Source organism: Kitasatospora purpeofusca (genome assembly GCF_042691725.1).
Lineage (GTDB): Bacteria > Actinomycetota > Actinomycetes > Streptomycetales > Streptomycetaceae > Kitasatospora > Kitasatospora purpeofusca_B.
On sequence record NZ_CP170483.1, the window covers coordinates 1,876,541 to 1,934,211 of the forward strand.

The window sequence follows — 57,671 nt, forward strand, 5'->3', positions numbered from 1 at the left end:
CGGTCGGGCCGCGGTGACCGGCCACTCCCTGGGTGGCGGCGCCGCCCTGCAAGCGGCCCGCCAGGACGCCCGGTTCGCCGCCGTCATCGACCTGGACGGCTACCCTCGCGACCCGGACCGGGCCCCCTTCCACCAACCGGTGCTCGCGCTCACCCAGGCCATCGGGCCCGGCACCGACGAGCGCTACCTCCCCCGCCTGACCGAGGTCCTCAAGCTCAGCACCGCGACGAGCTACCGGCTCACCATCCCGGGCGCCGCACACCTCACCTTCATGGACGGACCCCTGTACCTGCCACCCGTGCCCTCGCTGGTCGGCTCCCTGGGCCGCACCAGGAGTCCGCGCGTCGTCGCCGCGACCACGCTCGCCTTCCTGGACGCCACCCTGCGGCAGAAGCCCGGTGACCTGGCCAGCGCGCTGTCGGCCCACGGCGACCTCAGCGTCCACCGCCCGGGCGACGGCCGCTGAGACGGAGCGTTCCGACCCGAGGTTGCGCCCGTCGTGGGCGGACGGGTGGGTCGGAGCAGGAAGTCGACGGCGTCGACTTCCTGCTCGCGGAAGATCGGGCCCTGGGAGAAGTGCTCCTCGGTGCCGTCGTGGATCAACGACAGGATCAGCTCCTTCAAGTACTGCCGGCCCCGACCGGGGAACCGGTCGGGGCCGGCAGCATTGAGTTCGCGTCTGCCATTTGGCTTTCGCCCTGCGCTTCGCCTGCGGGAATCGAATCACTTCCGACCGGATCCCACTACCGCTCGCACCACCTCAAGGGCCTGCGAAGGAGGACGACCGGGACGGTTCCGAGAGGTGTCGGAACCGTCCCGGAATTCGGGTTTGCTGCCCGGATGTCCGAAGTCAGCAGAGGTGCCAGGGGCCCCAGCCGTCACTCATGGTGCGGCACCAGAATTGGTAGTCGCCGCTCCACGCGCCGACGCTGGACGGATTGGGCCAGGCCACTCCGTACTTCAGGTCGAGCCCGCTGCCGCCCAGGCTCTCCCAAGGGGCCCAGGATCCCCCGGCCGTGGTCTGCGCCGAGGTCCAGACGGCGTGGTCGGTGCCCAGTCCGGTGACCTCCTTGCGGCCGTCCGCCCACGTCACGATCGTGGTCTGACTCCCGCACAGGAGCACGCGGGAGGGAGCCCCGTAGGAAAACGTCGCGGTGCAGCCGCTGACGTTGTCGTAGTAGCCCGGGGCGGCCCCCACCTCGATGTCCACATAGTGGGTGGCCGTGGCGTGCGCGGGCGCGGCAAGGCCGAACATCCCGCCGATGACAGCAAAGAGGAGCGCGATCAGACGTACCTTCGTCTTCAAGGTCCCACCTTGTCCCATTCACCCCGGGGAATCTCCTCCGGGAATTCCGGAGTATGTCAGAGGTTCTTCACCTTCCCGTACCCCCAGGGAGGTATTTTGGCGGGCTTCCCTTTGGCGAGTTTTGAACACCCCTTGAACCTCGGAATTGCCCCGAAATGCAGGTATATCGCCCCGATGTCCCTGGCGTACCGACGCGATATCTGTCAGTGAGGCGCGCCAGTTGTCATCGGTGTCGCGTCCTGCTTCCCGTCGCCCGCCCAGGCCGCCGACCCGGGCGCGGCACCACCAACCCCTTCCCCGGCCACCGACCCCTTCCCCGGCCCCTGGAGTGATCCGGCCGGGATGGGGCGCGGCAGACCGCGATGCAGACCCTTGCCAAAGTTCACGGCGCCCAGAACGTCCGACTGGACTTCTGGTTCGAGGAATGGCCCGACTCGCCGGCCGTGTGGGCCGCCGGGGCCGGAGGCTGAGGCCGAGGTACGCCTGGAGGTCTGCGTGGGTGGTGCGCCGATGGGGGTTCAGCGGCAGTTTCCGGTGGGTGGGTCGCAGAGTCCGACGTCCTCGACGCCCGGGAGGCCTGCGATCTTCTGCCGGAGGTCGGCGAGGGTGGTGGCGGGTGTGCGGGGGTCGAAGACGACGATGAGGCGCGCTCCGGGCGTTCCGCCGTTCCGGCTCAGGGAGATGTCTGTGACGCTGTCGCCGAGTGCGGGGCTGTCGGCCGCTCCCCGGAGGACCGTCGACAGGGAGTAGGTGGCGCTCAGGAGCGGGCTGTCCTCCCGGACGGTGGCGACGTATGCGTCCGGGTCCTGGAAGTGCGGGGAGATCCAGGTCTGGCCGATCGCCCAGCCGGCCAGGCCGAGGGTCACCACCGACACCGTGCCGCCTGCCAGGACGGCCAGACGGTGCGAGCCGGGGCGTGCCCGGCTTCCCGCCGCGAGGAGGATCACGCCTGCCGGGGCCAGCACGAACAGCCCGGAGAGGAAACCCAGGACCGAGAAGGCGAGCAGCACCCACCCGGCGACCAGGCAGTACACCCGAAAGTCGGCAGCCTTGCGCGCGAGTAGTGGTGCGGCCGCGACCAGGGCTCCGACGACGAGCCCACCGTCGATCACCGACCCGCCGACGGCGGCTACCCAGAACACCGCCGGCGCAGCGCAGAGCACTGCCAGCACCGCCAGGACCCGTGCGCTGCGCGGCACCGAATCCCGCACCCGTGAATCCTCCATCGCCCGTCCCCAGTATTGAACGCGTTCAAATACTTTGGATCGTCACAGTACCAAGCCGGCGCCGGGGTTGTCGCCTGCCCGCTCGGCGGAGTCCTGCTCTTGCCACCGGCCGTCGCCGCGCGGCCGCCAGGCCCGAGGCCTGCCTCTGCCGGACCCACCGGCCCCGGGGCGGCTGCCGTTTGCCCGGCGCTCAGGCTGCAGGGCCGTCCCCGGCGTCCGGGGCGGACGGGACGGCCGGCGGAGCGGGCGGAGAGAGCGGTGGCCATCGGCCGGCAGCAGGTAGCCCTCGGCGTTGGCCTTGATGCCGGTCCGCTCCTCCTGGGTCGGCTCGCGGCGGATCCGGGCCGGGACGCCGACGACCTGCAAACCGGACGGCACCCGCATGCCCCGCGAGACGACGGCGCCGGCCGCGACCGGTGAACAGACCGGTCGGCACGGAAGGAGATGTGGGGCTGGTTCGCGCCACGACCCCGGAAGGAGGACTGGCGGGTGATGCGGATCCAGGCTCGCGAAACCGATTCCCGGGGCGGACCCGGAAACCGGCCATTCAGCGACGAGGGCCCTGACCGGCGCGGCGGTCAGGGCCCTCGGGTGGCGGTGCTTCAGATGATGCCGAACTCGCCGTCCTGGACGGCGGTGGAGAAGGAGCGCCAGGGGTCAGGACGTCGCGGCGAGGAACCCCAGGGCCGTCGCGATGTTCTGCGACATGTCGGTCACGCTGTCCAGCACCAGGCGGTCGTCGGCCCACGGAGCGAACTCCTGCTGCTGCCGCTCCACCGCCTCCCAGGTCGGCTCGTGGAAGCCGTCGATGCCGCGTGAGCGGCCCTCCAGTCGGCGGCGGTGCAGCGCCGGATCCGAGCACACCACCTCGACGAAGACCAGCGGGACGCCGTGGCGAGACGCCAGCGAACGCCACTGCGCCCGCGCTTCCTCCACCGCGTTGACCGCATCGACGATCGCCGTCTGCCCCAGGGCCAGCACACCGCCGGCCACAGCCTCGGCCACACCGTATGCGGCAAGGCCGGTCGGCTGTGAACGAGCCACCCCGGCCCGCCACATCGCGGCCTCGATCGGATCCACCGACACAACCGGAGCGGCCAACTTCCGCCCCAGCTCCCCGGCGACCGAACTCTTCCCTGCGCCGGGCAACCCGGCCATCGCGATCAGCACCGGCCCAGCCTCGCACGCCTGGCCGGCCACGTCGTCCTTCACATGGTTTGACGACTGCCCGCATCAGACGGTGATGAGGGCGGGGCCGTTGGGGTCCTTCGAGTCACGGACAGGGACGGTGGTGGAGGGGGAGGTCGCGACTTCAACACACTGGCCGCCATTGTTGCTGTAGGAGCTCTTGCGCCGGTGCACGGGGGTGGAGGCGTTGGGCTTCAGAAGCCGTTGTCGTACCGAACTTGAGTGGGTCTCCTGTAGAGGGCTTCGGCCGTTGCCGACATAATCGACCGATGAGTTCCATCGAACGCCCTTTGCCGCCCCTGAACGCCGACGAGCGCACCACGCTCGAAAGCTGGCTTGACTTTCACCGCGCCACCCTCGCCATGAAGTGCGAGGGCCTGGACGATGGGCAGGCCGCCGTCGCGTCCGTGCAACCGTCCGGCTTCACATTGACCGGCCTCGTCCAGCACATGGCGGAGGTGGAGCGCAACTGGTTCCGTCGAGTGTTCGCCGGAGAACAGGCCCCGCCCATCTACGACCCGCAGGCCGACCCGTCTGCCCCCGACGGCGGATTCGAACTGGCCGAGGGCGCCACACTGCACGACGCTCTGGCCACCTGGCACGCGGAGATCGCCCGCGGCCGCGAGCTCTGCGGCGACCGCGCTCTGACCGACACCGGCCGCTTCATGGAGCAGGACGTCAGCCTCCGCTGGATCTACGTCCACATGATCGAGGAGTACGCCCGCCACAACGGCCACGCCGACCTGCTCCGGGAGCGCATCGACGGCACCACTGGTGTATGACACCGGATCAGTTAGGCTCCGGCCTATCGTGAGGTGACGCGCCGCCGGGTTCCGGGCCGGGCGGCGCGTCGCGTCGGAGTGCTCGGTGGCTGGACGTGTGCGCGTGCGCGAGATCGATGACGATGAGGGACAGCGGCTGCTGCGGATCATCCGCAGGGGCACCGGGTCGGTGGTGACCTGGCGGCGGGCCCAGATGGCGCTGCTGTCGGCCCAGGGCATGCCCGTGGCGAAGATCGCCGAGGTGACCTTCACCAGCGCGGACCGGGTCCGGGACGTGATCCACGACTTCAACGTCGACGGCTTCGAGGCGCTCTACCCGAGGTACAAGGGTGGTCGGCCGAGGACCTTCACCCTTCCCGAGCGCCGCGAGATCAAGAAGATCGCCAAGTCCAAGCCGGCCGACTTCCTGGTCGCCGAGGGGGTGGTCGACGACATCGGCCACGAGGGCCTTCGGGTCCTGCTCCGCGAGGAGGGAAGCCAGTGATGCCCTGTCAGGAGATCACTGCCGTACTCGGATTGGAGCCGGTTCCGGCTAATGTGGAAGGAGTTCGATCGAAGACGAAGCGGCTGGCCGACCGGGGCCGGGCCGACGAGCCCACCCCGGGACGGCTCACGCTCGCCGCCGGGCCGGCCGGCGGCTCATGAGCATCGTCATCGACCACGGCACCATCTGTTCATGCACGGCGGGGCAGCGAATCGTCTCGTCTCGTCCTCGCGGGATCGCCAACGAAAGAGCAACCGATGCAACCGATTGTCCTATTCGACCTGGACGGCCTTCTGATCGACTCCGAGCCGATCTGGGACGCGGCAAAGCGTGAAGTGTTCGGTCCGCTTGGCCTGCACCTCACAACGGAGATGCAGGCGGCGACGCGCGGGCTGCGGCAAAGGGACATGGTGGCCTACTGGTTCGATCGGGCCACCATTCAAGCCGACCCCGACGACGTCGAGCAGCAGATCGTGGCCGCCGTGTGCCGTAGGTTGGCGGGAGTGGCGCTGAAACCCGGCGCCGAGCACGCCGTCGCGGCGTGCGCGCGTGCATCGAGGGCGATGGCCGTCGTGTCGTCTTCGCCGGAGTCGGTGATTCGGCATGCGCTCGCGAGCACCGGCCTTGACCGATCCTTCGATGCCGTGTTCTCGGCCGAAGACGACGAACACGGCAAGCCCCACCCGGGCGCCTATCTCCGCGCGGCCGCCGCCCTCGGCGCGTCACCCGACGAGTGCGTTGTGATCGAGGACTCGCTCAACGGCGTCCTCGCCGGCGTGTCGGCCCAGATGACGGTCGTCGCCGTTCCCGAGGCCGCTGATCGCTGCGATCCTCGCTTTGCGATTGCCACTCTGGTACTGGAGTCCCTCAAGGATCTCGATACCTCTGTATTCGCCGCGTATGTGTCCGGGGGGAGCCCGGACGCCACGTGGGCATCGCGTGCTGTGGATCCTCAACCGCTTCGCGAACCAGATCGTGCTGTATGACGCCCTCGATCGTGGGTCCGGGCCTTCACGGGTGAAGGCCCGGACCCACCCCGGGACGGTTCACGCTCGCCGCCGGGCCGGCCGGCGGCTCATGAGCATCGCCGCGGTGCCCATCAGGGCCAGCAGCGGCCCCAGGCAGTCGACACGATGTGCCGCTTGCGCCCCGGCACCTTCTTGGCCCCGTCGTAGCCGCGGGTGGCCGCCGCCCGCAGTGACTACGCGTCAATCACCGCCGCGGTCGGCTCCGGATCGCGGCCGGCCTCCTCACAAAAACGGTAGCGCGGCACCCCAAGCAGTGGGCCCCCGACCGGGATTCCGGTCGGGGGCCCAACACGAGCTTGCGTCAGACCGAGCCGAACTCGCCCGCCTGGACACCGGCAACGAACGCGTGCCAGGCGGAGGCAGGGAAGACGAGAGCCGGACCCTCGGGGTCCGTCGAGTCACGGACAGGGACGGCGCTCTGGAAGCCCGCGGAGCCCTCCACGCACTCACCGCCCTGACCATCGTGGTTGCTCTTGCGCCACCGGGCGGTGGCGAGTGCCACCTCGACGCAGGTTCCGCCGTTGTTGCTGTAGCTGGACTTCACCCAGCGGGTGTCGCCGAGGTCGGTGGTTGCCATTCGAGACCTTCCCGAGTCGGGGCGGATCTGTATGGCATTCACGGTAGGCGTGTCGACTGTCTGGGTGAATCCAAGAACCGGCCGTTCAGCGACGAGGGCCCTGACCGGCGCGGCGGTCAGGGCCCTCGGGTGGCGGTGCTTCAGATGGTGCCGAACTCGCCCGACTGGACGCCGGCGACGAACGCCCGCCAGGCGGAGGCGGGGAACACGAGGGCCGGGCCCTCAGGGTCCTTCGAGTCACGAACGGGGACAAGGCCGGGGAAATCGGGCGCGATCTCGACACAGTTTCCACCGTTACCACTGTGTCGCGACTTCACCCATCGGGCGTCGGCTAGGTTGATGGGCGTCATTCAAGGTCCTTCCGAACAGCGCGAATCATGGTGAGCGAGGCCGCCGTGGACAGCGACTCCACCTGAAGCTGATCGTAGTCCTCTTCCCAGCCCGCGATAGTGGGGCGCCCGCGCTCCAGGTATCCCCGCAACTGGGACTCTGCGTACCCAACAACTGATCGATCAGGCAGCGTGAGAAGGACCAGAGGCAACACGAACGGTCGCTGCTCAGCCAGCTCGAACGGAGCTACCTGGATGGTGATGTTCGGGTGCGCGGCCAACGACTCCAAGTGGTCCAACTGGTTGAGCATCACCGCGCGACCTCCGATAGGACGCAGCAAGCAACTCTGATCCAAGACTGCGTGGATTGTCGGCGGGGCCTTTTGGTCAAGGAGTCGTTGCCGCTGCATCAGGAAGGCCACACGTTCGTCTGCCTGTTCCTGCGTGAGACTCCCCCGTCGAATGTTCGCGGTCTCAAGGGCTGTCGCGTACGCCTCGGTTTGAAAGAGCCCCGGGATGACGCCCAACTCGAACGTCCGGAGTCGCCGGCACCTGGCCTCCGCGTCCGCAAACTCGGCGAAGCCTTCCAGCAGACTGGCCCTCGCGTATCGCCGCCACAACTCCAGGAAGGTGCCGCCGGTCTGGAACACCTCATCTGCCTTAATCGCGAAGTTAGAGGTTACCGGCTTCTTCGCTCGTTCGATGTAAGAGATCATGGCATCCGAGTAGCCCATGCGTCGCCCCAGCTCAGCCTGCGACCACCGCATAGCGCGTCTTGACCTGCGGAGTTCTTGGCCGAAGCGGACGAGTGGAGACACCGACGCGTCATGATCCTGAGTTTCCACGAGTGTTGACACCTCTAACCGGGGTGAACAGTCAAGGGTTAGGCCCTGGCCATCGTAGAGCCCAACGGGCCACCATGGCTACACCCCGTGAGAGATCCGGGACCCTGCGCAACCAATGGAGCCCCCATGCCCATCCACACCCCCGTCGTCGGCGAGGTCGTGCTCGACCTCGCGCACCGGGACTTCGACGGAAACCCCGTCGAAGGCGTCTACATGGACACCCTCACCGGCCTCTCCTACCTCCGCCACGAGCGCGGCGGCTGCGAGTGGACCACCAAGCCCGAGCACATCCAGGCCCTCACCACGCCCCGCTTCATCACCGTCCAGCACCCCAGCCGGCCCCGCACCGCCGACGTGGCGTGAACCGCCCCCTCAAGCTGGTCGCCACCGCCCTCGGCGTCCCCGCCCTCAGCACCCTCGCCGCCGCACTCGTCTGCTGGCCGATCCACGACGGGCCCCTCGGACCGCAACTCCTCATCTTCGGGCTGATCCTCGCGGCCGGCATCTCCGCAGGCCTCCCCGCCTGCTTCACCTGGATCTCCTCGGAAAAGAACTAGGAGCCCCCATGCTTCACCACCTCCCCACCACCCTCACCAACCCGCCCCGCCGCCGACTCGGCCACCAGGCCCTCATCCTCAACCGCGACGACGCCGTCCTCCTCGTCGGCACCGCCTACCGATCCGGCCTCATGCTCCCCGGCGGCAGCGCCGAAGCCAACGAACTCCCCCACCTCGCCGCCCGCCGCCACACCGAAACCGACACCGGCCTCGTCCTCCCCCTGCGACACATCCTCGCCACCGACTACATCGACGCCAAGCACCTCCCCGAAGGCGTCAACTTCGTCTACTGGGGCGGCCGCCTCACCCCCGCCCAAGAAAGCATCGTCGCCCGCCACCGCCCGCCCCACACCATCACCGCCGTCCACTGGCTCCACGCCACCCAACTCCCCGACGCCATGCCCCCCGAACAGCACCACCGCATCACCCACGCCCTCGAAGCCCTCACCCGCGGCGCCCACCTCCCCCTCCTCCTCCGCGGCACCCCCGCCGAATAGCCGCAAAGGTGCCGAGCGTCACACTGCGCGACGCGGGCCGCCCGGCGGCCCGCGTCCGCCCTGGCGTTGCAGGGCAAGGACGCTTCCGGCACGGGCCGAGGTCCCGTCCGTTTCGGGACCTCCGCCCTGTCTTCCCCTGACCTTCGCCCCCGCAGGTTCGCCCCTCGACCCGGGCAACTGTGGACGGTCGCCCGGTGGACACCGGGCAAACGGCCCGCCCCACGGCGGACCGCCAACGACCGTCTACGCGGCGCACGGGTGCGACAGCACGCGGTGCGCTCCGGAGGACCCGAACAAATGTCCCGCACCATCGACAACGCCCCGTATACCGCCTTCCACCGCAGGCTCGCCCTCGCCTGCTCCGGTGGACCGCTGCTCGACGGGTACATCCTGAGCATCGTGGGCGTCGCCCTCATCGGCATGCGCCCCGAGCTGGGGCTTTCCACCGCCGACGTCAGCCTGATCGGCGCAGCCGCGCTGGTCGGCATGTTCGTCGGCGGCGCGCTCTTCGGCGTGCTGACCGACAAGATCGGGCGGGAGGTGATGTACACCGCCGACCTGCTCGTGATGATCGTCTGCTCGGTGCTGTCCTTCTGGGTCGACGCGGTCTGGGCGATCACCCTGTTGCGTTTCGTCCTCGGTATGGCGGTGGCCGCCGACTACCCCATCGCGACGTCTCTGCTCGCCGAGTGGCTGCCCGCCAAGGACCGCGGGCGGCTGCTCGGTCAGCAGATCGTCGCCTGGTACGCCGGCGCCGTGCTCGCCTACGTCACCGGTTACCTCTTCCTGACGTTCGGCGGCCCGGGCAGCTGGCGCTGGATGCTGGCCAGCTCCACCGTGCTGTGCGTGGTGTTCCTGGTGATCCGCCGCGGCTCGCCCGAGTCGCCGCGCTGGCTGGCCGCCAACGGCCGGGTCGGCGAGGCCGTCCGGCTGGTCGAGCGCCATCTCGGGGTCAAGGTCGACGGCCGCGAGCTGATGCCCGAGCGCACCGCGCCCGGCGCCCCGACCGGCCTGCGGCTGCTGATGACCCCGCCCTACCGGCGGCGGACGCTCTTCTGCGGGCTGTTCTTCCTCTGCCAGGTCGGCCCGCTGTTCGCGATGCTCACCTTCGGGCCGCAGCTCCTGGAGGCCTTCGGCATGCCGGGCGGCACCGTGCTCGAAACCCTCGGCACCGGCCTGATCAGCCTGGTCTTCCTGCTCGGCTGCTACCCCGCGCTGCGCCTGATCGACACCTGGGGCCGCCGGCCGGTGATCATCCGCTCCTTCGCGCTGATGATCGTCCCGCTCGCCGTCCTGGGCCTGTGGCCGGACGCCCCGGCCGCCGTCGTGGTGGTCGCGCTCTGCGCGTACGCCTTCCTGTGCGGCGGGCCGAACGTGCTCGACTGGACCTACCCCAATGAGCTGTTCCCCACCGAGGTCCGGGCCACCGCCGTGGGCGTGGCCACCTCGGTCAGCCGGATCGGCGCCGCCGTCGGCACCTACCTGCTGCCGCTCTCGCTGACCGGCATCGGCACCGGCCCGACCATGCTGATCGCCGCCGGCGTCACCGCGTGCGGCCTGCTGGTCTCGGTGCTCTGGGCCGAGGAGACCCGCGGCACCGCGCTCGGTGCGGCGGCCCCGGCCGCTCCCGGCGCGGCGGCCCGTCCGGCCCGCGCGGCCCGGCCCGCTCCGCAGCCGGTGCGCTGACGCACAGTCATGTCACACGGGGCCGCGTCCGATCGGACGCGGCCCCAGCGGTGTCCGGGAACTGCGGTGCCGCAACTCGCGACGGCGCCGGGCCTACTGACCGACGCGCCCGTCGACGCACTCGCGCAGCAGGTCCGCGTGGCCGCAGTGGCGGGCGTACTCGTCGATGATGTGCACCATCATCTCGCGGACGGCGAGCTTCTCCCGGCCCAGGCGGGCGCCGAGGTCGCCGCAGTGCGGGGCGAGGGTGGCGTCCAGGGCGGCCTGCTCGCGCTCCAGGTCGGCGAACGCGGCGTCCACCACGGCCTGGTCGGCGACGGCTCCCTCGAAGTCGGCGTCGCGCGCGCCGTACAGCTTGGGCAGCGGCTCGCCGTCGGTGATCCAGTTGTGCCAGTCGCGCTCGACCCTGGCGAGGTGGCGGACCAGGCCGAGCAGCGACATCGTCGACGGTGGCACCGAACGGCGGGCCAGCTGCTCGGCGTCCAGGCCCTGGCACTTGAGGAGCAGGGTGAGGCGGTAGTTCTTGATGTAGTCCAGCAGTACGGCCAGTTCGCCGTCCGGGGCGGGCCCTTCGAGGGTGCGCGGGTCGTCGTCCGGGTCCATCCACATGTCGGGGTAGACGGTCGCCTGGGTCCATCGCGCGGGTTGGTCGCTCATATGGGACATGGTCGTCCGCGGCGGACCGGGCCGCCACCGGGTTTTCCCGAGGGGCTCAGAAGGGGGCGGTGTCCTCGAAGGACCAGACGAGCACCTCCTGCGGCCCCTGCCGTGCGACGGCCCCCGCGCAGCGGTACACCGAGCGGGCCGCCGGGTTGTCCACGTCCGCGAGCACCCACATGCCGTAGCAGCCGAGGTCGCGCGCGAGGTCCGCGAGCGCCGTGGTCAGCGCCGGGCCGATGCCGCGCCCGCTGAACCGCGCGTCCACGCCCAGCTCGTGGATCAGCATCCTGGTGCCCCGGTCCGGGTGGGTGGTCTCCACCCCGGTGACCATCGCGGCCGGCGCGTCGTCGACGTAGGCGACGAGGAGGTGGTGGCGGTCGTCCGCGAGGAAGCGGGCGGTGGCCTCGGGGAGCGGCGGCGAGTCGAAGAGGTGCCCGGCGGCCTGGACGTCCTCGGCGCGGGTGACGCGGCGGATCTCCATGAGGAAATGCTGACAGAATCCCGGTGCGGGATACAGCATTCCTTCATATCGGCTGGTCAGGCCGCGGCGAAATCCGGTACCGCCGCTGCTCGACGGCCGAGGTCCGGGTGCTACTCCCCCGGCACGCCGGGCAGGCCGGGGGTGAAGCCGTCGAGGGCGTGGCGGCAGGGGCAGGTGCGGGTGGCGGGCAGTGCCTCCAGCGCCTTGAACAGCACGGTGCGCAGCCGGTCGACGTTGCGGCCGAACACCTCCAGGACCTCGGCGTGGGTGACGCCCGCACCGCTCTCCACGCCCGCGTCCAGGTCGGTGACCAGGTTCAACGAGGTGTAGCAGAGTCCTAGTTCACGGGCCAGCACGGCCTCCGGGTGGCCCGTCATGCCGACCGTCGACCAGCCGTTCGCCGAGAACCAGCGCGACTCGGCGCGGGTGGAGAAGCGCGGGCCCTCGATCACCACCAGGGTGCCGCCGTCCACCGGCTCCCAGGCGGCGCCGCGGGCCGCGTCCAGCACCGCGGCACGCCCCGCCGGGCAGTACGGGTCCGCCATCGGCGCGTGCACCACGCCCGGCACCGAGCCGTCCGGCAGCGGCGCGCCGTCGTAGAAGGTCTGCGCCCGGGCGGCGGTGCGGTCCACGAACTGGTCCGGCACGAGCAGCGTCCCCGGCCCGTACTCCGGCCGCAGCCCACCCACCGCGCACGGCCCGAGCACCTGCCGCACCCCGAGCGCGTGCAGCGCCCAGAGGTTCGCCCGGTAGTTGATCCGGTGCGGCGGGATCCCGTGCCCGCGCCCGTGCCGGGGCAGGAACGCCACCCGCCGCCCGCCCACCTCGCCGACGAACACCGAGTCGCTGGGCGGCCCGTACGGCGTCCCGACCGCCACCTCGGCCACGTCGTCCAGCAGCGCGTACAGCCCGGACCCGCCGATCACCCCGAGCTCCGCCCGTTCGCCCGCCATGCCGCCCGCCTCTCGCCGAAGGAAACCTGGTGGGATCCAGCCTACGAGGACCGTCCTCACGTACCGTCAGCGTCGACCGGAGACGAGAGGGAGGCGCGGGGATGCCGGAGAGCGTGGGGCCGCTGGTGCGGGTGTGCGAGGGGCCGGGCGGGCTGACGGTGTGGGGGGTGGCCGAGCCGGAGCGGTGGGCGGTGGACGTCAACGTGATGGTGGAGGCGGGCGAGGACGTCGGGGCGGTGGACCTGGGGCTGCTCGGGGAGGTGCTGGCGGATTCGGAGCGGCTGGTGGCGCGGGCGCGGCGGTTCGCCTGCGCCGCGCTGGGCGTGACGGAGGAACAGGCGGCCCTGGACGCACCGGAGGTGAACGTCTACCCCGACGGGTGGCTGCTGCGGTTCGCCGTGGGGGACCTGCCGCTCTGCGAGCCGTACGGGGTCGGGGTGGTGTTCGAGGGGCTGCGGCCGGTGCGGCTGGAGGACCTGAGCGGGGCGGAGGAGATCGAGGACTGAGCTCCCGGCCCGACAGTGCGTCCGGACGGCATACCCGAATGATCCACCGTCAATCCCCCGCGCCCGTTTTGCGATGAACAATACGTATTCGAACCAGCGTGGCGATCAAGCCAGTGCGTACACATTCGGACAATCGAAAACGGGGGTCGGAATTTCGTCCGTACACAACTAGGCTCCTCGCGGTGCCGCGACAACTGTCCCGGTACAAAGGGGCCCTGACGGGCCCGGGGGAAAACGTGAGGGGTTATGACCTACACGACAAATCGGACAGGATCGCCGCAGGGGCGGCGGATCCGCAAGAAGCTCTCGGCTCTGATCGCACTCACCCTTGCCGCCACCGTGGCCGGCACGACCGTCGCCCACGCGCTGCCGTCCGAGGCCGGGCCCGCGCCGCTGCCCGCGGACGTCCGCGGCAAGGTCGTCGAGGCCTGGGAGCTGGGCGGCGTCTCGACCAAGGACGCCGCCGCGAAGGCGCTGGTCGGCTCCGACGCCGACCTCACCAAGTTCCTCGGTGAGACCCTCGCCCGGGCCAACGCCGTGGACGAGCGCTTCGCCATCCTGAAGATGCTCAGCGACGTCGGCGTCGGGGTCCGCGAAGCCGCCAACAAGGCGCTGAGCGGCACCGACGCCGACGTCCACACGTTCCTGACGTCGGGCTGGCAGAACCCGATGAACGACGACCGCCGCGCGGCCGTCTTCTACGTGCTGGACAACAGCGAGGCGGGTGTCCGGGCGGCCGCCAACAAGGCGCTGAACGCCGGCACCCAGAAGGCGCTGGAAGACTTCCTGAGCACGGGCCAGGCCAAGGCGCAGGAGGAGGACGACCGGTTCGCCATCTTCGCCGCGCTCGGTGAGAACCCCGGGCCCGAGTACACCAAGCAGGCCAACCGGGCACTCGCCGGGACGGCCCAGGACATCCGCGCGTTCCTGGAGAACGGCCAGTACCTGGCCCGGACCCGGGACCAGGAGACGCTCTCGATCACCCAGCTCGCCCAGGCGGCCAAGGAGGCCGGCCAGCGCGCGAAGACCGCGACCGAGAACGCCAAGCAGGCCGGCGCCCGCGCCGAGGACGCCGCGGGCAAGGCCAAGGAGGCCGCGCAGCGAGCCGCCGCCGAGGCCGCCGCCGCCAAGGACGACGTCACCAAGGCGGGCGAGGCGGCCAACAAGGCCGCACAGGCCGCCGAGGGCGCGGCCGCGGCCGCCGAGACGGCGGTCTCCGCCTCGAACGCCGCCGTCGCCGCCGCGCGCACGGCCGCCTCGGCCGCGCAGTCGGCCGCCTCGGCCGCGGCCGCGGCCGAGCAGGCCGCCTCCAAGGCGTACCGGGCCGCCGCCTCGGCCGCGGGCAACCGGAACGAGGCCGCCTCCGCCCGCGACGCCGCCCGGGGTGCCCGGGACGCCGCCAAGGGCGCCCGGGACGCCGCCTCGGCCGCCGCCTCGGCGGCCACCGCGAGCGCCGAGGCCGGGCGCTCCGGCGCCGCCGCCGCCCGTGCCGCGAACAACGCCGCCGCCGCCGCCGAGGCCAGTGCCCAGGCCGGCAACTCGGCCGGCGCCGCCACCGCCCAGGCGGCCCGGGCCCGCGAGGCGGCCGCCAAGGCGCGCTCCGCGGCGAACCTGGCCACCGCGTCCGCCGGCCGGGCCGAGAGCCTCGCCAACTCGGCCGCCGCGCACGCGGCCGAGGCGAACCGGAAGGCCAACAGCGCCGCCGACCACGCCGACAAGGCGGCCACCGCCGCCGAGCAGGCCGCCGACGCGGCCGGCCAGGCGCAGGACTGGGCCAACACGGCGACCGCCCACGCGAACTCCGCGATCGAGGCCGCGACCGCCGCGAACGACGCCGTCACGCAGGCCCAGAGCATCGAGAAGCTGGCCCGTGAGGCCGAGGCCGCCGGCCTGGAGGCCGACAAGCAGGAGGGTCTCAAGGAGGCCACCGCCCTCGTCAAGGCGGAGGCCGCCGACCAGGCCAAGCTGACCAGCGACCAGACCTCGGCCGCCGCGCTCGACGCGGCCACCAAGGACCTGGTGCAGAAGGCCTCCGCCACCGGCACCGACACGAAGACGGCGGCGGGCTTCGGCCGCCAGGCCGCCGTCAACCTGCTGGGCGCCGCCGGCTACTGGACCCGCGACGCCGCCCGGGCGGCGCTCGCCGACAACGACGACGGCGTGGTCGCCTGGGCCAAGAAGGAGTACCAGGACAGCCTGCGGCTGGACGACCGCGACAAGGTCGCCTACATGTCCACCATCGGCACCTCCACGCTCGCGACGGCCGCCCAGCGGACGCTGGAGAGCGCGGACCCGACCGCCGTCCCGAAGTTCCTCTCCGGCGGCGCGGTTGACGCCCAGGCCGACGACCTCCGGTTCAGCATCTTCACCATGCTCACCGACGCCGGGATCGCGGTCCGGCGGGACGCCAACGCCGCACTGAGCAACGGCAGCCCCAAGGCGATGTCCGACTTCGTCCACACCGGCTACCAGCGCGCCGTGGCCGAGGACGACCGGGTGGCGATCTTCACCCTGCTGAGCGAAGGCGGTCCCAACGTCAAGGCGGCGGCCGAGATCGCGCTCGCCGGGCCGGCCTGGATGCAGCACGACTTCGTGACCACCGTCCAGCACAAGGCCGCCGTACTCGACTCGGACACCGACACCCACGTGTCCTCGATCCTCGCGCTGATCGCCAACGCGGCGAAGGACGCGGTCACCGCCACCGAGAACGCCCAGCTGGCGTACCAGGTCGCGGCCAACGCCCGCAGCGCCGCCGAGGAGGCCAACGACTGGGCGGCCAAGGCCCAGACGTCGGCCCAGCAGGCCAAGGGCTACGCGGACGACGCGAAGGCCAAGGCCGCTGCGGCGGACGCCTCGGCGAACGCCGCGGCCGCCTCGTCCCAGCAGGCCAAGTCCGCCGCCGCGACCGCGCAGAAGGCCAACCGCGCGGCCAACTACTCGCTGAACCAGGCGGTCGCCTCCGCCGACAAGGCCACCGCCTCGGCGGCCAGCGCGCGCACCTCGGCCGCCAGCGCGGCGGCCTCGGCGACGGCTGCCGGCAAGAGCGCCTCCGAGGCCTCCGCGGCCGCCCGGGAGGCGCGCACCATCGCGGCGGACAAGCGGGCCCAGGAGCAGGCGGCGGCCGCCGCCGCGGCGGCTCAGGCGGCGCGCGCCGCCGAGGCCGCGAACGTCAACCCGTCCAACAACCCGGCCAACGACAAGGTCAACGAAACGGCGTCCGCCACCCCGCCCGCGGGCTCCGGCGGAAGCGGTGGGACCGGTGGGACCGGTGGAACGGGCGGCGACGGCAAGGACGGCGCCCGCAACTTCGCCACGGAGATGGGGCACTACAGCACCGTCTGGGCGATGGCCGCGGCCGCTTCGCTCGTCATTCCGCCGCCCCTCGGCGAGATCGGGTTCACCGTCTTCGGGGCCTTCTCCCTCGGCGCCGGTCTGCTCAGCGCCGGCGGCTTCCTGTACTCCGACGGTTGGAACAGCAAGGAGTTCCTCAACGCGGCGACCGGCGTCCTCGTCGGCACGATCGGAGGCCCCTTCGGCAAGGTGTTCAACAGGGTCACCGCGCCGATCGTGAGGACCAGCATCAAGGGCGCCAGGTCGCTCGGCAACAAGATCATCGAGGGTGGAGCCAACGCGGCCTCCAGCTTCATCGGCATGTTCACCTGGTGATCTCCTGAACCGTCCGGCGGTCTAGGCTGCCGAAGTGCGGTGAGTCAATCCGAACGGGACCGTGGGGCCGCGTCCGACGCGGCCCCACGGTCGACAAGGGGTGGACATGTACGAACTCGGCCTCAGCACGACCTCCTGGTGGCTGATCGCGGCTCTGGCCACGGCCGTCAATCTCGCGCTGCTGGTGCCTCCGATGCCGACGCGCGAGACCCGGATCCGCATGTCGTTCATGCCGGCGGTCTTCGCGACGTTCGCCTACGTCGCCTCGGTCGCCAAGCCCGACTACCCGGACCAGCTGATCCTCTCGATGTACTCGATCGCCTGCCTGTCCCTTCCCCTGAGCCTGGTCGGGTTCCGCAGGAAGATGGCACGGATGATCCGGGAGACGCCCGAGGACGGCAGCCTGCAGCCACAGCACTACGGCCTCGCCCAGGAAGCCATGATCCGTTTCAGCCTCGCGGCGGTCGCGATGGGCGGCCTCGTTCACCTGTTCAAGCCGTAACCGCCCGGCAAGGGGCCGTTCGGAATATCGCCCCATTCGCACAGTTCGCACACATACTCATGGGTCGACGATTCCCCTCCTGCTCCGCTGAACGATCTTCCAAAACATCATCCGTTCGTGATAGCAATGCTTCCGGTAACGGCCGCCGAGCCATTCCCGCAGACGCCGTGAACCACCGAATCCGAAACTCTCCAGGGGGGATTCCCATGCGCTCCATTTCCAAGCTGCTGGTCGCCGGCGCGGTCGCCGGCTCCGTCGTGCTCACCGGTGTCGCGGTCGCCAACGCGGCGACCGGTGTGCCGGCCGGCTCCACGGTCGCCACCGCCGACGACACCCCGCCGCCGGCCGTCGAGGACTTCGCCTACCCGGACTCCGACAAGATCTTCGCGGAACGCGGCTTCAGGCTCATCTCCGGGGACGGCCACATCGTCCTCGTCGACTGCCCCACCCCCGGCAGCGCGGAGAAGGTGCTGATGCTCGACACCCGCGGCCTCGGCAAGGTCTGCTTCCGGATCACCGGGAACACCGCCTCCCTCAAGATGGAGGTGCCGTCCGTCTACGGCATCACGACCCCCGACTACGCGGTGACGGCCCGCATGGTCACCGGCACCGGCGACCAGGCCGAGGAGAAGACCTACACGCTGCTGAGGAACCAGTCGAACAGCGTCGGCGAGGCCAAGGACGTGCCGCAGCGCCGCCCGTTCTCGCTGCTGGACCTCACCGCCGTCAAGTGACGCCCCCGGACCCCGCCGCCCGAGCGCGGCGGGGTCCGCGCTGTCCTGGCCCGACATCACTCCGGCCCTGCCCTGACACCGGGAGACCCCTCGTGCTTCGCACCCGTTCACGCGCCGCGTGGATGACCGGCCTGCTCGCCTCGGCCGCCGTCGTCGGCGGCATGCTCACCGGCGCAACGGCCAACGCCGTGGTCGGCGACACCGTGCCCACCGACTTCCACACGTACACCACCAAGCTCGACATCGGCAACGGCCAGCGCAGCTGCACCGGTTCGCTCGTCGACCCGTACTGGGTGCTGACGGCGAGCAGCTGTTTCGCCGACAACCCGGCCCAGCCGCTGGCGCTCGCCGCCGGTGCGCCCAAGCTGAGGACCGTCGCCACCGTCGGCCGCACCGACCTGACGGCCACCGGCACCGGCCACGTCACCGAGGTCACCGAACTGGTCCCCCGGGCCGACCGCGACCTGGTGCTGGCCCGCCTCGCCGCGCCCGCCCAGGGCATCCCCACCGTCCCGCTCGGCGCGGCGCCGGTCGCCGGGGAGACCCTGACCGTCAACGGCTACGGCCGCACCAAGGCCGAGTGGTCGCCGCTCGCCCTGCACAACGGCCAGTTCACCGTGCAGTCCTCGACCGCCACCACCCTCGCCGTCACCGGGAGGACCGCGGGCCGCGACAGCATCTGCAAGGGTGACGCCGGCGGCCCGGCGGTGCGGATGGTCAACGGCCGGGCGGAGCTCGTCGCCGTCAACAGCACCTCCTGGCAGGGCGGCTGCTTCGGCACCGCCGAGACCCGGACCGGCGCGGTGGAGACCCGGGTCGACGACCTCGCCGGCTGGCTGCTGGACACCCGGCTGCACACCGCCTCGCTGGTCAACACCCTGAGCGGCCTGTGCGCGTACGTGCCGTGGTCCACCCCCGAGTGGGGCGCGCCGGTGATCCAGATCGGCTGCGACAAGCAGTACGTCGACCAGGTCTGGGACTTCCGGAAGACCCCGGCCGGCACCTACCAGATCCGCAACACCTACTCCGGCAAGTGCCTGCTGGCCCCGCACCAGACCCCGGACAACGGCGGCCCGATCGTGCAGGCCGACTGCGACCCGCAGTACCCGGACCAGCTCTGGAAGCTGGAGAAGGTCGACGGCGGCTACCAGATCCGCAACACCTTCTCCGACCGGTGCGCGATCGCCTGGTCGGGCGACAGTGCGCCCGGGTCGAAGCTGACCCAGTACGACTGCATCCCGCAGTTCGCGGACCAGGTCTGGTCGATCTGACGGACGGACCGGTCGGCGACGCCGACAGCGAGTGACAGCGAAGGGTGTGTGGCCGCCGCGGCGGGCGCGCACCCTTCCGTCGTCGTACGGGAGGGCCCGGCGGGCGGTCAGCCGAGGCCGTCCCAGTCCTGGAGGGCCGCCAGGGCGGCGGTGCGGCCGGCGGGGCCGGCCGGGGTGAGCAGGTAGTCGGCGACCGGGGTGAGCAGCAGGGTGGTGCGGTCCGGGGCCGTCAGGAGGCGGGCCTCGTCCCAGTCGTGGCGGATGACGGTGCGGCGCAGCAGGGTGCCCCGGCGGGTGGTCAGCCGGGGGGTGGCGGCGGCGTCGGTGCGGCGGCGGTGTTCGGCGGCGAGTTCGGGGGTGAGGGCGGCGCGGACGGCGGCGAGGGTGCCGAGCGGGAGGCGGGCGGCGGCGAGGTCGAGGAGGGCGGCGGCCTCCGGGGCGAGCCGGTAGGCGGCCAGGACGGCGGCGGTCTCGGCGGGTTCGAAGGGCTGGTGGCTGAGACAGCACAGGTCGAGGAGGGTGAGCGGGTCGGGCTCCGCCCCGGCGGGCGCGCGCAGGTGGGCCTCGGCCAGGGCGATGAGGCACTCGACGTGGTCGTCCGCGACGAGGTACGGGCGCACCGGCACGGCGGCGTGGTCGCCGGGCAGGGCCGCCGTGGTGAGGTGGACGCGGTACCAGGGGTCGAGCAGCGGGTCCTCGGCGGGCCAGCGGACGGTGACCTCGGTGTGGTGCGGGCGGTCGCCGAGCAGGGTGACGTCGACGGTCTCCACCGGGTGGTCGGTGACCAGGCGGACGACGGCCTGCCAGAGCGCGGCCTCGCCGGGGGCGACCAGGTCCAGGGCGGCCTGGGGCCGGAGCAGGCCGGCCGGGTAGTAGCCGGCCAGCGGGACGCCGTGGATCGCGCGCGCGCCGGTGGAGCGGGCGAGCTCGTGGGCGAGGCGGGCGTAGTGGTCGGCGCGGGTGCGGGCGCGGCGCAGCTCCTCGCGGGCGGGCTCGCCCATCCGGACGTCGTCGCGGGCCAGGGCGGAGAGCACCAGGTGCGGCAGGTGACGGCTGCCGCGGGCGCGGTGGAGCAGTTCGGCCGGCCCGTCGACCGGGTCGACGTCGAGCAGGTTGTACAGCAAAGCGGTGTTCACGGACGTCCGCCTCCGAAGGTATCGTCATGGCGCCCGACGCCGCCGACGGCCGAGGGCGGGGGCAATCACGGCCGGTTACCGGGGGTACCCGGCCGCGGGAGGTGAAGGAGGGGCGGACCGGACCGTCTCCGGCGGGCCCCGGCACGGCGATTCTGGCCGGTCGGGTTCAACGCGCGGTCACCACAGGCTCAACGGAGCCTCGACACCGCGCGTGACCTTGTGGTTCAACATCACAGAGAAGCTGACATGTGCACGGGCGGGGCGGGCACTGTCCTTGGGGCAGCAGGGGGCAGGATGGGCGATCTCCGTTTTTCCGTACTGGGTCTGATGCGGGCTCACCGCGGCGCGACGGCGCTCAAGGTGGGCAGCCCGCAGCAGCAGGCGATGCTGGCCGTGCTGCTCCTGCGGCCCGGCCATGCGGCGAGTGCCACCGATCTGATCGCGGCACTGTGGGGCGAGGAGCCGCCGGGCGCGGCGATGACCACCGTGCGGACGTACGCGTGGCGGTGGCGCAAGGTGCTGGACGCGGTGGAGCCGGCCGATCCCCAGGGGTCCGGGCTGTCCGGGGGGTCCGGGGAGCGGGCCGCGGGCAGCGTACTGGTCTCGATGGGCGACGGCTACCGGCTCGTGCTGCCCAAGCTGGCGGTGGACGCCGCGCAGGCGGAGGCGCTGGCCGCCGAGGCGGAGCGGACCGCCCGCGGCGAGCCGCTGCGCGCCCGCGACCTGCTCAACCAGGCGCTGGAGCTGTGGCAGGGCGAGCCGCTGGCCGGGATCCCCGGGCCGTTCGCGGAGCGGCACCGGCAGCGGCTGGAGGAGTTGCGGCTGACCCTGCTGGAGGAGCGGATCGGCCTGGACCTGGCGCTGGGCCGCCACTCGCGGTGCATCCCGGAGCTGACCGCGCTCACCACCGAGCACCCGCTGCACGAGCGGGCGTACGGGCTGCTGATGCGCGCGCTGTACCAGGCCGGGCGGCAGGCGGACGCGCTGGCGGTGTTCCGGGGCGTGCGGCAGCTGTTCCTCGCGGAGCTGGGGGTGGGGCCGGGGGCGGAGCTGGAGCAGCTGCACCGGCGGATCCTGGAGGGGGACCCGGCGCTGGCCGCGCCGAAGCCGGGTGGCGGCACGGCGGCGACGGCCCCGGCGGTGACGGCCCCGGCCGCCGGGAGCACGGCCGGTGACCGGGCGCAGGCGGCGGACGGCGAGGGCGGTGCGGCGGACCGGGGCGGCGGCGACCCGGCCCAGGCGCCCGGCCGGGCCGCCCGGCCGTCGGGCGCGCCGCCGCGGCCGGCCCAGCTGCCGCCGGACGCCGCCGACTTCACCGGGCGGACGGCGCCGGTGCGGGTGCTGTGCGAGGCGCTGGCCGCTCCCCCGGAGGCCAGCGCGGGCGGGGCTGCGGAGCATCCGCAGGCGCTGGTGGTGGCGACCGTGGTCGGGATGGGCGGGGTCGGCAAGACGGCGCTGGCACTGCACGTGGCGCACCGCGTCCGGGAGGCCTACCCGGACGGCCAGCTGTATGTGGACCTGCGCGGCTCGGACCCGGTGCCGGCCGATCCGGAGGCGGTGCTGAGCGGCTTCCTGGTGGCGCTCGGGGTCGCGGCGGACGCGGTGCCGGACGGGCTGGACGCGCGCTCGGCGCTGTTCCGCTCGGTGGTGGACGGCCGGCGCCTGCTGCTGGTGCTCGACAACGCCAAGGACGCGGCGCAGATCCGGCCGCTGCTGCCGGGCGCGGTCGGCTGCGCGGTGCTCACCACCGGCCGGACCAGGCCGGCCGGGCTGCCGGCGAACGTGCAGGTCGACCTGGACGTGTTCCAGCCGGAGGAGGCGCTGGACCTGCTCGGCCGCACGATCGGCGCGCAGCGGCTGGCCGCCGAGCCGGACGCCGCCCGGGAGCTGGTGGTGGCCTGCGGGCACCTGCCGCTGGCGGTGCGGATCGTGGCCGCCCGGCTGGCCGCCCGGCCGGGCTGGACGGTGGAGACGCTCAGCCGCCGGCTTCAGGTGGAGCGGCGGCGGATCGACGAGCTGCGGATCGGCGACCTCGCGGTGGCGGCGGCCTTCGAACTGAGCTACCGCCAGTTGACGCAAGGCCAGGCCCGGGCGTTCCGGCTGGTGGCCTCGGTGGACGGGCCGGACATCGGACTGCCGGCGGCGGCGGCGCTGCTGGACCTCGACGCGTACGACGCGGAGGACCTGCTGGAGGCGCTGGTGGACGTGGCGATGGTGGAGTCGCCCTTCCCCGGCCGCTACCGGTACCACGACCTGCTGCGGGCGTTCGCCCGTCGACGACCGGCCGAGGGGGCCGGTCCGGCCGAGGGATCCGGTCCGGCCGGGACGGCGCACGGCGGGACGGCGGACGGCGGGGAGGCGGTGGCGGCCCGGGACCGGCTGCTGGACCACCTGCTGGCCACCGCCTGCACCGCCTTCCAGCACGCCGTGCCGGGCGACCCGGCGGCGGGCGCGCTCGGCCCGGCGCACTCCCCCGGCGTGCCGCTGCCCGGCCGGGACGCCGCCCGCGAGTGGGCGGCCGTCGAAGGGGCGGGCGCGGTGGCGCTGGCGGCGCAGGTGGCCGCCGACCCCGCCACCGGGCGGGGGGCGTCGCTGCGGGCGGCGATCGACCTGCTGATCGCGCTCACCCCGTTCGTGCTCACCCCGCCGAGCCGTCAGCTCGCGGCGACGGCCGACGCGCTGGCCGGCGCGGCCGCCCGGGACGGGGACCTCCGGGCGGAGGGGCGGGCGCACTTCCTGCGCGGCAACGTCGCCCTGGCCGCGACCCGGCTGGACGCGGCGGAGGAGGCGTCCCGGCGGGCGGTGGAGGCGGCGCGCGCGGCCGGGGACTCGGTGGTCCTGCGGCAGGCGCTCAACGACCTCGGGCTGATCTGCCAGTTCCTGAGCCGCTACGACGAGGCGGTGGACCACTACGACGAGGCGCTGCTGCTGGCCAACCGGCTGGGACACCGCTCCGGCGCGCTGGTGACGACGGTGAACGCGGCGCTGGCGCGGGTGCGCAGCGGCCGGGCGGACGAGGCGGTGACGATCTGCCACGAGGTGCTGGCCGAGCTGCGGACCCGGCAGGACGACCCGGGCCGGGCGTACACGCTGTACGTGCTGGGGTCGGCGCTGCACGCGCTGGGCCGGCACGAGGAGGCGGTGACCTGGTTCGGCGAGTGCCTGGCGGTGTCGGTGGCGGCCGGTCTGCGGGACCGGGCCGCGCACGCCCGCTACCGGCTGGCGGACAGTCTGCGCGAGCTGGGCCGGGCCGACGAGGCGCTGGACCACGCGGAGCAGGCGCTGGCGCTCTGCGTGGAGCTGGGGGCGGAGCGGGACCAGGCGCAGGCGCTGGTGGTGCTGGGCTGCGCGCTGGCGGACCTCGGGCGCGGGCCCGAGGCGGGGGCGCGGCTGCGGGAGGCGCACGCGATCTTCGGGCGGCTGGGGCTTCCGGAGGCCGCCGAGGTGGCGGGGCTGCTCGCGGAGCCGGCGTTCGCGCTGGTGGATCCGTGAGCGGGGGTGGTCCGGGCGCGGGCAGAAACGGTTCTGCGCGCGGTCATCGGGGCGGCCGGGGCTCAGGAGCCGGTGCTGTTCCAGTCCGAGTGGCCGCCGCCGTCGGTCGGGGTGGGGGTCGGGGTCGGCGTGGCGGTGGGGGCAGTGGTGCCGGTGCCCGTGCCGGTCGCGCCGTCCGCCATCGCGGTGCCGGTCGCGCCGAGGGCGAGCAGGGCGCCGAGGCCGAGGCCCGCGACGGCCAGGCTGATCCGGGCGGTACCGATCGTCGAACGCTTCGCCATGACTGCTCCTCGGGTGGTCTTCCCTGCCGGGAAGGGGCTCCGCCGGGCTCTCCCCGGCTGACGTGATCAGCATGGCAAGGGGCGTTCAACGGCCGATCGACGCACGAGCAGCGTGCGTCGATCGGCCGCGTTGATCGGGGTGTCGATCGGGGTGTCGATCGCCGTCGGCCCAGGTCAGACGGCCTCCCGGATCTCCAGGGTGCAGCACTTCACGCTGCCGCCGCCCTTGAGCAGCTCGGAGAGGTCCATCCCGATCGGCCGGTAGCCGTGCGCACGCAGCCTGGCCGCGACCCCGGTGGCGGGCTCCGGGATCACCACGTTCAGGCCGTCACCGGCCACGTTGAGCCCGAACGCCTCGGCGTCCTCCTCCCCCACCAGCACCGCGTCCGGGAAGAGCCGGCGCAGCACCGCCCGGCTGCCGGCCGAGAACGCGCCCGGGTAGTACATGATCTGCTCGCCGTCGAGCACGCTCAGCGCGGTGTCCAGGTGGTAGAAGCGCGGGTCGACGAGGTCCAGCCCGATCACCGGGCGGCCGAGGAACTCCTGGGCCTCGGCGTGCCCGGCGGAGACGCTGCGAAAGCCCCGGCCGGCCAGCAGGTAGCGGTCGGTCAGCAGCAGGTCGCCCTCGCCCTCGTTGACGTGCACCGGGTCGAGCGTGGTGAAGCCCCGGGCCCGGAACCACTCCAGGTACGCCGGTCCCTCGGCGGCCCGCTCGGCGTTGCGGAACCGGGCGCCGAGCACCCGGCCGTCGACGACGGTGGCGCCGTTCGCCGCGTACACCATGTCGGGCAGGCCGGGCAGCGGGTCGATGAGGTCGACGCGGTGGCCGAGCTCGACGTACAGCTCGTACAGGCGCTCCCACTGGGCGACCGCGAGGGCGGTGTCGACGGGCTTGGCCGGGTCCATCCACGGGTTGATGGCGTAGCTGACCTCGAAGTGGGTCGGACGGCACATCAGGTAGTGGCGGGGGCGGGCGGTGCGGGTCATGGCGGGACTCCGGAAGGGGTGAGGGTGGGCGGAGCGGCGGGGTTCAGGAGGCGGCGGGGTTCAGGAGGCGGCGGGGCGCTCGGGGAAGTCGCGCATGGCGCGCAGCGGGCTGGTCAGCAGCACGGCGCCCGCGGAGAGCAGCACGCACGCCATGATCCAGATGGTGGTCCGGGCGCCGAGCACCTCGCCCAGCCAGCCGCCGAGCAGGGCCCCGACCGGGATGGCGCTGAAGTTGACGGTGGAGGCGCTGGCCCGGATCCGGCCGATCATCGCGGGCGGGCAGTAGGCCTGGTAGAAGCTGCCGGCGATGACGTTCCCGGCGATCACCCCGCAGACCGCGACCGACCAGGCGACCGCGCTCACCGCGAGCGGCAGCCGCGCGCCGGCCATCGGCAGCAGCAGGATGAACGGGGCGGCGACCAGCTCGCAGAGCAGCAGCCCGCGGGCGGTGCCGAACCGGCGGGCGATCCGCCCGGCGAGGGCCGCCCCCGCCAGGCCGCCGACCGAGACCACCGCGAACACGGCGCCGACGCCGCCGGGCGACACCCCGACGCTGCGGACCAGGAAGACCGTCTGCACGGCCTGGATGCCGTTGAGGCCGAGGTTGCCGACCGCCGCGAAGGAGGCGAGGGTGCGCAGGTAGGGGTCGTGGACCAGGAAGCGCACGCCCTCGCCGATCTCGCGGCGGATGCCGCGCCGCTCGGACTTCGCCGGCGGGGTCTCCTCCGCCCGGATGGTGCCCAGGCAGAACGCCGACACCAGGTAGGTGACCGCGTCGGCGAGCAGTCCGCTGGCCGCGCCGAACACCTGGGAGAGCAGGCCCGCCAGCCCCGGCCCGGCGATCTCCGCCGCCGAGTCCCCGGAGCGCAGCTTGACGTTGGCCTCCAGCAGGTCCGGCTTGGCGACCAGGGACGGCAGCACCGCGCTGTACGCGGTGGAGAAGAACACCTTCACCGCACCGGCCAGCAGCGCCACCAGGATCAGCTGGGCCATCGTCAGGGCGTCGAACCAGCCCGCCACCGGCACGCTGCCGAACAGCAGGAGCAGCAGCAGGTCGCAGACCAGCATCACCTTCAGCCGGGGCCAGCGGTCCACCCAGGCGCCGGCCAGCAGGCCGAGGAACAGCCAGGGCACCCAGGCGGAGGCGGTGAGCACACCGACCATGAACGGCGAGGCGTCCAGGGTGACCACCGCCACCAGGGCGAGGGCGACGTTGCCGACGGCGGTGCCCAGGCCGCTGGTCGTCTCACCGATCCAGAGCTTGCGGAAGTTCCCCTGGGCCCACAGGCCCCAGCGGCTGCGGGGCGGCCGGTCGGACACCGCGGACGGCTCGACCGGGGCGGCGCTCGTGGTACTCGTGGTCATGGCGGGTCAGTCTCCAAGCGTGTCGGCCAGCACGGCGGCGATCCGTGCGAGGGGCGCGGGCTGGGTCAGGGCGCCGTGCGCGCAGTCGATCCGGTGGGCGGTGACGGGACCGCCGAGGTACGGGGCCCAGGCCGCCTCGTACGGCCAGTCGGCGGGCTTGTCGGCGGTGGCGCCGACGAAGACGGCGCCGCCCCGGTAGTGGCCCGGCACGTGTTCGGCCATCAGCTTGCGGTGCAGGTCGAAGACGTCGGGCAGGACGCCGGCGGCCTCGCCGAGCAGGGCGGTGAGCTCGGCCCGGCCGCGCCCGTCGGCCGGGTCGTAGCCGAGCGAGGCGAGCAGTGCGGCCAGCGTCTCCACGGGGTCGTCGGTCGGCGGGGCGGGCCGGCGGGCGGCGGTGTGGTCGGCCGGCAGGCCGTCGAGCAGGGCCAGCAGGGCGACCTCCTGGCCCGCCGCCTGGAGCTGGACGGCCATCTCCTGGGCGACCACCGCGCCGAAGGACCAGCCGAGCAGGTGGTAGGGGCCCTGCGGGCGGACGGCGCGGATCTCCCGGACGTAGTCCTCGGCGATCTCGGTGACCGAGGCCGCGGAGCCGCCGCGCAGGCCGCGGGCCTGGAGGCCGTGGACCGGGCGCTCCGGGTCGAGGTGGCGCAGCAGGCCCGAGTAGACCCAGCTGATGCCGGCGGCGGGGTGGACGCAGAACAGCGGGGCCTTGGTGCCCTGGGCGCGCAGCGGGAGCAGCACGTCCAGGGCGTCGGACCGCTCCCCCGCGGTGCCCTCCAGCCGGCGGGCCAGCCCGGCCGGGGTCGGGGCCTCGAACACGGCCCGCATACCGAGGTCGGCGCCGAGGGCGGTGCGGATCCGGGCGAGCAGCTTCATGGCGAGCAGGGAGTGGCCGCCGAGGTCGAAGAAGCCGTCGTCGATGGTGACGCCGGTGACGCCGAGGACGTCCGCGAAGAGCGCGCAGAGCAGTTCCTCGCCCGGGGTGCGGGGCGCCCGGCCGGTGGGCGAAGCGGTGAGGTCGGGGGCGGGCAGGGCGCGCCGGTCGACCTTGCCGCTGCCGGTCAGCGGGAAGGCGTCGAGCGTGACGACGGCGGCCGGGACCATGTAGCCGGGCAGCGACTCGGCGACGAAGGCGCGCAGCTCGGCCGGGTCGGGCGCGGTGGCGCCCTCGGGGACGGTGTAGGCGACCAGGCGGGGGCCGCCGGCGCCGTCCTCGCGGGCCGTCACGGTGGCGGCCCGGACGCGGGGGTGGCGGGTGAGCACGTGCTCGATCTCGCCGAGTTCGATCCGAAAGCCCCGGATCTTCACCTGGTGGTCGGTGCGGCCGAGGTAGTCGAGGCCGCCGTCGCGGGTGCGCCGGACCAGGTCGCCGGTGCGGTACATCCGGGCGCCGGGCGTGAACGGGTCGGCGACGAAGCGCTCGGCGGTCAGCGCCGGGCGGCCGAGGTAGCCGCGGGCCAGGCCCGCGCCGGCCAGGTACAGCTCGCCGGGGACACCGGGCGGGACCGGGGCCAGGTGCTCGTCCAGCACGTAGCCGCGGGTGCCGAGCACGGTCCGGCCCAGCGACGGGCGGTCGGTGGCGGTGAAGGGGTGGGTGAGGGCGTCGACGGTGGACTCGGTCGGACCGTAGAGGTTGCGGGCGGTGGTGCGCGGGGCCGCCTCGCGCAGCCGGGTCCACAGCGCCTGGCCGACGGCCTCGCCGCCGAGCAGCACCACCCGCGGGGCGGCCTCGCCCTCCAGCAGGCCTTCGGCGACCAGCTGTTCGGCGTAGCCGGGGGTGAGGCCGACGGCGTCGATGCCGGTGGTGTGCAGGTGCCGGACGAGTGCGGCGGCGTCGCGGCGCAGCTCGTCGCCGATCAGGTGGAGCTCATGGCCGGCGACCATCCACAGCAGGCTGTCCCAGGAGGCGTCGAAGCAGAGCGAGGCGGTCAGCGCGGCACGCAGCCGGCCGTGGGCCCGCTCGGGCTCGCCGAAGGTCACGGCCCGGTGGTGGGCCAGCAGGGCGGCGATCGACCCGTGGGTCACCACCACGCCCTTGGGGCGCCCGGTGGAGCCGGAGGTGTAGATCACGTAGGCGGCGTGGGCCGGGTCGGGGGCGGGAGCAGCGGGAGCCGGAGCGACCGGCTCGTCGGAGTGCACCGGCAGGGTGGGCAGGCCGGCGAGCAGCTCCGGCAGGGGCCAGCCGTCGCCGGTGACGACCAGCGCGGGCGCGGCGTCGGCGAGCATCGCCGCCGTCCGCTCGGCCGGGTACTCGGCGTCCAGCGGCAGCGAGGCGGCGCCGGCCTTGAGCACGGCGAGCAGGGCGACCACCGTCTCGGCCGAGCGCGGCAGGGCGAGGGCGACCACCGTGTCCGGTCCGGCGCCGGCCGCGCGCAGCCGGGCGGCGAGGTGGCCTGCGCGGGCGTCCAGTTCGGCGTAGTCGAGCCGGGTGGCGCCGAAGACCAGGGCGGTCGCCTCCGGGGTGCGGGCCGCCTGCGCGGCGAAGGCCGCCGGAAGCATCGGCACCTCGGCGGGCAGCGGGGCGGCGGGGGCGAGGAGTTCGGCCCGCTCGCCCTCGGCCAGCAGGTCGGCGCGGCCGATCGGCCGGCCGGGCTGCGCCGCGACGGCGGCCAGCAGGCGGCCGAAGCGGGCGGCGATCGCCTCGACGGTCTCCCGGTCGAACAGGTCGGTGGCGTAGTCGATCGCGCACTCCAGCCCGGCGGGCGTGCCGTCCGCGTCGAAGGACTCGCCCATGCCGATCGAGAGGTCGAACTTGGCGGCGTACCCGCCGACCGGCTCGACGGCGGCCGGCAGCCCGGCCAGGTCGAGCGGTGCATCGCCGGGCCCGGCGGCCCCCGGGGTGCCGCCCTGGAGCAGCAGCATCACCTGGAAGAGCGGGTGGCGGGCCAGCGAGCGGACCGGGTTGAGCTCCTCGACCAGGCGCTCGAACGGCACGTCCTGGTGGGCGTGGGCGTCGAGCTGGCTCTCCCGGACGCGGGCGAGCAGGTCGGCGAAGCTCGGGTCACCGGAGGTGTCGGTGCGCAGCACCAGGGTGTTGACGAAGAAGCCGACCAGGTCGTCCAGCGCCTCGTCCGAGCGGCCGGCGACCACCGAGCCGATCGGCACGTCGGTGCCGGCTCCCAGCCGGGTGAGCAGCGCGGCGAGCCCGGCCTGCAGGGTCATGAACATCGTCACCCGGTGCTCGCGGGAGAGCCGGACGAGGTCGCGGTGCAGGCCGACGCCGAGCGGCAGGACGACGCGCTCGCCGCGGTGGCCGCTGTCGGCGCGCCGGGGCCGGTCGACGGGCAGCGCGATCTCCTCCGGCAGGCCGGCCAGGGTGTCGCGCCAGAAGGCGAGTTGGCGGGCGGCCGGGCTCTGCGGGTCGGCCTCGTCGCCGAGCAGCTCGCGCTGCCACAGGGCGTAGTCGGCGTACTGGACGGGCAGCCGGCGCCAGGTGGGCGCGGTGCCGTCGCGGCGGGCGGCGTAGGCGGCGGCGAGGTCGCGCAGCAGCGGGTCCATCGACCAGCCGTCCCCGGCGATGTGGTGCAGCACGAGGACCAGCAGCTGGTCGTCGGTGCCGTCGCCCGCCGGGAGGAGGTGGGCGCGGATCGGCAGGTCGGCGGAGAGGTCGAAGGGGACGGCCGCGCAGGCGGCGACCGCGCCCGCCGGGTCGGCCGGCGCCGTGGTGCGGTGGTCGAGCGGGACGCGGGCCTCGTCGGCCGGGAGGATCCGCTGGTGGGGCTCGCCGTCCTGCTCGGCGATCACGGTGCGCAGGCTCTCGTGCCGCGCGACCAGGTCGCCGAGCGCGGCGGCCAGCACGGCGGGGTCGAGCGGGCCGCCGACGCGCAGGGCGAGCGGCAGGTTGTAGAGGGCGCTGGGGCCCTCCATCCGGTCGATCAGCCAGAGCCGCCGCTGGGCGAAGGAGAGCGGCAGCCGCTCGGGGCGCGGTCCCGCGGTGAGGGCGAGCCGGGCCTCGGCGCCGCCGTCCAGGCGCTGGGCGAGGCCGGCGACGGTCGGGGCCTCGAAGACGTCCCGGATGCCGAGTTCGGCGCCCAGCACCGAGCGGACCCGGCCGGCCAGCTTCATGGCGAGCAGCGAGTGGCCGCCGAGCGCGAAGAAGTCGTCGTCGATGGAGACCCGGTCGAGGCCGAGGACCTCGCCGAACAGTCCGCAGAGCAGTTCCTCGCGGGCGGTGCGGGCCGCCCGGCCGCCGGCGAAGAGGGTGAAGTCGGGGGCGGGCAGGGCGCGCCGGTCGACCTTGCCGCTGCCGGTCAGCGGCAGCGCGGCGAGCGGGACGACGGCGGCCGGGACCATGTAGCCGGGCAGCGTCTCGGCGGCGAACCGGCGTAGTTCCAGGGCGAGTTCGGGGGTCGGATCGGCGGCGGTGGCGCAGTGGGCGACCAGCCGGCGGTCCCCGTCGGCGCTCTCGTGCAGGGTGACCACGGCCTGCCGGACGGCCTCGTGGCGGGCCAGCACCTGCTCGATCTCGCCGAGTTCGATCCGAAAGCCCCGGACCTTGACCTGGTGGTCGGTGCGGCCGAGGTAGTCGAGGCCGCCGTCGCGGGTGCGCCGGACCAGATCGCCGGTGCGGTACATCCGGGCACCGGGCGTGAACGGGTCGGCGACGAAGCGCTCGGCGGTCAGCGCCGGGCGGCCGAGGTAGCCGCGGGCCAGGCTGTGACCGGCCAGGTACAGCTCGCCGGGGACGCCGGTCGGGACGGGGGCCAGGTGTTCGTCCAGCACGTAGGCGCGGGTGCCGAGCACGGTGTGGCCCATGGAGGGGCGCTCGGAGTCGGCGTAGGACTGGAGCAGGGTGTCGACGGTGGCCTCGGTGGGGCCGTAGAGGTTGTGGCCGGTGGTGCGCGGGGCCGCCTCGCGCAGCCGGGTCCACAGCGCCTGGCCGATCGGCTCGCCGCCGAGCAGCACCACGCGCGGGGCGTCCTCGCCCTCCAACAGGCCTTCGGCGATGAGCTGTTCGGCGTAGGTCGGGGTGAGGTTGAGGGCGTCGATACCGGTGGTGTGCAGGTGTCGGACGAGCGCGGCCGGGTCGCGGCGCAGCTCGTCGCCGATCAGGTGGAGCTCATGGCCGGCGACCATCCACAGCAGGCTGTTCCAGGAGGCGTCGAAGCAGAGCGAGGCGGTCAGCGCGGCCCGCAGCCGGCCGTGGACGCGCTCGGGCTCGCCGAAGGTCTCCGCCCGGTGGGCGGCCAGCAGGCCCGCGATCGACCCGTGGCTGACCAGCACGCCCTTGGGGCGCCCGGTGGAGCCGGAGGTGTAGATCACGTAGGCGGCGTGGGCCGGGTCGATGCGGACGGCCGGCTCCTCGGCGGGCAGCCCGGCCCAGGCCCCGGCGTCGGCGGGCAGCACGCTCAGGCCGTCCAGCGCCTCGGGCAGTGGCCAGGCGTCCGTGCTGAGCACGGCGGCCGGGCGGGCGTCGGCCAGCATGTGGGCGGTGCGCTCCAGCGGGTACTCGGCGTCCAGCGGCAGGAAGGCGGCGCCGGCCTTGAGCACGGCGAGTTGGGAGACCACCGTCTCCACCGAGCGGGGCAGCGCGAGCGCGACCACGGACTCGGGGCCGATGCCGGCGGCCAGCAGGCCGTGGGCGAGCCGGTTGGCGCGGGCGTCCAGTTCGGCGTAGCTGAGCCGGGTGGCGCCGTGGACCAGGGCGGTGAGGTCCGGGGCGGCCGCGACCCGCTCGGCGAAGGCGGCCGGGACGAGCGGCAGGCGGGCGGGCAACGGGCGTTGGCCGCCGAGGAGTTCGGCGCGCTCGCCCTCGTCCAGCAGGTCGGCCCGGCCGATCGGCCGGCCGGGCTGCGCCGCGACGGCGGCCAGCAGGCGGCCGAAGCGGGCGGCGATCGCCTCCGCGGTCTCCCGGTCGAACAGGTCGGTGGCGTAGTCGAGCGCGCAGTCCATGCCGGCGGGCGCGCCGTCGGGGCCGAAGAACTCCTCCAGGGTGACGTTCAGGTCGAACTTGGCGACACCGGTGTCCGAGGGCAGCGCCTCGACGGCCAGGCCGGGCAGCTCCAACGCGCCCTCGCCGTTGGACTGGAGGACCAGCGCGACCTGGAACAGCGGGTGGCGGGCCAGCGAGCGGGCCGGGTTGAGCTCCTCGACCAGGCGCTCGAACGGCACGTCCTGGTGGGCGTAGGCGCCGAGGCCGGTCTCCCGTACCCGGCCGAGGAGTTCGGCGAAGCTCGGGTCACCGGAGGTGTCGGTGCGCAGCACCAGGGTGTTGACGAAGAAGCCGACCAGATCGTCCAGCGCCTCGTCCGAGCGGCCGGCGACCACCGAGCCGATCGGCACGTCGGTGCCCGCGCCCAGCCGGGTGAGCAGCGCGGCGAGCGCGGCCTGGCAGGTCATGAAGAGGGTGACCCGGTGCTCGCGGGAGAGCGCGAGGAGCGCGCGGTGCAGCCCGGCGTCGATCGGCAGGGCGACGCGCTCGCCGCGGTGGTCGGCGCGGGCGCCGCGCGGGCGGTCCGCGGGCAGCGCGATCTCCTCCGGCAGATCGGCCAGGGTGTCGCGCCAGTAGGCGAGTTGGCGGGCGAGCAGGCTCTGCGGGTCGGCCTCGTCGCCGAGCAGCCCGCGCTGCCAGAGCGCGTAGTCGGCGTACTGGACGGCCGGCGGCCCGGACACCGGCCGCTCGCCGCCGAGGCGCAGCGTGTAGGCCTCGGCGAGGTCGCGCAGCAGCGGGCCCATCGACCAGCCGTCCCCGGCGATGTGGTGCAGGGCTACGACCAGGACGTGCTCGTCCTCGGCGACCCGGAGCAGGGTGGCCCGGACGGGCGGCTCGGCGGCCAGGTCGAAGGGGCGGCGGGCGGCCCGGTCCACCTCGGCGTCGACGGACTCCGGTGCGCAGTCGAGGAGTTCGACGGGGACCGCGGCGTCGGCGAGGATCCGCTGGTGGGGCTCGCCGTCGTGCTCGGCGATGACGGTGCGCAGGCTCTCGTGCCGCCCGGCCAGGTCGCCGAGCGCGGCGGTGAGCGCGGCGCGGTCGAGCTCGCCGGTGAGGCGCAGCGCGAGCGGCATGTTGTAGAGCGCGCTGGGGCCCTCCATCCGGTCGATCAGCCAGAGCCGCTGCTGGGCGAAGGAGAGCGGCAGCCGCTCGGGGCGCGGGCCGGCGGTGAGCGCGGGCCGGGCCTCGGCGCCGTCGAGGCGCTCGACGAGGCCGGCGACGGTCGGGGCCTCGAAGACGTCCCGGATGCCGACCTCGGCGCCGAGGGTGGCGCGGACCCGGCTGAGCAGCCTGGTGGCGAGCAGCGAGTGGCCGCCGAGGGCGAAGAAGTCGTCGTCGATCGAGACGGCGCCGTCCAGGCCGAGGACCTCGGCGAACAGGCCGCAGAGGATCTCCTCGCGGGCCGTACGGGGGGCCCGGCCGCCGGCGGTCGCGGTGAAGTCGGGGGCGGGCAGGGCGGCCCGGTCGAGCTTGCCGTTGACGTTGAGCGGCAGCGCCTCCAGGGTGACGAAGGCGGCCGGGACCATGTGGTCGGGCAGCGCGGCGGCCGCGTGGGCGCGCAGGTCCGCCGGGTCGGCGTCGGTGGCCAGGTAGGCGACCAGCCGGGTGCCGGCCGTGCCGTCCCGGTGCGGCAGCACGGCGGCCTGCCGCACCTGCGGGTGGCCGGCCAGCACGGCCTCGATCTCGCCGGGTTCGATCCGAAAGCCCCGGACCTTGACCTGGTGGTCGGTGCGGCCGAGGAACTCCACCGAGCCGTCGGGGCGGCGCCGGGCGAGGTCGCCGGTGCGGTACATCCGGCCGCCGGCCGCGGTCGGGTCGGCGACGAAGCGCTCGGCGGTCAGCGCCGGGCGGCCGAGGTAGCCGCGGGCCAGGCCGGCGCCGCTCAGGTACAGCTCGCCGGGCACGCCGACGGGCACCGGGCGCAGCCGCGCGTCCAGCAGGTGGGCGCGCAGGTTGGGCAGCGGGCGGCCGATCAGCGGGCGGGCGGCGGTGCCGTCGAGACGGTGGTGCAGGGCGTCGACGGTGCACTCGGTGGGCCCGTACATGTTGAGGACGACGGTGTCGGGCGCGGCGTCGAGGGCGGCCCACAGCTGCTGGCCGAGGGCCTCGCCGCCGACCATCAGCAGGGCGGGCGGGCAGCTGGTCAGCAGGCCCTCCTCGATCAGCCGCTCGGCGTGGCCCGGGGTGATGTCGAGGACGTCGGCGCCGGTGCGGGCGAGGTGGCGCACCAGGGCGGCGGCGTCGCGGCGCAGGTCGTCGTCGACGAGGTGGAGCTCATGGCCGGCGACCATCCAGAGGAAGGACTCCAGGGCGGTGTCGAAGGACAGCGAGCCGGTCTGGGCGAAGGTGAACCGCCGCCCGGGGTGGGCCTGTTCGGCGGCGGCGACGGTGCCGGTGCGGTGGAAGCCGAGCAGGTTGGCGAGGCCGCCGTGGCGGACCACGACGCCCTTGGGGCGGCCGGTGGAGCCGGAGGTGTAGATGACGTAGGCGGCGTTCTCGGGGCCGATCCGCACGGCCGGGGCGTCGGCGGGCAGCCCGGCCCACGCGGCGGCGCGGGCGGGCAGTACGGTCAGGCCGTCGAGGACCTCGGGCAGCGGCCAGGCGTCCGTGCTGAGCACAGCGGCCGGGCGGGCGTCGGCCAGCATGTGGGCGAGCCGGTCGCGCGGGTACTCGGCGTCCAGCGGCAGGAAGGCGGCGCCGGCCTTGAGCACGGCCAGCACGGCGACGACCGACTCGGCCGAGCGGGGCAGGGCGAGCGCGACCAGCGACTCGGGGCCGACCCCGGCGGCGGCCAGGCCGTGCGCGAGGCGGTTGGCCCGGGCGTCGAGTTCGGCGTAGCTCAGTTGTTCCTCGCCGAAGGTCAGCGCGGTGGCCTCCGGAGTGGCGGCGGCCTGCGCGGCGAACGCGGCGGGGACGAGGACCTCGCCGCCGGGGCGGGCGGTGTCGTGCCAGCGGGCGAGCGCCGCGTGCCCGGCCGCGCCGAGCACGTCCAGCTCGGCGACGGGGCGGTGCGGCTGCTCGGCGGCCTGGGCGAGCAGCCGGACGAGGGCGGCGGCCAGCCGCTCGGCGGTGGCCCGCTCGAACAGGTCGACGGCGAACTCCAGGCCGCCGCAGAGCCCGGCCGGGCTGCCGTCCGGGTGGTGGCGCTCGGAGAGGTTGAGGGTGAGGTCGAAGGCGGTGGTGGGCAGGCCGAGCGGCTCGTAGGCGGCGCGGGTGCCGGGGAAGGCGGGGCCGCCGCCGGCGGTGTTGTCGAAGGCGATCATCACCTGGAACAGCGGGTGCCGGGCCAGGGTGCGGGCCGGGTTCAGCTCCTCGACCAGGCGCTCGAACGGCACGTCCTGGTGGGCGTAGGCGGCCAGGTCGGCCTCCCGGACCCGGCCCAGCAGCTCGGCGAAGGTGGGCGCGCCGCTCAGGTCGGTGCGCAGCACCAGGGTGTTGGCGAAGAAGCCGACCAGCTCGTCGAGGGCGGTGTCCAGGCGCCCGGCCAGCGGGGTGCCGATCGGCAGGTCGTCCCCGGCGCCGAAGCGGTGCAGCAGGGCGGCGTAGGCGGCCTGGAGGACCATGAACAGGGTGGCGCCGTGCTCGGTGGCCAGGGCGGCGAGCCGGGCGTGCAGGGCGGCGTCGAGTTCCAGCTCGACGACGTCGCCGCGGTGGGTGGGCACCGGCGGGCGCGGGTGGTCCAGCGGCAGCGGCAGCTCGTCGGGCAGGCCGGCCAGCGCCTCGCGCCAGTGGGCGAGCTGACCGCCGAGCAGCGACTGCGGGTCGGTGTCCGCGCCGAGCAGCCGGTGCTGCCAGAGGGTGTAGTCGGCGTACTGGACGGGCAGCGGCCGCCACTGCGGCGCGGCGCCGGCGCGGCGGGCGGTGTAGGCCTCGGCGAGGTCGCGGAACAGCGGGCGCAGCGACCAGCCGTCGCCGGCGATGTGGTGCAGCACCAGGGTGAGGACGTGCTCCTCGGGGCCCTCGGGGCGCAGGTAGGCGTGCAGCGGGAGGTCCGCCGCCAGGTCGAAGGTGTGGTGGACGAGCGCCTGCGCGGGGCGGTCGGTGACGGTGAGCAGCGGGGCGGGCGGCGCGGCCAGCACCCGCTGGTGGGGCACGCCGTCGTGCTCGGTGAAGACGGTGCGCAGGGACTCGTGGCGGGCGGCGACGTCGCCGAGCGCGGCTTCGAGGGCGGCGGTGTCGAGCGGGCCGGTCAGCCGCAGCGCGAGGGTGACGTTGTAGGTGGCGCCGGGGCCCTCGGCCTTGCCGAGGAACCAGAGGCGGCGCTGGGCGAAGGAGAGCGGCAGGTGCTCGGGGCGCGGTTCGGGGCGCAGCGCGGGGCGGGCCGGGGCGCCGGCCGTCCGGGCGGCGAGGGCGGCGACGGTCGGGGCCTGGAAGAGGTCGCCGATGGCGAGTTCGGCGCCGAGTTCGGCGCGCACCCGGCCGACCAGGCGGGTGGCGAGCAGGGAGTGGCCGCCGAGGGCGAAGAAGTCGTCGTCGATGGTGATGCCGTCGATGCCGAGGATCTCGCCGAACAGCGTGCACAGGGCCTGCTCGCGCTCGTCGCGCGGGGCGCGGCCCTCGGTGTCGGCGCCGAGGTCGGGGGCGGGCAGGGCGCGGCGGTCGACCTTGCCGTTGGCGTTCAGCGGCAGGGCGGGCAGCACCACGACGGCGGACGGGACCATGTAGCCGGGCAGCGTCCCGGCGGCGAACCGCTTGAGTTCGGCGGCGAGTTCGGCGTTGGCGGCGTCGGCGGCGTCGGCGTCGGCGTCGAGGACGGCGCAGTAGCCGACCAGCCGGGTGTCCCCGGGGCGGTCCTCGCGGGGGACGACGATGACCTGGCGGACGGCGGGGTGGCGGGAGAGCACGGCCTCGATCTCGCCGAGCTCGATCCGGAAGCCGCGCAGCTTGACCTGGCCGTCGATCCGGCCGAGGAACTCGATCGCGCCGTCGGGCCGGCGGCGCACCAGGTCGCCGGTGCGGTACATCCGGCCGCCCTTGTCGTGCGGGTCGGCGACGAACCGCTCGGCGCTCAGCGCGGCCCGGCGCCAGTAGCCGCGGGCCAGGCCCGCCCCGGCGATGTACAGCTCGCCGGGCACCCCGGGCGGCACCGGCTGGAGGCGGGCGTCCAGGACGTGGGCGCGCATGTTGTCCAGCGGCAGGCCGATCGGCGCCCGGGCGCCGTCCAGGTCGGCGGGCAGCAGGTGGTGGTGGGTGGCGAAGGTGGTGGCCTCGGTGGGCCCGTAGACGTGGGCGAGCAGCAGGTCCGGGCAGTGGTCGAGGACCCGGCGCATCAGGGTGCCGGAGGCGGCCTCGCCGCCGGTGCAGACCGTCCGCAGGGCCCGGAAGGTCTCCGGGGCCTGCTCGGCGACCAGGTCGAACAGCGCCTTGGTGAGGAAGACCGCGGTGACGCCGTGCCGGGTGGCCACGGCGTGCAGGGCGGCGGCGTCCAGGGTGCCGGGCGGGGCGACGACGACCGTGCCGCCGTGCAGCAGCGGCGCCCACAGCTCGTAGGTGGCGGCGTCGAAGGCGTGCGGGGAGTGCAGCAGGATCCGCTCGTGCCGGCCGTCGCGCCAGCGGCGGTCGTCGGCGAGGTCGACGACGTCGCGGTGGCGCACCGCGACGCCCTTGGGGGTGCCGGTGGAGCCGGAGGTGAACATCACGTAGGCCAGCCGGTCCGGGTGGACGGGCGGCGCCGGGTCGTGGCCGGGCGCCCCCGCCTCGTCGCCGGGGCGGACCACGACGGCGTCGTGGGCGAAGCCGGGCTCGGCGCGGTCGGTGAGCAGCACGGGCGCGGCGGTGTCGGCGAGCAGCGCCGCCATCCGCTCGGGCGGCAGGCTCGCGTGCATCGGCACGTAGCAGCCGCCGGCCTTGAGCACGGCGAGGGTGGCGACCACCAGGTCCACCGAGCGCTCCATCAGCAGCGCGACCGGCGACTCGGGGCCGACGCCCGCGGCGATCAGGTGGTGGGCGAGCCGGTTGGCGCGGGTGTCGAGCTCGGCGTACGTGACGGCGCCGCCGTCGTGGGCGAGGGCGACCGCGTCCGGGGTGCGGGCGGCCTGGGCCGCGAACAGGGCGGGCAGCGAGCCGGTGCGGACCGGCGCGGCGGTGGCGTTCCAGTCCTCGGCGAGGCGGGCGCGCTCCTCGGGGGCGAGGATGTCCAGGGTGGCGATCGGCGCCTGCGGGTCGGCGGCCGCGGCGGCGAGCAGCCGGCCGAGGCGTTCGACCAGGGCGGTGACGGTGGCGCGGTCGTACAGGTCGGCCGCGTACTCGACCGAGCCCTCCAGGCCGGCCGGGGCGCCGTCCGGGCCGTGCCGCTCGGTGACGCCGATGTTGAGGTCGAACTTGGCGACCCGCAGGCCGAGCGGCTCGGGCGCCGACTCCAGCCCGGGCAGGCCGAGTTCGCCCTCCTCGTGGTTCTGGAGCACCAGCAGGGTCTGGAACAGCGGGTGGCGGCCGAGCGCGCGGGCCGGGTTGACCTCCTCGACCAGCCGCTCGAACGGCACGTCCTGGTGCGCGAAGGCGTCCAGCTGGGACTCCCGGACGCGGCCGAGGAGTTCGGCGAAGGAGGGGTCGCCGGACGTGTCGGTGCGCAGCACCAGGGTGTTGACGAAGAAGCCGACCAGATCGCTCAGCGCCTCGTCGGAGCGGCCGGCCACCCCGGTGCCGAGCGGGATGTCGGTGCCGGCGCCGAGCCGGGTGAACAGCGCGGCGAGGCCCGCCTGGAGCACGGCGAACAGGGTGGCGCGCCGGGCGCGGGCCAGTTCGGCCAGCGCGGCGTGCAGTTCGGGGGCGAAGGTGAACGGGACGGCGTCGGCGGCGCCGGTCGGCACGGGCGGCCGGGGGCGGTCCGCCGGCAGCTCCAGCTCCTCCGGCAGGCCGGACAGAACTCCTCTCCAGTGGTCGAGTTGACGACTCATCAGGCTGTACGGGTCGGACTCCTCGCCGAGCAGTTCGCGCTGCCACAGGGCGTAGTCGGCGTACTGGACCGGCAGCGGCTCCCACTGCGGCTCGCCGGCCGAGAGCCGGGCGGTGTAGGCGGCGGCGAGGTCGCGCAGCAGCGGGCCGAGCGACCAGCCGTCGCCGGCGATGTGGTGGAGCACCACGAGCAGCACGTGCTCGGGGGTGTCCCCGTCGGTCGGGGTGAGCGAGAAGACCGTGACCCGGATGGGGAGTTCGGCGCTCAGGTCGAAGGTGTGGGCGGCTTCCGCGTCCCGCAGGGCCGGATAGCCGGCCGGTGCGCACTCCACCGTCGCGAAGGCGATCGACGCCTGCGCCGACGGCAGGATGTGCTGCACCGGCACGCCCTCGTCGTCCACCGGGAACACCGTGCGCAGGGCCTCGTGCCGGGCGACCACGTCCGCCGTCGCGGCACGCAGCGCGGCGGTGTCGAGCGGGCCGCGCAGGCGGACCGCGAACGGCAGGTTGTAGAGCGCGGTCGGCCCTTCGATCTGGTCGATCAGCCACAGACGCTGTTGTGCGTACGAAACCGGGATCACGGTGCTTCCTCTGCTCACGTCACGGGCGGGTGGGGGGCGCCGTCACGCGGCGACGGCGGTGGTCGGCAGGACCGAGGGGCGGCAGTCGAGGACGTCGACCGGGCGGCCCATCGCGACGGCGATCTTCCGGTCGCCGCGGTACGGGTCGCGGCCGTGCGCGCAGAGCACGTTGTCGACCAGCATCACGTCACCGACCTGCCAGGCCTCCCGGACGGTCGCCGCCTCGTAGGCGGCGTTCAGCGCGTCGGCGTCCTCGCGGGTGAACGGCTCGCCGTCGCCGAAGCCGGTGTTGAACGGCAGGCCGTCCGGGCCGAACTCCTCGACCATGGCCTCCCGGATGTCCGGGTCGAGCGACCACTCGTTCCAGAAGGCCAGGTGGTTGAACCAGGCCTCCTCACCGGTGTGCGGGTGGTGGATGGTGGCCGGCCGCAGCTGGCTGGTGCGCAGGGTGCCGTCCTCCAGCCACTCCCAGGTGATGCCGTTCTCCCGGCAGTACCGCTCGACCTCGGCGGGCTCCTCGGTGGCGAAGGCGGTCCGCCACGGCAGCGAGACGTACTCCGAGTAGCTGCGGTTCAGCGTCCAGCCGGAGGTCCGGCCGCGCTCGGCCAGGTGCGGCGGAAGGGCGGCGAGGACCTTGCGGACGTCGGCGGTCGGGGTGGCGCCGCCGGTCTCCGGGGCGACCAGGCAGGCGAACAGCAGCCGGCCGGGGAAGGTCAGGGTGTAGCTGTTCTCGTTGTGCATCCGGATCGGCAGGGCCGCCGCCAGGTCGGTCGACGAGAAGACGCCGTTGCCGAAGTCGCTGCGCGGGGTGGCCTTCTCCCGGTACGGGGTGGGCTCGGGGATCAGCACGTCGCGCACGGCGGCGACGTCCTCGGTGGCGGCGACCGGCAGGCCGCGCAGGAAGATCGTGCCGTGCTCGTGCAGCGCGGCGGTCAGCTCGGCCTCGTGCGCGCGCAGCCAGGCGGTGCCCTCGGCGAGGTCGGCGACGGCCGGCACGTGGGCCAGGGCCGGACGGCCGGGGTTCAGCTCCCAGGTGACCATGGCGGCGCTCACCGGCGGTCGAGGCCGGCGACCAGCGAGGCCGGGCGGATGTCGGTCCAGTTGGCCTCGATCCAGTCCAGGCACTCCTGGCGGGGGGCCTCGCCGTGGACGGTGCTCCAGCCGGCCGGCACGTCGATCCAGACCGGCCAGAGCGAGTGCTGGTTCTCGTCGTTGACCAGGACGAGGTAGCCGGCGTTGTCGTCCTCGAACGGGTTGCTCACGGTGGTCTCCTCGGTGAGGTGGTGGTCGCGGTGCGGTGATTCGAAGGTAGGGGCGCGGCGGGGCCGGAAGCGGCACGAGGCCCGGCAGGAGAGCGGCAGTTCCGGGACTGCCGTCCTCCTGCGCGGGCCTCGGCGCGGGGGTCGAACGGGGGGTGCTGTGCGGGGTGGTGCGCTACGGCGCTCAGCGGGGGGTGAGCCGGACCGGGAAGCGGTCCAGGCCGAAGTTGATGATCGAGCGGTTGTACTCCGCCGGACCGGCCGGCTCGATCGCCGACGCCTTCTCCAGCGCCGCCGTGAACAGCGCGCTCAGCTCGGTCTTCGCCAGCGGCGCGCCGATGCAGTAGTGGGCGCCCAGGCCGAGTGCCAGGTGCTTGTTGGGCGAGCGGTCGAGGCGGATCTCCTCGGGCGCCTCGAAGGCCTCCGGGTCGCGGTTGGCCGACCACACCCAGACGGCGACCCGGTCGCCGCGGCGGATCTGCCGCCCGGCCAGCTCGATGTCCCGGGTGGCGGTGCGCAGCGTGTGCAGCCCGACCGAGGTCCAGCGCAGCAGCTCGTCCACCGCGGAGTCCATGGACACCTCGCCGCGCTGCAGCCGCCGCCACAGGTCCGGCCGGTTGACCAGGGTGTGCAGCCCCATCGCGGCGGTGTGGCGGACCGTCTGGACGCCGCCGACCACGATGTTGTCCAGGTTGAGCACGACGTCCTCGACCGGCAGCAGCCGGCCGTTCACCTTGTAGGTGGCCATCATCGAGATGAGGTCGTCGCGCGGATCGGTGCGGCGCAGCATCACCTGGTGCAGCAGGTAGGGGATCAACTGCTGGTGCCCGGCCCGGCGTTCCTCCGGGGTGGCGCCGAGGAACGCCACGTCGCAGACCCGGACCATCATGTCGCGGTCCTGCTCCGGGACGTCCAGCAGGTCGCACATGACGGCCAGCGGCAGCGCGGACACCACGTCGACGAGGTCCGCCTCGCCCTGCTCGACGGCCCGGTCGAAGAGCTCGGCGGCCCGGTCGGCGATCGAGCGGGAGGCGCCGCGCACCCCGCCCTTGGAGAAGAACGGGTTTGCGGGGGCCCGCAGTTCGCGGTGCCGAGGCGGGTCGGTGAGGGCCATCATCCGGCCCGAGCCGACCGGCACGTTGCCGACGCCCGCGCCCAGCAGCGAGCCGGACTCCGAGCTGAACACGGCCGCGTTGCGCAGCACGTCGGCGGACTCGCGGTAGGTCATCACCGACCAGATCGGCCCGTCGTCGACGGTGTCGGTGCGGTGGACGGGCGCCTCGGCGCGCAGTTCGGCGACCAGCTCCGGGGTGTCGGGGCGGGCCCACAGCGCGGGGTCGGTGAGGTCGACGGAGGTGGTGGTCACCATGGCTGCTGCTCCTCGGTGGCGGTCGGGTCGGCCGGGCGACGGCCGGCCGGGAGGGGGTTCAGGAGGGAGGTCAGGAGGTCGACCGGGCCGGGCCGGTCGACGGTGGCGAGCAGGTGCCCGCCGGGCAGGACGCGGTGGCCGAAGGCGCCCCGGGTGTGGGCGGCCCAGCCGGTGAGGCCGGTGCCGGCGAGCATCGGGTCGTCGGCGCCGGCCAGCGCGTAGAGCGCGGAGCCGATCGGCGCGTGCGGCCGGTACCGGTAGGTGGCGCTCACCGCGAGGTCGGTGCGGATGCCGCCGAGGGCCAGCTCGACCAGCTCCGGATCGGCCCGGACCAGCTCCTCCAGACCGGTCAGGCGCAGGAGTTCGGCGGCGTCGAGGTCCTTGGTCTCGCGTTCGGTCCACTCGGCCGGGCTGGGCGCCCCGGCCACCACCACCAGCTCGGGGCGGCGGTCGGCGGGCAGCGCCCGGGCCACCTCGTAGGCGAGCAGGGCGCCGAAGCTCTGCCCGTAGAAGGCGGCCCGCCGGCCGGGGCCGAGGTGCGGGGCGAGGGCCGCGGTGACGACCTCGACCAGGGCGGCGAAGTCGGCGGGCATCGGGTCGCGGCTGCGGCCGCCGCGGGCCGGCGGGCGCAGCGCCCAGACCTCGGCGGCGGGGGCGAGGGCCCGGGCCAGCGGGGTGAAGGCGGTGGCGTCGCCGCCGGCGTGCGGGAAGCAGAACAGCCTTACGGGGCTCGCGGATTGGGGGGCGGGGAGGAGGAACCATTCACCCTCGGCGCGGGGCCGCGTGGCGGGCACGGCCCGGGCCGGTGGCAGGGCCGGGCGGTACGGGACGGCGCCGGCGTCCGGGCGCGGCCGGGCGGTGATCGGCGGGCGGACCGCGGTGGGGGGATGCGAGATCCCGTCGCCCTCGGTCGGCGACGCCTGGTCCCGGGCGGCTGCCGGGCGGCGCCGGCGGTCGGGTGGGGCGGGGGTCGAAGGGGTGGCGGTGCTCATCGGACGGCCGGGCGGCGGGCGGTGAGGGCCGGGCGGGCGGCGGCCGGGCCGGCGTCGGCGGCGCGCCGCACGGCCTCGGTGAAGGCGGCCAGGTCGGCGGCGTCCAGCAGGTGGCGCAGCTGGAGTTCGACGTTGAGCCTGCGGCGCAGCAGGTGCACGACGCGCAGCGCGGCGAGCGAGTGGCCGCCGAGGGTGAGGAAGTCGTCGGTGGGCAGCACCTCGGGGACGCCGAGCACGGTGCGCCACACCTCGGCGACCTGCTCCGCCACTCCCCCGCCCGCGCCGGACGGCGCCGCCTCGGCGGCGGGTGCGGGCAGGGCGCGGTGGTCGACCTTGCCGTTCGGGGTGAGCGGCAGCGCGTCCAGCACGGTCACCGTGCCCGGCACCAGGTGGGCGGGCAGGGTGCGGCGCAGTTCGGCCAGCAGGTCCGCGGGGCTGGCCGCGGGGCCGGTGACGTAGGCGGCCAGCCGGGTGTCCCCGGGCGCGGGCTCGTGCACGGTGACGGCGGCGGCGGTGACGCCGTCCAGCGCCGCCACCGCGTGCTCGACCTCGCCGAGCTCGATTCGGAAGCCGCGCACCTTGACCTGGCGGTCCACCCGGCCGACGTACTCCAGCAGGCCCTCGGCGGAGCGGCGGGCCTGGTCGCCGGTGCGGTACATGCGCGCGCCGGGGGCGGCCGGGTCCGCGACGAAGCGCCCGGCGGTCAACCCCGGCTGCCCGGCGTAGCCGTGCGCCAGACCGGGCCCGCCCAGATAGAGTTCGCCGACCGCGCCGGGCTCGGTGACCGGCGCCAGCCGCTCGTCCAGCAGCCGCACCCGGACGCCGGGCAGCGGCTCGCCCAGGTGCGGGCCGGGGCCGGTGATCCGGGCGGCGATCGCGTCGACGGTGCACTCGGTCGGCCCGTACAGGTTGAACGCCTCGATGCCGCCCTCGGCCAGCTCGCGCCAGGTGCGCTCGGGGACGGGCTCGCCGCCCATGAACAGGCGCGGGACCGCCGCGTCGCCCCCGAGCAGCGGCTCGCGGAGCAGCTGCCAGTGCGACGGCGTCAGGTCGAGGTCGGTGACGGCGTGCTCGGCGAGCAGCGCGGCCAGCCGGGCCGGGTCGGCGCGCCGGGCGTCGTCGACGACGACCAGGGTGTCGCCGCGGCAGATCCGGATCCACTGCTGGACGGAGGCGTCGAAGGAGACGCTGGCGTTCCAGGCGACGACGGACGGCTCGGGCCGGTAGGCGCCGATCCCCTCCAGGCCGGCGGCGAGGTCGGCGACGGCGCCGTGCGGCACCTCGACGCCCTTGGGGCGGCCGGTGGAGCCGGAGGTGTAGATGACGTAGGCCGGGTCCAGCGGGTGCGGGGCGCCCGGGTCGGCCGCGGTGGGCGCCTCGGCGTCCGGGCGGAGCACGGCGACGCCGGCCGGGACGGGCGGCGCCGCGTCGGCGCTGACCACGGCCGTCAGCCGGGCGTCGGCGGCCATGAAGGCGATCCGCTCGGCCGGGTAGGCCGGATCCAGCGGGACGTACGCGGCGCCGGCCCGCCAGACGGCGAGCAGCGCGACCGGCAGGTCCAGGGTGCGGGCGAGGTGGACGCCGACCCGGTCGCCGCGCCCGACGCCGGCGGCGCGCAGGGCGGCGGCCAGGGCGGCGGTGCGGCGGTCCAGGGCGGCGAAGTCGAGGCTGCCGTCGGCGGCGTGCACGGCGGGGCGGTCCGGGTCGGCGGCGACGGCGGCGCGCAGCCGGGTCAGCAGGTCCGTGGCGGCGGTGGCGGCAGTGGACGGGGCGGTGGAGGGGGCGAGGACGGCCGGCTCCGCGAAGGTGGTCATGACGGGGTACTCCTCGGTCGAGGGCGGGGCGGGGAAGGGTGGGGGTGGAACGGTGGTGCTCGAAGTCGGGTGGGGGTCGTCGACGGGGGCCGGGCCCGGAAGGCTGCCCGCGATCGGGCCCGGCGCGCCCCGTCAGACCCCGGCGGCCAGGCGGGCCAGGGCCGCCGCGTAGGTGTCCATGAACTCCTCCGCCGTGGCGTCGTCGACCAGCGCCCGCTGGTGGTCCACGGCCAGCAGCACCCGCTGGGTGACCGGGTCCTGGATCAGCGAGGCGCCGAAGGTGAAGCTGTTCGGCTCGTGCCGGTAGGTGGGCTCGGTGCCGATCCGGCCGTCCTCGATGCGGGCCGCGCTGAGCCGGCCCAGGGCGTGGAAGCGCAGGTAGCCGAACTGGCTGTCGAGCGCGGTGTCGGCCATCATCCGGGCCAGCCGGGCGAACGGCACCCGGCGGTGCGGCATCATGTCCAGTTCCTCGCGGTGCACGTGCCGCACCAGCGCCGCCAGGTCCTCCCCCGGTTCGGCGACCAGCGGGACGGTGTTGAGGAAGAGCCCGTACACCTCGGTGCCGCCGAGCCGCTCCAGCCGGCCGTTCATCGCCAGCCCGGTGGTGACCCGCCGCCGTCCGGTGATGTGCGCGAGGGCGTGCAGATGGGCGGCGAGCGCGACGGACTTCACCGGGACGCCGAGTGCGTCGGCGACGGCCCGAAGCTGCCCGGGGGCGTCCGGCAGCACCCGTTCGACGGTGCGCGGCAGCTCGTGGACGTCCTCGCTGCCCGGCCAGAGCTGGCCGGTGGCGCCGTCGAGCCGCTGGTGCCAGTAGGCGAGCGAGTCCGGGTCCGCGGCAGCGGACCGTTCGACGGCCACGAAGTCGCGGAAGGCGGTGCGCGGCGGCGGGGTGGGCGCGGAGACCGGGTCTGCGGCGAGCACGGCGTGCCGTTCGAGGATCTCGGTGAGCAGCGAGGTGAAGCTCCAGCCGTCGAGGATCGCGTGGTGCTCGGAGACGGTGAGCTGGAAGGCGTCGGCGGCGAGGCGCTGCACGGTGATCCGGAACAGCGGGGGCGCGGTGAGGTCGAACGGCCGGTCGCGGTGGTGCTCGAAGACGGCGCGGATCGCCGCGTCCTGCTCCGGCCCGGTGCGCCCGCGCAGGTCGGCGAACTCGACCGGGGCGGGCAGCGTGCCGTGCACCAGCTGGAGCGGTTCGCCGTAGCCGGAGAGGTCGAGTCCGGTGCGCAGCACGGCGTGCCGGGCCATCGCCTCGTTGACGGAGCGGCGCAGCGCGGTCTCGTCCAGCGCGCCGCCGAACCGGTAGGAGTTGACGTTGTGGTAGCTGTCGGTGCCGCCGGCGACCTCCATGTGGAAGACCATCGACAGCTGCATGGAGACCATCGGGTAGGCGTCGACGATCCCGGGCGGCAGCTCGGCGCGGTCGTCCTCGTCGATCAGGGCGAACGGCCGGTCGGCGCCGGGGTCGGCCTCGACGGGCCGGGCCAGCGGCAGCAGGGCGGCGACGGTCGGCGCGTTGAAGACGTCCCGCAGCGAGAGCTGCCAGCCGCGGTCGTGCAGGGCGCCGGCCAGCTGGACGGCCCGGATGGAGTCGCCGCCGAGGTGGAAGAAGTCGTCGTGGACGCCGATCCCGGCCACCCCGAGCACCTCCGTCCAGACGGCGGCGAACAGCTCCTCCTCGGGGGAGCGCGGCTCGACGTGCCACCCGGCCCGTTCGGGGGCGGCGCGCCCGGGGGCGGGCAGCGCGGCCCGGTCGACCTTGCCGTTGACGGTGAGCGGCAGCGCGTCCAGCACGGTGACGCTCGCCGGGACCATGTACTGCGGCAGCGAGCGGCCCAGGAAGCCGCGCAGGTCCTCGGGGGCGCGGCCGGTGACGTACGCGGCGAGCCGGTCGTCGTGCACGGTCACCACGCAGGCGTCGACGTCCGGGTGGGCGGCGAGGGCGTTCTCGATCTCGCCGAGCTCGATCCGGAAGCCGCGCAGCTTGACCTGGAAGTCGGCGCGGCCGACGTACTCCAGGCCGCCGTCCGGCAGCCGCCTGGCGACGTCGCCGGTGCGGTAGAGCCGGGCGCCGGGCGGGCCGGCGGGGTCGGCGACGAAGCGGCCGGCGGTGAGGCCGGGGCGCCCCCAGTAGCCGTGGGCCAGGCTGCCGCCGCCGATGTACAGCTCGCCGGGGACGCCGGGCGGGCAGGGGCGAAGCCAGTCGTCCAGGACGGCCGCGGTGAGGTGCGGCATCGGCTCGCCGACGAGGCTGCGCTCGAAGCCCGCACCGCCCTCGGCGACGTCGTGGATCGTGACGTGCACGGTGGTCTCGGTGATCCCGTAGAGGTTGCACAGCCGGGCGGGCGGCAGCGGGTCGAGCTCGTGCCAGCGCTGGACGACGCCCGGGTCCAGGGCCTCGCCGCCGAGCATGATCCAGCGCAGCGCGGGCAGTTCGCGGGGGCGGCGGCGCAGGGCCGGTTCGAGCTGCCGCAGCGCGGACGGGGTGAGGCACAGGTGGGTGACCCGCTGTTCGTCGAGCAGTTCGGCGAACTCCTCGGGCGAGCGGCTGGTCAGGTAGGGCACGACGATCAGCCGGGCGCCGTGCAGCAGCGCGCCCCACAGTTCCCAGACGGTCCAGTCGAAGGCGTAGCTGTGGAAGAGCGTCCAGGTGGTGTCGGGGCCGAAGCCGAAGTGCTCGCGGCCGGAGTCGAGCAGCCGGCTGACGTGCTCGTGGGCGACGGCCACGCCCTTGGGGCGGCCGGTGGAGCCGGAGGTGAAGATGAGGTAGGCGAGGTCGCCGGGGCGGCCGGCGGCGGGCGGGCGGGTGTCGGGGTGGGCGGCGATCTCGGCGGACCGGGCGCTCAGGTCGAGGGTCTGCCAGGGGCCGGCGGGGGCGCGGTCGGGGCGGTCGGTGAGCACGGCGGTGACGGCGGTGTCGCCGAAGACCAGGGCGGCCCGGTCGGCGGGGGCGGCGAGGTCGACCGGCACGTAGGCGGCGCCCGCCTTGAGGACGGCGAGGACGGCGACCGGGACGGCGGCGGTGCGTTCCAGCAGCAGGCCGACCCGGTCGCCGGGGCGCACCCCGCGGGCGCGCAGGGTGTGCGCCAAGCGGTTGGCGCGGCGGTCGAGTTCGGCGTAGTCGAGGGTCTCCTTCCCGTCGCTGACGGCCGGCCGGTCGCCGTACGCGTCGGCGGCCCGCTCGAAGAGGTGGTGCAGGCAGTGGCCCTCGTCGAGCCGGGCCGGGCCGGGCTGTCGCCCGGCCGCGGGGGCGGCGGTGAGCCGGCGCACGGTGGCGTCCGGGTCGGCGAGGGCGGCGTCCAGCAGGGCCGCGTAGTCGGCGGCGAGGCGGCGGACGGTGCCGGGGTCGAAGAGCTCGGTGCTGTACTCCGCCTCGCCGCGCAGCCCGGCGTCCCCGTCGGCGCCCTCGGCCGGTTCGAAGACGGACCAGGTCAGGTCGAACTTGCTGGTGCCGTTGGAGCGGACGGCGCGCCGGGCGGTGGCCGGGCCGAGGGCGAGCGGGGCGCGGTCCTCGCCGTGGGCGCCGAACACCACCTGGACCAGCGGCGGGTGCTGCGGGGTGCGGGCGGTGCCGAGGTGGTCGACCAGCTGGTCGAACGGCAGGTCGAGGTAGCCGAAGGCGTCGAAGGCGCCGTCCTGGAGGTCGGCGACCAGCCCGCGGAAGGTCGCGCCCGGCGAGAGCCGGATGCGCAGCGGCAGCAGGTTGACGAAGTAGCCGAGCAGGTCGGCGAGTTCCGGGCGGTTGCGGGTGGTGACCGGGGTGCCGACGAGCAGGTCGTCGGCGCCGGTCCAGCGGTTCAGCAGCAGGGCGAAGGCGGCGAGCTGGACGGTGAACGGGGTGGCGCCCTCCTGCTCGGCGAGGGCCCGGACGCGGGCGGCGGTGCCGGGGGCGAGGCCGAAGTGCTCGGTGGCGCCGCGCTCGCCGCGCTCGGCGGGGCGCGGGCGGTCGCCGGGCAGGTCGAGCAGGGCGGGGGCGCCGTCGAGGCGGTCCTTCCAGTAGGCGAGGTGCTCCTCGTAGGAGGTGAGCCGCTCCTCCTCGGCCCAGTCGGCGTACTGGGTGGTGAGGGCGGGCAGGTCCGGCGTCCGCCGCTCGGCGAAGGCCCGGTAGTGCTCGGTGAGTTCGCGCTCGAAGAGCTCGGCCGACCAGCCGTCCCAGATGATGTGGTGGACGACGAACAGCAGGGTGGTGCGCTCCTCGGCGAGCCGGATCGCCTCGGCGCGCAGCAGTGGGCCGGTGGCGAGGTCGAACGGCTCGGCGGCCCGTTCGGCGATCAACTCCTCGGCCCTGCCGTCCCGTTCGCCCTCCGGGAGGCCGCGCAGGTCGGTGACGGCGAGCGGCACGGCGAGGGCGTCGTGGACGTGCTGGTGGGGGCCGTCGGGGTGCAGCGCGAAGGTGGTGCGCAGGGCCTGGTGCCGGGCGGTGACGGCGTCCAGGGCGCGGGCCAGCAGGCCGAGGTCGAGCGGACCGGTGACCTCGTACGTCCAGGGGGTGGTGTAGGTGACGGTCCCGGGGTTCAGGTGGTCGAGGAACCACAGGCCGCGCTGGAGGCCCGAGACGGGCGCGGTGCGGGCCGGCTCGGCCACGGGGTCGGCGGACGGGCTCACGGCGTCGTTCCTTCCTGTCCGGCTGGGGTCGGGACGGTTGGCCTCGGGGCGGCTGAGGTCGGGGCGGCCGGGGTGGGCGTGGCTGAGGTCGGGCCGGCCCGTCATCACGAGGCCAGCCGTTCGGCGATGGCGCCCACGGTCCGGCCGCGGAACACCACATGCGGCGGGACGCGGGTGCCGGTCTGCTGCGAGAGCTTCATCGCGACCCGCACGGCGGCCAGCGAATTGCCGCCGATGCGGAAGAAGTTGGCGTCCGGACCGAGGTCCTCCGGCAGGTCCAGGACGGCGCGGACGGCGTCGGCGACCAGCCGCTCGCGCGCGGTGAGCGGGTCGGCCGCGGCGGCGGCGCGGCGCCCGGCGGGGGCCGGCAGCGCCTTGCGGTCGGCCTTGCCGTTGGGGTTGAGCGGCAGGGCGTCCAGCACGTCGAGGGTCGCCGGGACCATGTGCTCGGGCAGCAGCCCGGCGAGGTGGTCCAGCAGCGCCTCGGGGTCGGTCCCGTCCGCGCCCGCGTCGAGGGTGACGTAGGCGGCGAGCCGGTGGTCGCCGGGGGCGGGCTCGTGGACGGTGACGGCGGCCTCGCGGACGGCGGGGTGGCGGGTCAGCGCGTCCTCGATCTCGCCGGGCTCGACCCGGAAGCCGCGGACCTTGATCTGGTCGTCGATCCGGCCGGTGATCTCCAGCAGGCCGTCCGGACGCCGGTGGCCGAGGTCGCCGGTGCGGTAGAGCCGCTCGCCGGGAGCGCCGAACGGGGAGGCCACGAAGCGCTGGGCGGTCAGCGCGGGCCGGCCGACGTAGCCGTGGGCGAGGCCGCCGCCGGCCGCGTAGAGCTCACCGGTGGTGCCGTCGGGGACGGGCTCCAGCCGCTCGTCCAGGACGTGGACCGCCTTGCCGTGCAGCGGGCGGCCGATCGGGATGCTGCCGCCCGCCGCGTCCTCGGGGGTGGCCCGGTGGCAGGTGGTGAGGCCGAGGCTCTCCACCGGGCCGTAGCCGTTGGCGACCACCAGGTCCGGGTACTGGTCGAGCGCCTTGCCGACATGGGTGACGGAGGCCCGCTCACCGGCCGTGAAGGCCACCTTGAGGTCGTCGTAGGTCTCCGGGAACTCCTCCAGCAGGAAGTTGAACAGGCTCGCCGAGAGCTGGAGTTGGGTGACTCCGTGGCGCCGGGTGAGCTCGGCGATCGCCTGCGGGTCGGGCCGCTGGCCGGGCTGCAGCACGCAGACGCCGCCGAAGGCGAGCGCGCCGTACAGCTCCAGGGCGAAGGCGTCCCAGGAGACCGGGGAGCACTGCAGCCAGACCTCGTCGGGGCCGAAGCGGGCGTAGTCCTGGCCGAGGTAGGTGGTGGTGAGCGCGCGGTGCGGCACGGCGGCGCCCTTGGGGCGGCCGGTGGAGCCGGAGGTGAACATCACGCAGGCGAGGTCCTCACCGGTGACCGGCACGCCCGGGTCGTGGCCGGGGCGGGCGGCGATCGCGGCGGCCTGCGCGTCCAGGTCGAGGTGGCGCCCGACCGGGAACGGCGGGCTCGCGTGGCGGTGGGTGACCAGCAGCGGGGCCGCGCAGTCGGCGACCGCGCCGGCCAGCCGCTCGGCCGGGAAGTCCGGGTCGAGCAGGGTGTAGGCGGCGCCGCACTTGAGCGCCGCGAGCAGGGCGACCACCAGGTCCGGTCCGCGCTCGACCAGCACGGCGACGGTGTCGCCGCGGCCGGTCCCGGCCTCGGCCAGGTGGTGGGCGAGCCGGTTGGCCCGGGTGTTCAGCTCCCCGTAGGAGAGCCGCTGCTCGCCGGAGACGAGGGCGAGCGCGTCCGGGGCGCCGGCGGCCCGGGCCTCGAACAGGGCGTGCACGGGCGCCTCGACGGCGGTGGCGAGGGTGCCCAGCCAGGCCTCGCACAGCTCGGCCATGGTGGCGGCGTCGAACAGGTCGGAGTCGTACTCGAAGCGGCCGGTGAAGTCGGTGCCCCGGTCGTCGACGGAGATCGACAGGTCGAAGCGGGAGACCGGGTTGGAGTACAGCTCCCGGGTCACCTCGATGCCGCCGACGGTCAGCGGGCGGGTGTCCAGCGGGTGCAGCTCCAGCAGCACCTGGCAGAGCGGGTTGCGGTTCTCGGCGCGGTCGTCCGGGCGGTCCTCCAGGGCGCTCGCCGCGATGTCGTCGAACGGCGCCTCCTGGTGGCGGTAGCCGGCGATCGCCACCTCGCGGACGTGCCGGACCAGCTCGCGGAAGTCCGCCGACTGGTCGAGCCGCACCCGCAGCGGCAGCAGGTTGACGAAGTAGCCGACCAGGGCGTCCAGTTCGGAGCGGCCGCGGACGCTCACCGGGGAGCCGAGCACCAGGTCGCGCTGCCCGGTGCGGCGGTGCAGGGTGAGCGCGAGCCCGGCCAGCAGGACCATGAACGGGGTGGCGTCCTCGCTGCGGGCCAGCGCGCGGACCGCCTCGGCGACCGGGCGCGGCATCGCGAAGCGGTGGAAGTCGCCGCGGAACCGCTGCACCTCGGGCCGGGGGTGGTCGGTGGGCAGCGCCGGCTCGGTCGGCGCGTCGGCCAGGTGCTCGCGCCAGTGGGCGAGTTGGCGCTCGGCGTGGGCCGGGTCCCGGTACTGCCAGGCGCTGTAGTCGGCGTACTGGACTCCGGGCTCGGGCAGCCCGGCCGGGCGGCCGGCGGCCAGCGCCTCGTACAGGGCGGCGAGTTCACCCTCCAGCACGGGCAGCGAGCCCTCGTCCCAGACGATGTGGTGGCAGAGCAGCAGCAGGGTGGCGGTGTCGCCGGTGCGGTGGAGGTGGGCGCGCAGCAGCGGGCCGGTCTCCAGGTCGAAGGGGACCAGCGCGGCCTGCGCGACCAGCGCGTCGACGCGGTCGGCGGCGGTGTCCGTGACGGTGAACGGCACCTCCATGGCGGGGTGGACCAGCTGGCGGGGGCCGTCCTCGGTCAGCTCGAAGGTGGTCCGCAGCGCCTCGTGCCGCGCCACCACGCCCTCCAGCGCCCGCCGCAGCAGCTCCGGGTCGACCGGGCCGGCGAAGCGGAACACCCACGGCACGACGTAGGTGGGCGCGCCCGGGTTCCACTGGTCGAGGAACCAGAGTCCGCGCTGGTAGGGCGAGAGCGGCGCCGAGGTGGCCCCGGCCCGGGTCAGCGGCGGGCGCTCGCCCCCGGCGGCGGCGGTGACGGCGGCGGCGAACTCGGCGAGGGTCGGGGCGTCGAAGATGGTGTACGGGGAGATCATCCCGAAGACGTCGAAGACCCGGCCGACCACGCGCACGGCGGTGAGCGAGTCGCCGCCCAGGTGGAAGAAGTTGTCGTCGGCGCCGACCTCGGGCACGCCCAGCACGTCCGCCCAGACGGCGGCGATCAGCTGCTCGGCCGGGGTGCGCAGCGGCCGGCCGGCCGGGGCGGCGGCGGGCGCGGACTGCGGTTCGGGCAGCGCGGCCCGGTCGACCTTGCCGCCGGGGGTCAGCGGGAAGGCGTCCAGCGCGGTGATGGTGGCCGGGACCAGGTACTCGGGCAGTCGCTCGGCCAGGTGGGCGCGGAGCGCGGCGGGGTCGGGGGCGTCGCCGGTGACGTACCCGGCGAGCCTGCCCCCGTGGGCGACCACCACGGCGGCGGCGACGCCCGGACGGGCGGCGAGCAGCTGCTCGATCTCGCCGGGCTCGACCCGGAAGCCGCGGATCTTCACCTGGTGGTCGGCGCGGCCGACGAACTCCAGCGGGGCGTCCGGGCCCTCGCGGCGCACGACGTCGCCGGTGCGGTACATCCGGGCGCCCGGCCCGGGCGCGAACGGGTCCGCGACGAACCGGCCCGCCGTCAGGCCCGGGCGGCCGTGGTAGCCGGAGGCGAGCAGCGGCCCGCCCAGGTAGAGCTCACCGGTCTCGCCGGGGCCGGTCACCGGGCGCAGCCGGTCGTCCAGGACGTAGGCGCGGCGCTCGCCGAGCGGGGTGCCGATCGGGACGGCGGACGCCTGCGGGGGACCGGACAGCTCGTGGACGGTGGCGGTGATCACGGTCTCGGTGGGCCCGTAGGCGTTGAGCAGCGGGACGCCGGTGGCGGCCCACCAGGAGGCGGCGGCGTCGGGGTGCAGCCGGTCGCTGCCGGAGATCATCAACCGCAGCGCGCGGGGCGCCCGGGCGCGCTCGCGCAGGGCCGGCACCACTTCCTGGAAGTAGCCGGCGGGCAGGTTGGCGACGGTGACGCCCTCGGTGTCCAGCAGGTCCAGCAGGGCGTCCGGGCCGAGCAGTTGCCGCTCGGGGACCAGCAGGCACGCGCCGGCGGACAGGGCGGTGAGCGCCTGCTCGACGGCGACGTCCACGGTCGGGCGGGCGAGGTGCAGGACGACGTCGTCGGCGGTGAGGCCGAAGCGGTCGACGGCGGCCGCCAGGTGGCCGGTCAGTGCGGCGAGCGGGACGTGCACGCCCTTGGGGCGGCCGGTGGTGCCTGAGGTGTAGATGAGGTAGCCGGGGGCGGGCACGGCCTCGACCGCCGCCGCGCCCGCCGGGCCGAGCTCGGCGAGTTCACCGTCGGTGAGGGCGAGGGTGGCACCGGCGTCCTCGCGGATCCAGCGGTTGCGCTCCTCCGGGGCCTCCCGGTCCAGCGGCAGGTAGGTGGCCCCGGCCCGGAGGGCGGCGAGCAGGCCGACCAGGTGGTCCAGCCGGTCGCGGCCGGTGACGGCCACCGTCCGCCCGGGGGCGATCCGGGCGGCGAGGGCGCCGCTCAGCTCGTCCAGCTCCCGGTGGCGGACGGTCCGGGCGCCGAGCCGTACGGCCGGCCGGTCCGGGAACCGGCGCGCGACGGACATGAAGGGGAAACCGCGAGATTCCATCATCCAACCCCGATGAATTAACGACGCTGCGGGCAGTGATCTCGACGATAGGGCGGCTTTCCGGCGCCGATCGGCAGAATTCCCGGAAGACCATCGGCAGTTTCAACTGCCGCTTGACGCGCTGGAGTTGGAGAAACACGACCGGCCCGCCGGGGCGCACGGGGGCGCCTCGGCGGGCTCAGGTGAATTCGCTCCACGACGGCCTGGACAGGCCGATCGGAATTACTCCGGGAAATCCGGGGACCACACGTCCGCCCGCTCCACGGCGGCCGGCGTGTACTTCCCGAGTGCGCTGATCAGCAGCCGCAGTTCGAGCGCCAGGCAGTCGGTGAACCGGATCAGGCCCTCCTCGGGGTCCTCGGCCGCGGCCAGCAGGGCCGCCCGGCCCAGGCCCACCGCGCGGGCACCCAGCGCCAGGCTCTTGACCGCCCGGCCGCCCTCCCACATCCGCCCCGAGACCAGCAGGCAGGGCGGCGGCCCGGCGGCCGCCAGCCGGCGCAGGCACTCCGCCAGCGGCAGCCCGACCTGCGCCGGGAAGGCGCCCGGCGCCCAGCCGGTGCCGCCCTCCGCGCCGTCCACGGTGACGGCGTCCGCGCCCGCCTCGGCGGCCACCCGGGCGGCCTCGGCGACGTCCCGGCCGGGGTGCAGCTTCACCCAGACCCGGGCCCGGGGGAAGTTGTTGCGCATCAGCCGGACCTGCTGGCGCAGGATCTCGGCCGTGAAGGTGCCCGGTGTGCCGGCGCGCAGCACCCGGCCGTCCTCGCCGAAGACCGGGTCGAGGCCGTAGCGGTCCCCGAGCCGGGCGGCGGCCGCGGCGTCCAGCACCGTCATCCCGCCGAGCCCCGGCTTCGCCCCCTGCCCGACCTTCAACTCGAAGGCCAGCCGCCCCGATTCGAGCAGCGGAAGGGCCGCCGGGTCGCTGTAGAGGAGGTTCCACACCTCGGCGTCGGCGTCCTCGGTGGACTGCTGGACGGCCACCCCGCCCAGCCCGTCCGGGAGGTGCTCCGTGTAGGCCCGCAGCCGGCCGAGCAGGGCGCGGTCGGCGGCCTCGCCGAGCCGGCCGTAGCCGTTCACCGGGACGATGTTCTCGCCGATCACCATCGGCAGGCCGAGCGCGCCGGCCTGCCGGCCGAGCGCCAGGCCGAGGTCCCCGCCGGCCGCCCGGGTGGAGCCGGTCGCGGACACGTAGACCGGCAGGGCGGAGGTGAACCCGCCGATGGCGGTGGTGAGTTCGACGTCCCGGTAGTCCGGCTCGCGGCCCAGGTCGATCAGCTTGGCGAGCCGCTGCGGCACGAACACCGGCGGGACGATCCGCAGCGCGTCCAGGGCATCCGACGCGTCCGGCGCCCCGAGCCCGCCGGCCGGGCGCCCGGCGCCGAACAGCACCTGCCCGTAGCTGCCGGGCGGCGGGAAGGCCGCCGCCGTCCCGGCCCGGGCCCGCTGCCGGACCTCCTCCTCCGGGAAACCGGGCGCGCTCAGGTCACTCACGGCGTCACCACCCCCGCCACCTTCGGGAAGGCGCTGGCCTGCCACACCGCGTCCAGCCCGGCCACGTAGCGGGTCAGCCGCTCGACGCCGATGCCGAAGCCGGCGCTGCCGGGCACCCCCTCGCGGACCAGGTCCAGGTACCAGCGGTACTTCTGCGGGTTCTCCCCCGTCTCGCGCATCCGGGTGACGATCTCGGCGTAGTCGTTGGTGCGCTGGCTGCCGCTGCACAGCTCGCCGTAGCCCTCGGCCGCGATGAGGTCGAAGTTCCGCAGCAGGCCCGGGTCCTCGGGGTTCTCGCGGTCGTAGAAGCCGCGCGAGCCCTTGGGGTAGTCGGTGACGAAGAACGGCCGGTCCCGCCGGCTGGAGAGCAACGCCTCGCCGTCCCAGTCGAGTTCGGCGTCCGGGCTCTGCGGGTGGCCCGCGCCCCGGAGCTCGGCGACCGCCTCGGCGTGCCGCATCCGCCCGAAGGAGCCCTTCAGCAGTTCGGCGAACGCCCCGGTGTCCCGGCCGAGTTCGGCGAACTCCTTGGGCAGCTCGTGCACCACGCTGTCGACCATGTGCACCACCAGCTCCTCGACCAGCCGCACGGCGTCGTCCCGGCTCGCCCCGGCCACCTCGACGTCGAGCTGGTGGAACTCGGCCAGGTGGCGGCTGGTCCCGGCGGTCTCCAGCGGCTCCAGCCGGACGTTCGGCGCGACGCAGAAGATCTTGTCGAAGGCCAGCAGCGAGGCCTGCTTGTAGAGGATCGCGCTGGTCATCAGCTTGTAGCGGTGGCCGTAGAAGTCGACGTCGACCTGCTTGGAGCCGCGCGAGCCGGGGTCGGTGACCGGGCCGATGATCGGCGGCAGCAGCTCGGTGAAGCCCTCGCCGCGCAGGTACTCGCGGGCGGCGGAGAGCAGTTGGTGCTGGATCCGCAGCGCGGCGCGGGTGGTCGGGGAGGTCAGGTGTCGGCCGGGGTCGGGGAGCATCGCGGCGGCGGTCGCAGGGGTGGGCCCGTCGGTGGTCATGGCGTGGTGAGTCCCAACTCTCGTGGTGCGGCGGGTGTGCGGTCGAGGTCCGGGGTGTCGACGGCGCGGCTGTCGTAGCTCCACTGGACGTGGGAGAGCGCGCCGAGGAGGTCGGAGGAGCCGAGGATCGGCGGGCGCGGGCCGCCGGACAGGCCGGCGATCGGCATCGAGCCGACGTCCGACCAGTGCAGCCGCCCGTCCGGCCCGAGCGAGCTGCGGGCCCGGCCGGCGTTGTCGGGGTGCAGGCAGTAGGGCACGTCCAGGTAGCCGGCCGCGAAGGCGCGGACCAGGGCCCGGCCGAGGTCCGCGTCCAGCTCCAGCACGGCGCCGATCAGCGCCCGGGCCTCCGCCTCGATGCCGGTGTCGGGCACGGCGAGCGGCGGGCGGAC

The 57,671-nt window shown here is 74.6% G+C and carries 38 protein-coding genes and 1 pseudogene (2 of these 39 running past the window's edge); 14 read left to right on the forward strand and 25 right to left on the reverse strand.

Translation table 11 applies throughout. The features are described 5' to 3' along the window. Positions 1 to 466: the final stretch of a hypothetical protein gene (locus tag ACFCLZ_RS07460; protein WP_380286102.1), read on the forward strand. The gene continues 1,028 nt to the left of window position 1, outside the view; 466 of the gene's 1,494 nt are visible here — the last part of the coding sequence; its start codon lies beyond the left edge, outside the window; it ends in the stop codon at positions 464 to 466. Between the two features lie 384 nt (positions 467 to 850). Here the strand turns inward: ACFCLZ_RS07460 and ACFCLZ_RS07465 are convergent, their stop codons facing one another. The 4 genes from ACFCLZ_RS07465 to ACFCLZ_RS07480 form a co-directional block, all read right to left on the reverse strand. Beyond that, the gene (locus tag ACFCLZ_RS07465) at positions 851 to 1,306 is read right to left on the reverse strand and encodes a hypothetical protein (RefSeq protein ID WP_380283970.1); all 456 of its coding nucleotides are present in this window, start codon (positions 1,304 to 1,306) and stop codon (positions 851 to 853) included. Positions 1,307 to 1,824: 518 nt separating this feature from the next. Then, positions 1,825 to 2,517, reverse strand: a complete 693-nt coding sequence (locus ACFCLZ_RS07470; protein ID WP_380283971.1) for a hypothetical protein — start codon at positions 2,515 to 2,517, stop codon at positions 1,825 to 1,827. A 672-nt stretch (positions 2,518 to 3,189) separates the two neighbouring features. After that, a complete protein-coding gene (locus tag ACFCLZ_RS07475; RefSeq protein ID WP_380283972.1) occupies positions 3,190 to 3,702 on the reverse strand; it encodes an AAA family ATPase in 513 nt (170 codons plus the stop codon). A 63-nt stretch (positions 3,703 to 3,765) separates the two neighbouring features. Then, positions 3,766 to 3,918 (reverse strand): DUF397 domain-containing protein, encoded by a 153-nt coding sequence (locus ACFCLZ_RS07480; protein WP_380286103.1) that lies wholly within the window; start codon positions 3,916 to 3,918, stop codon positions 3,766 to 3,768. Between the two features lie 71 nt (positions 3,919 to 3,989). On the opposite strand from ACFCLZ_RS07480, the gene ACFCLZ_RS07485 reads away from it, so the two are divergent. From ACFCLZ_RS07485 to ACFCLZ_RS07495, 3 genes and pseudogenes are all read left to right on the forward strand, one after another. Continuing rightward, positions 3,990 to 4,502 (forward strand): DinB family protein, encoded by a 513-nt coding sequence (locus tag ACFCLZ_RS07485; protein ID WP_380283974.1) that lies wholly within the window; start codon positions 3,990 to 3,992, stop codon positions 4,500 to 4,502. Positions 4,503 to 4,587: 85 nt separating this feature from the next. Next, positions 4,588 to 4,977, forward strand: a pseudogene (locus ACFCLZ_RS07490) (transposase); the annotation flags it as partial. A 266-nt stretch (positions 4,978 to 5,243) separates the two neighbouring features. Next, positions 5,244 to 5,972: an HAD family hydrolase gene (locus tag ACFCLZ_RS07495; protein ID WP_380283975.1), complete on the forward strand. Its 729-nt coding sequence runs from the start codon at positions 5,244 to 5,246 to the stop codon at positions 5,970 to 5,972. A 343-nt stretch (positions 5,973 to 6,315) separates the two neighbouring features. On the opposite strand, the gene ACFCLZ_RS07500 is transcribed toward ACFCLZ_RS07495, so the two are convergent. The 3 genes from ACFCLZ_RS07500 to ACFCLZ_RS07510 form a co-directional block, all read right to left on the reverse strand. After that, positions 6,316 to 6,591, reverse strand: coding sequence for a DUF397 domain-containing protein (locus tag ACFCLZ_RS07500; protein WP_380283976.1), 276 nt, complete (start codon positions 6,589 to 6,591; stop codon positions 6,316 to 6,318). A 140-nt stretch (positions 6,592 to 6,731) separates the two neighbouring features. Beyond that, positions 6,732 to 6,941 (reverse strand): DUF397 domain-containing protein, encoded by a 210-nt coding sequence (locus ACFCLZ_RS07505; RefSeq protein ID WP_380283977.1) that lies wholly within the window; start codon positions 6,939 to 6,941, stop codon positions 6,732 to 6,734. Next, a complete protein-coding gene (locus ACFCLZ_RS07510) occupies positions 6,938 to 7,777 on the reverse strand; it encodes a helix-turn-helix domain-containing protein (protein ID WP_380283979.1) in 840 nt (279 codons plus the stop codon). The genes ACFCLZ_RS07505 and ACFCLZ_RS07510 overlap by 4 nt, the downstream gene beginning before the upstream one ends. Positions 7,778 to 7,891: 114 nt before the next feature. Between ACFCLZ_RS07510 and ACFCLZ_RS07515 the strand changes: the two genes are divergently transcribed. The 4 genes from ACFCLZ_RS07515 (at position 7,892) to ACFCLZ_RS07530 (ending at position 10,505) form a co-directional block, all read left to right on the forward strand. Further along, positions 7,892 to 8,128 (forward strand): hypothetical protein, encoded by a 237-nt coding sequence (locus ACFCLZ_RS07515; RefSeq protein WP_380283980.1) that lies wholly within the window; start codon positions 7,892 to 7,894, stop codon positions 8,126 to 8,128. After that, complete coding sequence (locus ACFCLZ_RS07520) at positions 8,125 to 8,322, forward strand: hypothetical protein (RefSeq protein WP_380283981.1); 198 nt, start codon at positions 8,125 to 8,127, stop codon at positions 8,320 to 8,322. Before ACFCLZ_RS07515 ends, ACFCLZ_RS07520 begins: the two co-directional genes overlap by 4 nt. Positions 8,323 to 8,330: 8 nt before the next feature. After that, entirely contained in the window at positions 8,331 to 8,819 is a 489-nt protein-coding gene (locus ACFCLZ_RS07525) for an NUDIX domain-containing protein (RefSeq protein WP_380283982.1), read from the forward strand. A 297-nt stretch (positions 8,820 to 9,116) separates the two neighbouring features. After that, complete coding sequence (locus ACFCLZ_RS07530) at positions 9,117 to 10,505, forward strand: MFS transporter (RefSeq protein WP_380283983.1); 1,389 nt, start codon at positions 9,117 to 9,119, stop codon at positions 10,503 to 10,505. 93 nt (positions 10,506 to 10,598) lie between these two features. Here ACFCLZ_RS07530 and ACFCLZ_RS07535 read toward each other — a convergent pair whose 3' ends face one another. From ACFCLZ_RS07535 to ACFCLZ_RS07545, 3 genes are all read right to left on the reverse strand, one after another. Further along, positions 10,599 to 11,171 carry a DinB family protein gene (locus ACFCLZ_RS07535; RefSeq protein ID WP_380283985.1) on the reverse strand — a complete coding sequence of 191 codons (573 nt, stop codon included), beginning with the start codon at positions 11,169 to 11,171 and terminating at the stop codon, positions 10,599 to 10,601. A gap of 46 nt (positions 11,172 to 11,217) precedes the next feature. Then, positions 11,218 to 11,646 (reverse strand): GNAT family N-acetyltransferase, encoded by a 429-nt coding sequence (locus ACFCLZ_RS07540; protein WP_380283986.1) that lies wholly within the window; start codon positions 11,644 to 11,646, stop codon positions 11,218 to 11,220. 110 nt (positions 11,647 to 11,756) lie between these two features. Further along, positions 11,757 to 12,599, reverse strand: a complete 843-nt coding sequence (locus ACFCLZ_RS07545) for an S-methyl-5'-thioadenosine phosphorylase (protein ID WP_380283988.1) — start codon at positions 12,597 to 12,599, stop codon at positions 11,757 to 11,759. Positions 12,600 to 12,700: 101 nt separating this feature from the next. On the opposite strand from ACFCLZ_RS07545, the gene ACFCLZ_RS07550 reads away from it, so the two are divergent. The 5 genes from ACFCLZ_RS07550 (at position 12,701) to ACFCLZ_RS07570 (ending at position 19,278) form a co-directional block, all read left to right on the forward strand. Continuing rightward, positions 12,701 to 13,105 (forward strand): hypothetical protein, encoded by a 405-nt coding sequence (locus ACFCLZ_RS07550; RefSeq protein ID WP_380283990.1) that lies wholly within the window; start codon positions 12,701 to 12,703, stop codon positions 13,103 to 13,105. A 246-nt stretch (positions 13,106 to 13,351) separates the two neighbouring features. Next, positions 13,352 to 16,771 (forward strand): ALF repeat-containing protein, encoded by a 3,420-nt coding sequence (locus tag ACFCLZ_RS07555; protein WP_380283991.1) that lies wholly within the window; start codon positions 13,352 to 13,354, stop codon positions 16,769 to 16,771. A gap of 106 nt (positions 16,772 to 16,877) precedes the next feature. Beyond that, on the forward strand, positions 16,878 to 17,273 hold the full coding sequence (locus ACFCLZ_RS07560) for a hypothetical protein (RefSeq protein WP_380283992.1): 396 nt from the start codon (positions 16,878 to 16,880) through the stop codon (positions 17,271 to 17,273). 206 nt (positions 17,274 to 17,479) lie between these two features. Continuing rightward, the gene (locus tag ACFCLZ_RS07565; protein WP_380283993.1) at positions 17,480 to 18,007 is read left to right on the forward strand and encodes a hypothetical protein; all 528 of its coding nucleotides are present in this window, start codon (positions 17,480 to 17,482) and stop codon (positions 18,005 to 18,007) included. 92 nt (positions 18,008 to 18,099) lie between these two features. Beyond that, complete coding sequence (locus ACFCLZ_RS07570) at positions 18,100 to 19,278, forward strand: RICIN domain-containing protein (RefSeq protein ID WP_380283994.1); 1,179 nt, start codon at positions 18,100 to 18,102, stop codon at positions 19,276 to 19,278. Positions 19,279 to 19,385: 107 nt separating this feature from the next. On the opposite strand, the gene ACFCLZ_RS07575 is transcribed toward ACFCLZ_RS07570, so the two are convergent. Next, positions 19,386 to 20,414, reverse strand: coding sequence for a hypothetical protein (locus ACFCLZ_RS07575; protein WP_380283995.1), 1,029 nt, complete (start codon positions 20,412 to 20,414; stop codon positions 19,386 to 19,388). Positions 20,415 to 20,741: 327 nt separating this feature from the next. Between ACFCLZ_RS07575 and ACFCLZ_RS07580 the strand changes: the two genes are divergently transcribed. Then, the gene (locus tag ACFCLZ_RS07580) at positions 20,742 to 23,906 is read left to right on the forward strand and encodes a BTAD domain-containing putative transcriptional regulator (protein WP_380283997.1); all 3,165 of its coding nucleotides are present in this window, start codon (positions 20,742 to 20,744) and stop codon (positions 23,904 to 23,906) included. A gap of 62 nt (positions 23,907 to 23,968) precedes the next feature. Here the strand turns inward: ACFCLZ_RS07580 and ACFCLZ_RS07585 are convergent, their stop codons facing one another. From ACFCLZ_RS07585 to ACFCLZ_RS07650, 14 genes are all read right to left on the reverse strand, one after another. Further along, positions 23,969 to 24,187: a hypothetical protein gene (locus ACFCLZ_RS07585; protein WP_380283998.1), complete on the reverse strand. Its 219-nt coding sequence runs from the start codon at positions 24,185 to 24,187 to the stop codon at positions 23,969 to 23,971. Between the two features lie 174 nt (positions 24,188 to 24,361). Continuing rightward, complete coding sequence (gene ddaH / locus ACFCLZ_RS07590) at positions 24,362 to 25,174, reverse strand: dimethylargininase (protein WP_380284000.1); 813 nt, start codon at positions 25,172 to 25,174, stop codon at positions 24,362 to 24,364. Positions 25,175 to 25,234: 60 nt separating this feature from the next. Continuing rightward, entirely contained in the window at positions 25,235 to 26,539 is a 1,305-nt protein-coding gene (locus tag ACFCLZ_RS07595) for an MFS transporter (RefSeq protein WP_380284001.1), read from the reverse strand. Between the two features lie 6 nt (positions 26,540 to 26,545). Beyond that, positions 26,546 to 39,946, reverse strand: coding sequence for an amino acid adenylation domain-containing protein (locus ACFCLZ_RS07600; protein ID WP_380284002.1), 13,401 nt, complete (start codon positions 39,944 to 39,946; stop codon positions 26,546 to 26,548). Positions 39,947 to 39,988: 42 nt separating this feature from the next. Continuing rightward, the gene (locus ACFCLZ_RS07605) at positions 39,989 to 40,987 is read right to left on the reverse strand and encodes a TauD/TfdA family dioxygenase (protein WP_380286104.1); all 999 of its coding nucleotides are present in this window, start codon (positions 40,985 to 40,987) and stop codon (positions 39,989 to 39,991) included. 8 nt (positions 40,988 to 40,995) lie between these two features. After that, positions 40,996 to 41,208, reverse strand: coding sequence for an MbtH family protein (locus tag ACFCLZ_RS07610; RefSeq protein ID WP_380284003.1), 213 nt, complete (start codon positions 41,206 to 41,208; stop codon positions 40,996 to 40,998). A gap of 181 nt (positions 41,209 to 41,389) precedes the next feature. Then, positions 41,390 to 42,574 (reverse strand): cytochrome P450, encoded by a 1,185-nt coding sequence (locus ACFCLZ_RS07615; protein ID WP_380284004.1) that lies wholly within the window; start codon positions 42,572 to 42,574, stop codon positions 41,390 to 41,392. Next, positions 42,568 to 43,566: a thioesterase II family protein gene (locus ACFCLZ_RS07620; protein ID WP_380284005.1), complete on the reverse strand. Its 999-nt coding sequence runs from the start codon at positions 43,564 to 43,566 to the stop codon at positions 42,568 to 42,570. The genes ACFCLZ_RS07615 and ACFCLZ_RS07620 overlap by 7 nt, the downstream gene beginning before the upstream one ends. Next, a complete protein-coding gene (locus ACFCLZ_RS07625; protein ID WP_380284006.1) occupies positions 43,563 to 45,380 on the reverse strand; it encodes a non-ribosomal peptide synthetase in 1,818 nt (605 codons plus the stop codon). The genes ACFCLZ_RS07620 and ACFCLZ_RS07625 overlap by 4 nt, the downstream gene beginning before the upstream one ends. 132 nt (positions 45,381 to 45,512) lie before the next feature. Next, positions 45,513 to 49,985, reverse strand: a complete 4,473-nt coding sequence (locus tag ACFCLZ_RS07630; protein WP_380284007.1) for an amino acid adenylation domain-containing protein — start codon at positions 49,983 to 49,985, stop codon at positions 45,513 to 45,515. Positions 49,986 to 50,089: 104 nt separating this feature from the next. After that, positions 50,090 to 54,763, reverse strand: coding sequence for an amino acid adenylation domain-containing protein (locus ACFCLZ_RS07635; RefSeq protein WP_380284009.1), 4,674 nt, complete (start codon positions 54,761 to 54,763; stop codon positions 50,090 to 50,092). Between the two features lie 246 nt (positions 54,764 to 55,009). Next, positions 55,010 to 56,275 (reverse strand): glutamate synthase-related protein, encoded by a 1,266-nt coding sequence (locus ACFCLZ_RS07640; RefSeq protein WP_380284011.1) that lies wholly within the window; start codon positions 56,273 to 56,275, stop codon positions 55,010 to 55,012. Then, on the reverse strand, positions 56,272 to 57,282 hold the full coding sequence (locus ACFCLZ_RS07645) for an asparagine synthetase A (RefSeq protein ID WP_380284012.1): 1,011 nt from the start codon (positions 57,280 to 57,282) through the stop codon (positions 56,272 to 56,274). The genes ACFCLZ_RS07640 and ACFCLZ_RS07645 overlap by 4 nt, the downstream gene beginning before the upstream one ends. Further along, positions 57,279 to 57,671 carry the 3' end of a methylaspartate mutase gene (locus tag ACFCLZ_RS07650; RefSeq protein ID WP_380284013.1) on the reverse strand. The gene runs 954 nt beyond the window's last position, so 393 of the gene's 1,347 nt are visible here — the last part of the coding sequence; its start codon lies beyond the right edge, outside the window; the stop codon is at positions 57,279 to 57,281. Before ACFCLZ_RS07650 ends, ACFCLZ_RS07645 begins: the two co-directional genes overlap by 4 nt.

What these genes read in the sequence shown, in the direction of transcription:
- ACFCLZ_RS07565 (WP_380283993.1), top strand. Translation starts at nt 17,480, where the DNA reads ATGCGCTCCATTTCCAAGCTGCTGGTCGCCGGCGCGGTCGCCGGCTCC.
- ACFCLZ_RS07635 (WP_380284009.1), bottom strand. Translation starts at nt 54,763, where the DNA reads ATGTCCGTCGCGCGCCGGTTCCCGGACCGGCCGGCCGTACGGCTCGGC.
- ACFCLZ_RS07545 (WP_380283988.1), bottom strand. Translation starts at nt 12,599, where the DNA reads ATGGCGGGCGAACGGGCGGAGCTCGGGGTGATCGGCGGGTCCGGGCTG.
- ACFCLZ_RS07645 (WP_380284012.1), bottom strand. Translation starts at nt 57,282, where the DNA reads ATGACCACCGACGGGCCCACCCCTGCGACCGCCGCCGCGATGCTCCCC.
- ACFCLZ_RS07540 (WP_380283986.1), bottom strand. Translation starts at nt 11,646, where the DNA reads ATGGAGATCCGCCGCGTCACCCGCGCCGAGGACGTCCAGGCCGCCGGG.
- ACFCLZ_RS07485 (WP_380283974.1), top strand. Translation starts at nt 3,990, where the DNA reads ATGAGTTCCATCGAACGCCCTTTGCCGCCCCTGAACGCCGACGAGCGC.
- ACFCLZ_RS07515 (WP_380283980.1), top strand. Translation starts at nt 7,892, where the DNA reads ATGCCCATCCACACCCCCGTCGTCGGCGAGGTCGTGCTCGACCTCGCG.
- ACFCLZ_RS07595 (WP_380284001.1), bottom strand. Translation starts at nt 26,539, where the DNA reads ATGACCACGAGTACCACGAGCGCCGCCCCGGTCGAGCCGTCCGCGGTG.
- ACFCLZ_RS07535 (WP_380283985.1), bottom strand. Translation starts at nt 11,171, where the DNA reads ATGTCCCATATGAGCGACCAACCCGCGCGATGGACCCAGGCGACCGTC.
- ddaH (WP_380284000.1), bottom strand. Translation starts at nt 25,174, where the DNA reads ATGACCCGCACCGCCCGCCCCCGCCACTACCTGATGTGCCGTCCGACC.
- ACFCLZ_RS07530 (WP_380283983.1), top strand. Translation starts at nt 9,117, where the DNA reads ATGTCCCGCACCATCGACAACGCCCCGTATACCGCCTTCCACCGCAGG.
- ACFCLZ_RS07560 (WP_380283992.1), top strand. Translation starts at nt 16,878, where the DNA reads ATGTACGAACTCGGCCTCAGCACGACCTCCTGGTGGCTGATCGCGGCT.
- ACFCLZ_RS07625 (WP_380284006.1), bottom strand. Translation starts at nt 45,380, where the DNA reads ATGACCACCTTCGCGGAGCCGGCCGTCCTCGCCCCCTCCACCGCCCCG.
- ACFCLZ_RS07620 (WP_380284005.1), bottom strand. Translation starts at nt 43,566, where the DNA reads ATGAGCACCGCCACCCCTTCGACCCCCGCCCCACCCGACCGCCGGCGC.
- ACFCLZ_RS07500 (WP_380283976.1), bottom strand. Translation starts at nt 6,591, where the DNA reads ATGGCAACCACCGACCTCGGCGACACCCGCTGGGTGAAGTCCAGCTAC.
- ACFCLZ_RS07550 (WP_380283990.1), top strand. Translation starts at nt 12,701, where the DNA reads ATGCCGGAGAGCGTGGGGCCGCTGGTGCGGGTGTGCGAGGGGCCGGGC.
- ACFCLZ_RS07585 (WP_380283998.1), bottom strand. Translation starts at nt 24,187, where the DNA reads ATGGCGAAGCGTTCGACGATCGGTACCGCCCGGATCAGCCTGGCCGTC.
- ACFCLZ_RS07605 (WP_380286104.1), bottom strand. Translation starts at nt 40,987, where the DNA reads ATGGTCACCTGGGAGCTGAACCCCGGCCGTCCGGCCCTGGCCCACGTG.
- ACFCLZ_RS07525 (WP_380283982.1), top strand. Translation starts at nt 8,331, where the DNA reads ATGCTTCACCACCTCCCCACCACCCTCACCAACCCGCCCCGCCGCCGA.
- ACFCLZ_RS07615 (WP_380284004.1), bottom strand. Translation starts at nt 42,574, where the DNA reads ATGGTGACCACCACCTCCGTCGACCTCACCGACCCCGCGCTGTGGGCC.
- ACFCLZ_RS07505 (WP_380283977.1), bottom strand. Translation starts at nt 6,941, where the DNA reads ATGACGCCCATCAACCTAGCCGACGCCCGATGGGTGAAGTCGCGACAC.
- ACFCLZ_RS07495 (WP_380283975.1), top strand. Translation starts at nt 5,244, where the DNA reads ATGCAACCGATTGTCCTATTCGACCTGGACGGCCTTCTGATCGACTCC.
- ACFCLZ_RS07555 (WP_380283991.1), top strand. Translation starts at nt 13,352, where the DNA reads ATGACCTACACGACAAATCGGACAGGATCGCCGCAGGGGCGGCGGATC.
- ACFCLZ_RS07580 (WP_380283997.1), top strand. Translation starts at nt 20,742, where the DNA reads ATGCGGGCTCACCGCGGCGCGACGGCGCTCAAGGTGGGCAGCCCGCAG.